General features: G+C 37.7%; 55 protein-coding genes and 1 tRNA gene (2 of these 56 running past the window's edge). 35 read left to right on the top strand and 21 right to left on the bottom strand.

Going from position 1 to position 57,671, the window contains the following annotated elements:
* On the bottom strand, positions 1–157 hold the start of the coding sequence (locus I6E70_RS06705; RefSeq protein ID WP_197188336.1) for an EAL and HDOD domain-containing protein. Its footprint begins 1,070 nt before the window's first position; only the first 157 of its 1,227 coding nucleotides appear in the window; the start codon lies at positions 155–157; the stop codon falls past the left edge of the window.
* Positions 158–489: 332 nt separating this feature from the next.
* Between I6E70_RS06705 and putP the strand changes: the two genes are divergently transcribed.
* Entirely contained in the window at positions 490–1,968 is a 1,479-nt protein-coding gene (gene putP, locus I6E70_RS06700) for a sodium/proline symporter PutP (RefSeq protein ID WP_101217622.1), read from the top strand.
* Positions 1,969–2,243: 275 nt separating this feature from the next.
* Here the strand turns inward: putP and I6E70_RS06695 are convergent, their stop codons facing one another.
* The gene (locus I6E70_RS06695; RefSeq protein WP_007584105.1) at positions 2,244–2,561 is read right to left on the bottom strand and encodes a YebG family protein; all 318 of its coding nucleotides are present in this window, start codon (positions 2,559–2,561) and stop codon (positions 2,244–2,246) included.
* A gap of 313 nt (positions 2,562–2,874) precedes the next feature.
* On the opposite strand from I6E70_RS06695, the gene I6E70_RS06690 reads away from it, so the two are divergent.
* On the top strand, positions 2,875–3,171 hold the full coding sequence (locus I6E70_RS06690) for a ComEA family DNA-binding protein (protein ID WP_121953956.1): 297 nt from the start codon (positions 2,875–2,877) through the stop codon (positions 3,169–3,171).
* Positions 3,172–3,195: 24 nt separating this feature from the next.
* Here the strand turns inward: I6E70_RS06690 and I6E70_RS06685 are convergent, their stop codons facing one another.
* On the bottom strand, positions 3,196–3,498 hold the full coding sequence (locus tag I6E70_RS06685) for a DUF6170 family protein (protein ID WP_197188335.1): 303 nt from the start codon (positions 3,496–3,498) through the stop codon (positions 3,196–3,198).
* 1 nt (position 3,499) lies between these two features.
* Entirely contained in the window at positions 3,500–4,018 is a 519-nt protein-coding gene (gene dsbB, locus I6E70_RS06680; protein WP_007584117.1) for a disulfide bond formation protein DsbB, read from the bottom strand.
* Between the two features lie 543 nt (positions 4,019–4,561).
* Here dsbB and fadR point away from each other — a divergent pair.
* Both fadR and I6E70_RS06670 read left to right on the top strand, forming a co-directional pair.
* Positions 4,562–5,275: a fatty acid metabolism transcriptional regulator FadR gene (gene fadR, locus I6E70_RS06675; RefSeq protein ID WP_004335692.1), complete on the top strand. Its 714-nt coding sequence runs from the start codon at positions 4,562–4,564 to the stop codon at positions 5,273–5,275.
* Positions 5,276–5,639: 364 nt separating this feature from the next.
* The gene (locus tag I6E70_RS06670) at positions 5,640–6,245 is read left to right on the top strand and encodes a peroxiredoxin (protein WP_007378637.1); all 606 of its coding nucleotides are present in this window, start codon (positions 5,640–5,642) and stop codon (positions 6,243–6,245) included.
* Positions 6,246–6,304: 59 nt separating this feature from the next.
* On the opposite strand, the gene I6E70_RS06665 is transcribed toward I6E70_RS06670, so the two are convergent.
* Positions 6,305–8,896 (bottom strand): TonB-dependent receptor, encoded by a 2,592-nt coding sequence (locus I6E70_RS06665; RefSeq protein ID WP_197188334.1) that lies wholly within the window; start codon positions 8,894–8,896, stop codon positions 6,305–6,307.
* Positions 8,897–9,640: 744 nt separating this feature from the next.
* Positions 9,641–10,120: an SsrA-binding protein SmpB gene (gene smpB / locus I6E70_RS06660; RefSeq protein WP_007584119.1), complete on the bottom strand. Its 480-nt coding sequence runs from the start codon at positions 10,118–10,120 to the stop codon at positions 9,641–9,643.
* Positions 10,121–10,267: 147 nt separating this feature from the next.
* On the opposite strand from smpB, the gene I6E70_RS06655 reads away from it, so the two are divergent.
* Positions 10,268–10,708: a type II toxin-antitoxin system RatA family toxin gene (locus I6E70_RS06655; protein WP_007584120.1), complete on the top strand. Its 441-nt coding sequence runs from the start codon at positions 10,268–10,270 to the stop codon at positions 10,706–10,708.
* Positions 10,705–11,028, top strand: a complete 324-nt coding sequence (locus tag I6E70_RS06650) for an RnfH family protein (protein ID WP_007584122.1) — start codon at positions 10,705–10,707, stop codon at positions 11,026–11,028. The genes I6E70_RS06655 and I6E70_RS06650 overlap by 4 nt, the downstream gene beginning before the upstream one ends.
* A gap of 133 nt (positions 11,029–11,161) precedes the next feature.
* On the opposite strand, the gene I6E70_RS06645 is transcribed toward I6E70_RS06650, so the two are convergent.
* Positions 11,162–11,521: an outer membrane protein assembly factor BamE gene (locus I6E70_RS06645; RefSeq protein ID WP_004335706.1), complete on the bottom strand. Its 360-nt coding sequence runs from the start codon at positions 11,519–11,521 to the stop codon at positions 11,162–11,164.
* A gap of 107 nt (positions 11,522–11,628) precedes the next feature.
* On the opposite strand from I6E70_RS06645, the gene I6E70_RS06640 reads away from it, so the two are divergent.
* A complete protein-coding gene (locus I6E70_RS06640) occupies positions 11,629–11,958 on the top strand; it encodes a GIY-YIG nuclease family protein (RefSeq protein WP_197188333.1) in 330 nt (109 codons plus the stop codon).
* An 88-nt stretch (positions 11,959–12,046) separates the two neighbouring features.
* On the opposite strand, the gene I6E70_RS06635 is transcribed toward I6E70_RS06640, so the two are convergent.
* Entirely contained in the window at positions 12,047–13,966 is a 1,920-nt protein-coding gene (locus I6E70_RS06635) for a methyl-accepting chemotaxis protein (RefSeq protein ID WP_024589916.1), read from the bottom strand.
* A gap of 192 nt (positions 13,967–14,158) precedes the next feature.
* On the bottom strand, positions 14,159–15,631 hold the full coding sequence (gene ilvC, locus I6E70_RS06630; RefSeq protein WP_121955330.1) for a ketol-acid reductoisomerase: 1,473 nt from the start codon (positions 15,629–15,631) through the stop codon (positions 14,159–14,161).
* 138 nt (positions 15,632–15,769) lie between these two features.
* Here ilvC and ilvY point away from each other — a divergent pair, with 138 nt between their 5' ends.
* From ilvY to I6E70_RS06600, 6 genes are all read left to right on the top strand, one after another.
* Entirely contained in the window at positions 15,770–16,675 is a 906-nt protein-coding gene (gene ilvY, locus I6E70_RS06625) for an HTH-type transcriptional activator IlvY (protein ID WP_007584128.1), read from the top strand.
* Between the two features lie 116 nt (positions 16,676–16,791).
* Entirely contained in the window at positions 16,792–17,838 is a 1,047-nt protein-coding gene (locus tag I6E70_RS06620; protein WP_197173359.1) for a GGDEF domain-containing protein, read from the top strand.
* Between the two features lie 447 nt (positions 17,839–18,285).
* Positions 18,286–19,098, top strand: coding sequence for a MipA/OmpV family protein (locus I6E70_RS06615; RefSeq protein WP_024608151.1), 813 nt, complete (start codon positions 18,286–18,288; stop codon positions 19,096–19,098).
* A 1-nt stretch (position 19,099) separates the two neighbouring features.
* Positions 19,100–19,480, top strand: a complete 381-nt coding sequence (locus I6E70_RS06610; RefSeq protein WP_180961420.1) for a DUF3019 domain-containing protein — start codon at positions 19,100–19,102, stop codon at positions 19,478–19,480.
* Positions 19,481–19,494: 14 nt separating this feature from the next.
* Positions 19,495–20,187 (top strand): response regulator, encoded by a 693-nt coding sequence (locus I6E70_RS06605; protein WP_007584133.1) that lies wholly within the window; start codon positions 19,495–19,497, stop codon positions 20,185–20,187.
* Positions 20,188–20,212: 25 nt separating this feature from the next.
* Positions 20,213–21,460 (top strand): ATP-binding protein, encoded by a 1,248-nt coding sequence (locus tag I6E70_RS06600; protein WP_121955328.1) that lies wholly within the window; start codon positions 20,213–20,215, stop codon positions 21,458–21,460.
* An 88-nt stretch (positions 21,461–21,548) separates the two neighbouring features.
* Here the strand turns inward: I6E70_RS06600 and I6E70_RS06595 are convergent, their stop codons facing one another.
* Both I6E70_RS06595 and I6E70_RS06590 read right to left on the bottom strand, forming a co-directional pair.
* Complete coding sequence (locus tag I6E70_RS06595; protein ID WP_101216204.1) at positions 21,549–21,773, bottom strand: DUF3820 family protein; 225 nt, start codon at positions 21,771–21,773, stop codon at positions 21,549–21,551.
* Positions 21,774–22,123: 350 nt separating this feature from the next.
* Positions 22,124–23,698, bottom strand: coding sequence for a cation:proton antiporter family protein (locus I6E70_RS06590; RefSeq protein ID WP_007586608.1), 1,575 nt, complete (start codon positions 23,696–23,698; stop codon positions 22,124–22,126).
* A 265-nt stretch (positions 23,699–23,963) separates the two neighbouring features.
* On the opposite strand from I6E70_RS06590, the gene I6E70_RS06585 reads away from it, so the two are divergent.
* Both I6E70_RS06585 and I6E70_RS06580 read left to right on the top strand, forming a co-directional pair.
* Positions 23,964–24,707 (top strand): sporulation protein, encoded by a 744-nt coding sequence (locus tag I6E70_RS06585; protein WP_007586609.1) that lies wholly within the window; start codon positions 23,964–23,966, stop codon positions 24,705–24,707.
* Between the two features lie 74 nt (positions 24,708–24,781).
* On the top strand, positions 24,782–25,231 hold the full coding sequence (locus I6E70_RS06580; protein WP_024589924.1) for a GNAT family N-acetyltransferase: 450 nt from the start codon (positions 24,782–24,784) through the stop codon (positions 25,229–25,231).
* Between the two features lie 79 nt (positions 25,232–25,310).
* Here I6E70_RS06580 and I6E70_RS06575 read toward each other — a convergent pair whose 3' ends face one another.
* The 6 genes from I6E70_RS06575 to I6E70_RS06550 all read right to left on the bottom strand — a co-directional run bounded on the left by I6E70_RS06575 (position 25,311) and on the right by I6E70_RS06550 (position 31,301).
* Positions 25,311–26,666, bottom strand: a complete 1,356-nt coding sequence (locus I6E70_RS06575) for a sodium-dependent transporter (protein WP_197100934.1) — start codon at positions 26,664–26,666, stop codon at positions 25,311–25,313.
* A gap of 204 nt (positions 26,667–26,870) precedes the next feature.
* Entirely contained in the window at positions 26,871–28,163 is a 1,293-nt protein-coding gene (locus I6E70_RS06570) for a sensor histidine kinase (RefSeq protein ID WP_007586613.1), read from the bottom strand.
* Between the two features lie 19 nt (positions 28,164–28,182).
* Positions 28,183–28,887, bottom strand: a complete 705-nt coding sequence (locus I6E70_RS06565) for a response regulator transcription factor (protein ID WP_010553868.1) — start codon at positions 28,885–28,887, stop codon at positions 28,183–28,185.
* Between the two features lie 25 nt (positions 28,888–28,912).
* Positions 28,913–29,296: a DUF3019 domain-containing protein gene (locus I6E70_RS06560; protein WP_007586617.1), complete on the bottom strand. Its 384-nt coding sequence runs from the start codon at positions 29,294–29,296 to the stop codon at positions 28,913–28,915.
* Complete coding sequence (locus I6E70_RS06555; RefSeq protein WP_231620070.1) at positions 29,286–30,068, bottom strand: MipA/OmpV family protein; 783 nt, start codon at positions 30,066–30,068, stop codon at positions 29,286–29,288. The genes I6E70_RS06560 and I6E70_RS06555 overlap by 11 nt, the downstream gene beginning before the upstream one ends.
* Before the next feature lie 429 nt (positions 30,069–30,497).
* Positions 30,498–31,301 (bottom strand): hypothetical protein, encoded by an 804-nt coding sequence (locus I6E70_RS06550; protein WP_197188331.1) that lies wholly within the window; start codon positions 31,299–31,301, stop codon positions 30,498–30,500.
* Positions 31,302–31,414: 113 nt separating this feature from the next.
* Here I6E70_RS06550 and I6E70_RS06545 point away from each other — a divergent pair, with 113 nt between their 5' ends.
* Together I6E70_RS06545 and I6E70_RS06540 are read left to right on the top strand one after the other, a co-directional pair.
* A complete protein-coding gene (locus tag I6E70_RS06545) occupies positions 31,415–32,569 on the top strand; it encodes a serine hydrolase domain-containing protein (RefSeq protein ID WP_197188330.1) in 1,155 nt (384 codons plus the stop codon).
* Positions 32,566–33,069, top strand: a complete 504-nt coding sequence (locus tag I6E70_RS06540) for a SixA phosphatase family protein (RefSeq protein ID WP_197188329.1) — start codon at positions 32,566–32,568, stop codon at positions 33,067–33,069. Before I6E70_RS06545 ends, I6E70_RS06540 begins: the two co-directional genes overlap by 4 nt.
* 80 nt (positions 33,070–33,149) lie before the next feature.
* On the opposite strand, the gene yhbY is transcribed toward I6E70_RS06540, so the two are convergent.
* Positions 33,150–33,446 (bottom strand): ribosome assembly RNA-binding protein YhbY, encoded by a 297-nt coding sequence (gene yhbY, locus I6E70_RS06535; RefSeq protein WP_002963153.1) that lies wholly within the window; start codon positions 33,444–33,446, stop codon positions 33,150–33,152.
* Between the two features lie 88 nt (positions 33,447–33,534).
* On the opposite strand from yhbY, the gene rlmE reads away from it, so the two are divergent.
* The 8 genes from rlmE (at position 33,535) to I6E70_RS06495 (ending at position 41,614) form a co-directional block, all read left to right on the top strand.
* Entirely contained in the window at positions 33,535–34,164 is a 630-nt protein-coding gene (gene rlmE, locus I6E70_RS06530) for a 23S rRNA (uridine(2552)-2'-O)-methyltransferase RlmE (protein ID WP_007586629.1), read from the top strand.
* 66 nt (positions 34,165–34,230) lie between these two features.
* The gene (gene ftsH, locus I6E70_RS06525) at positions 34,231–36,174 is read left to right on the top strand and encodes an ATP-dependent zinc metalloprotease FtsH (protein WP_231620069.1); all 1,944 of its coding nucleotides are present in this window, start codon (positions 34,231–34,233) and stop codon (positions 36,172–36,174) included.
* Positions 36,175–36,252: 78 nt separating this feature from the next.
* Positions 36,253–37,101: a dihydropteroate synthase gene (gene folP / locus I6E70_RS06520; RefSeq protein ID WP_197188327.1), complete on the top strand. Its 849-nt coding sequence runs from the start codon at positions 36,253–36,255 to the stop codon at positions 37,099–37,101.
* Entirely contained in the window at positions 37,098–38,447 is a 1,350-nt protein-coding gene (gene glmM / locus I6E70_RS06515) for a phosphoglucosamine mutase (protein WP_007586638.1), read from the top strand. The genes folP and glmM overlap by 4 nt, the downstream gene beginning before the upstream one ends.
* Before the next feature lie 71 nt (positions 38,448–38,518).
* Positions 38,519–39,268 (top strand): triose-phosphate isomerase, encoded by a 750-nt coding sequence (gene tpiA, locus I6E70_RS06510; RefSeq protein ID WP_007586641.1) that lies wholly within the window; start codon positions 38,519–38,521, stop codon positions 39,266–39,268.
* 1 nt (position 39,269) lies between these two features.
* Positions 39,270–39,623: a preprotein translocase subunit SecG gene (gene secG / locus I6E70_RS06505; protein WP_002962769.1), complete on the top strand. Its 354-nt coding sequence runs from the start codon at positions 39,270–39,272 to the stop codon at positions 39,621–39,623.
* An 82-nt stretch (positions 39,624–39,705) separates the two neighbouring features.
* Positions 39,706–39,790, top strand: a tRNA-Leu gene (locus I6E70_RS06500).
* A 198-nt stretch (positions 39,791–39,988) separates the two neighbouring features.
* Positions 39,989–41,614 (top strand): methyl-accepting chemotaxis protein, encoded by a 1,626-nt coding sequence (locus I6E70_RS06495; RefSeq protein ID WP_024590962.1) that lies wholly within the window; start codon positions 39,989–39,991, stop codon positions 41,612–41,614.
* A gap of 429 nt (positions 41,615–42,043) precedes the next feature.
* Here I6E70_RS06495 and I6E70_RS06490 read toward each other — a convergent pair whose 3' ends face one another.
* Entirely contained in the window at positions 42,044–42,451 is a 408-nt protein-coding gene (locus I6E70_RS06490; RefSeq protein WP_197188326.1) for a phosphate ABC transporter substrate-binding protein, read from the bottom strand.
* A 12-nt stretch (positions 42,452–42,463) separates the two neighbouring features.
* A complete protein-coding gene (locus I6E70_RS06485; protein WP_165725398.1) occupies positions 42,464–43,594 on the bottom strand; it encodes a porin in 1,131 nt (376 codons plus the stop codon).
* Between the two features lie 455 nt (positions 43,595–44,049).
* Between I6E70_RS06485 and I6E70_RS06480 the strand changes: the two genes are divergently transcribed.
* From I6E70_RS06480 to I6E70_RS06455, 6 genes are all read left to right on the top strand, one after another.
* Entirely contained in the window at positions 44,050–44,520 is a 471-nt protein-coding gene (locus I6E70_RS06480; RefSeq protein ID WP_197188325.1) for a hypothetical protein, read from the top strand.
* A gap of 53 nt (positions 44,521–44,573) precedes the next feature.
* Complete coding sequence (locus I6E70_RS06475; protein WP_197188324.1) at positions 44,574–45,050, top strand: hypothetical protein; 477 nt, start codon at positions 44,574–44,576, stop codon at positions 45,048–45,050.
* A gap of 55 nt (positions 45,051–45,105) precedes the next feature.
* Positions 45,106–45,804, top strand: a complete 699-nt coding sequence (locus tag I6E70_RS06470) for a fimbrial biogenesis chaperone (RefSeq protein ID WP_197188323.1) — start codon at positions 45,106–45,108, stop codon at positions 45,802–45,804.
* Positions 45,805–45,878: 74 nt separating this feature from the next.
* A complete protein-coding gene (locus tag I6E70_RS06465; protein WP_231620068.1) occupies positions 45,879–46,520 on the top strand; it encodes a hypothetical protein in 642 nt (213 codons plus the stop codon).
* Between the two features lie 2 nt (positions 46,521–46,522).
* Positions 46,523–48,931, top strand: coding sequence for a fimbria/pilus outer membrane usher protein (locus I6E70_RS06460; protein WP_197188321.1), 2,409 nt, complete (start codon positions 46,523–46,525; stop codon positions 48,929–48,931).
* Positions 48,921–49,772 (top strand): hypothetical protein, encoded by an 852-nt coding sequence (locus I6E70_RS06455; RefSeq protein WP_197188320.1) that lies wholly within the window; start codon positions 48,921–48,923, stop codon positions 49,770–49,772. The genes I6E70_RS06460 and I6E70_RS06455 overlap by 11 nt, the downstream gene beginning before the upstream one ends.
* Here I6E70_RS06455 and I6E70_RS06450 read toward each other — a convergent pair.
* Entirely contained in the window at positions 49,762–50,352 is a 591-nt protein-coding gene (locus I6E70_RS06450; protein WP_197188319.1) for a LuxR C-terminal-related transcriptional regulator, read from the bottom strand. The genes I6E70_RS06455 and I6E70_RS06450 overlap by 11 nt on opposite strands.
* Positions 50,353–50,761: 409 nt before the next feature.
* Here I6E70_RS06450 and I6E70_RS06445 point away from each other — a divergent pair, with 409 nt between their 5' ends.
* From I6E70_RS06445 to I6E70_RS06430, 4 genes are all read left to right on the top strand, one after another.
* Positions 50,762–52,984 carry a TonB-dependent receptor gene (locus I6E70_RS06445; protein ID WP_197183137.1) on the top strand — a complete coding sequence of 741 codons (2,223 nt, stop codon included), beginning with the start codon at positions 50,762–50,764 and terminating at the stop codon, positions 52,982–52,984.
* Between the two features lie 265 nt (positions 52,985–53,249).
* Positions 53,250–54,371 (top strand): 4-phosphoerythronate dehydrogenase, encoded by a 1,122-nt coding sequence (locus tag I6E70_RS06440; RefSeq protein WP_197188318.1) that lies wholly within the window; start codon positions 53,250–53,252, stop codon positions 54,369–54,371.
* A 48-nt stretch (positions 54,372–54,419) separates the two neighbouring features.
* Complete coding sequence (locus I6E70_RS06435; RefSeq protein ID WP_007586655.1) at positions 54,420–55,436, top strand: aspartate-semialdehyde dehydrogenase; 1,017 nt, start codon at positions 54,420–54,422, stop codon at positions 55,434–55,436.
* Between the two features lie 354 nt (positions 55,437–55,790).
* Positions 55,791–57,671 carry the 5' end (the start) of a FimV/HubP family polar landmark protein gene (locus I6E70_RS06430; RefSeq protein WP_197188317.1) on the top strand. 2,325 nt of this gene lie beyond the right edge of the window, so 1,881 of the gene's 4,206 nt are visible here — the first part of the coding sequence; it begins with the start codon at positions 55,791–55,793; its stop codon lies beyond the right edge, outside the window.

Genomic DNA, 57,671 nt, shown 5'->3' with positions numbered 1-57,671 from the left:
CAAAATTAAACTGGCTACCCTCTATAAGTCGTGTTGTTGCTTCGTCACCATCTATATCGGGAAATACGTTATCAACGCCATCACGAAATAAAAGCTCATAACCGATAAGTTTTTTATCTCTATCTAAAATCGGTTGACGTGCAGCGTAAAAATACATAAACAGTTCCGTAAGAGTGATGTAATTGGGTATTGTATTAATATATGGCAAAAGATTCAAAATAGCATTACGTATATTTGCATGATTAATAAATTATCATTATAAATTAAGGTGTTTCTTCTATTTAATTTATTATATTTTACCAATTCGCTTTAAAATTATTCAACATGAGTATTTTTGTATCAGCTGGAAGCAACAAGTTGGAGATTTTATTGTTAGGCATGATATAGTCAGCGAGAATGGTTTTTATCCTAATAGTGTCTTTATTATAATATTTTAAGAGTCAATATTCGGATCAAGAGCCTGTTATTAATAATTATGCGGAGGCTAATTTGGAAACAGGAATGATTATTTCACTAGCATTATATTTTGTTGTAATGTTGGGTATCGGACTATATGCATATAAGCAATCTACTGGCGATGTATCAGGTTACATGTTAGGTGGACGAAATCTATCACCAAGTGTTGCTGCACTATCTGCAGGTGCATCTGACATGAGTGGCTGGATTTTAATGGGCCTACCTGGTGCGATGTTTGTTACTGGTTTTAGTAGTACATGGATAGCAATTGGTTTGGTGATTGGTGCTTGGTTAAATTACCTGTTAGTTGCACCTAGATTACGTGTGTACACTGAAAAAGCAAATGACTCTATAACAATCCCAGATTACTTCTCAAATCGCTTCAATGATAAGTCAAACTTATTACGTGTTGTATCAGCTGTTGTGATTATAGTCTTCTTTACTCTTTACACGTCATCTGGTGTTGTAGCCGGCGGAAAATTGTTTGAAAGCTCATTTGGTCTAAGTTATGAAGTGGGTTTATACATTACAACGGGTGTCGTTGTTTTATACACTTTGTTTGGTGGTTTTTTAGCGGTTAGCTTAACTGATTTCGTGCAAGGTTGTATTATGTTCATCGCACTGATTCTAGTGCCTACTGTTGCATACTCTTTACTTGAACAACCTCTGGAATCTACTTTACATAGTGTAAATCCAGATATGCTTAACTGGATTGGAGCAGGCTCTGCATTAGGTATTATTTCTGCAATGGCATGGGGTTTAGGTTATTTTGGTCAACCACATATCATCGTTCGTTTTATGTCGGTACGTAGTGTTAAGGATATGCCTAAAGCTCGCCGTATTGGTATGACATGGATGATTGTTGCTGCCCTTGGTGCTGTTGGTACTGGTATATTTGGTGCTGCTTATACTTATGAGAATAATATTGTAGTTGAAGATCCTGAAACGATTTTCCTAATTCTTTCTGAGTTATTGTTCCATCCACTTATTGCTGGCTTTTTACTAGCTGCAATTTTGGCTGCTATCATGAGTACTATCTCATCGCAATTGCTAGTAAGCTCAAGTTCATTGACTGAAGATTTATATAAAACATTTTTACGTAAAGATGCTAGCGACTTTGAATTAGTTACTGTTGGTCGAATTAGCGTTGCATTTGTTGCCCTGTTTGCAATTTATTTAGCGTACGATAGAGATAGCTCTATTTTAGACCTAGTAAGTAATGCATGGGCAGGCTTTGGTGCTGCTTTTGGACCACTTGTATTGTTTAGCCTTTATTGGAAACGTATGAATTTTGCTGGCGCCTTATCTGGTATGTTAGTAGGTGCGTTTACAGTGCTTGTTTGGATTTATGGTCCGTTTACTATTAATGGTGAAAGTTTAAGTAGCTTCATGTATGAAATAGTACCTGGCTTTATTTTAGCGAGTATCGCAATTGTTGTTGTTAGCTTAGTAACAAAAGAGCCAGAGCAAAATATCACTGCTTTATTTGATGAAGTAGAAAAAGAGCTTTAAATAGCAATTACTATTCATTTTAAAATGAGTAGTAAGTAATACCAATCCGCGATAATACTTAATCATTTTGCGGTGCTAAACGTGTTGCTACCGGCGTTAAAAAATTATCATTTAGAACAACTAAATATCAAATTTTTTGCCTAGCTATCAACACGTTTTTCCACCCTCAAAATAGATCACTTAATTAAGCGAATTGGTATAATAAAAAAGGGAGCAACTAAGTTGCTCCCTTTTTTATTTAGTTTGTCCCGTCCGAGGAGAGGACAATCTACGAGTTAACTTGCTTTTTTATCGTTGTTATCTTCAATTGACGCAACGTTATCTGACTTTTTACTTTTTGCTGGCGCTTTGGTAACAACTGGATCTTTGCCGCCCTTTAATATGGTCATAAAGTCATCTTTGCTTTTCGCTATTTCTAAAGCAAGTGATTCAATTTGTTGCTCACTAAGCGGTACGTCTACCTTTTCTAGCATTAGCTCAAGTGATTCTGCTATATCGAGCATCTTGTCATAAGCATCAGCTTCTTTTTTGGTAGTAAACGTCATACGCTCGACTCCGTTTCGTTCTACAACATATTTAACAACAACAGCCATGATTTCTCCTGCAAAATTGCTTGGCACCGTGGTTTGTAAAAACCATTAGATTACTGTTTTTATGTACAGTAATGGTTTGGGCGTAAATTTGCAAGCGCGAAGTATTAATTTTAGGTGTCTTAAATTTGACAAAAAACGGTAACTTTACTTTAGTTAAGCAATCACTTTGTTGTACCAGCTGCATTTTCAGGATTTCGGATCATAGTGATAATGCGTTTAGGTACACTTTAAGTGATGAGCATTTCAGTTCCTTACTTTTTGGTTTTCCTGAGCAACATTCAAAATTAAGAAAAGAAGAATAGGGACAAGTTTGATGAAAACGTTAAAAAATTTATTCATAATAAGCTTATTATGCTTACTACCTGCAACTACCGTATATGCACAACTATCGGAAGTAACTAAGCAAATGCCTCAAGTTGAGACAATTAGTATAAATAATGCTGATGCAGATATGCTTGCTAAGCTACCGGGTATAGGTAAGAAAAAAGCGCAGGCAATTGTGGATTATCGTGAAGAAAACGGCGAATTTAAAAGTGTCAGTGATTTATCGCAAGTTAAAGGAATTGGTAAAAAACTATTAACCAAATTAGAAGGGAAAATATCCCTTTAATAGCAGTAGATAACAATCAGGGCGCTATGCGCCCTGATGAAATTGTTTTAATGCATCGCTTAAGTGTTTTTTAGCAAAGTTGATTTCAATAGGTGTTGTTAAAAGTGGGTAGCAAAGTCCGCCGAGTATCAAAAACGGGATTAATATCCAACCTTTAAATACCGTGAATATTAAAAATAGTGGACTTAGTAATATTAATTTAATAATACGCAGTAACACTTTATCAGTTGGCGATAACATACTTAACGAAAGTGCTATCACGTCTTGGCGCTTGCGTACTTTTAGATGTTTAAGCTCATCTAATTGGCTTGAAAAAAATGTAAACATATCAAATCGACTTTTTAATTAATAAACGGCCAATAACTATAATAAATAGTGTTAGTGAGAAAATCCCAAATATAATTTCCATCCAAGCAGGCATGCTCAAACCAACAAACTGCCAATCTATATTTCCACAATCCCCGGTCGCCTGAAAAAAGCTAGGTATCCATTCATGTAACGGCATAAACGACGGGAAGTTTGGTTCAAACTCACAGCTAAATGCAAAAGGGTCTGTGGTGGTTTGCATATCAATATGCTCGCGAGCAATTAAATATCCCCAAACACTCGATACACCCCAAATTACATACGCTAATATACGAACTGCTTTGCTCTGTGGTTTAGTCGAACCTACAATTCCTGCGCCTAATAGACCCAGTACGGCTGTACGTTGATATATGCACATTATGCAAGGCGCCAATCCCATTTGGTATTGAAAGAAAAGGGCGGTCACTTCAAGTAAAAAAACGATAGCTGTAAATAAAAGCCACGGGGTACGTTGGGTGGGTAATTGCGCAAGCCAGTTCATAAAAATTCCGCGTTTAAATAAGACGTTAGATTATGACCTAGGATAATGTATGCGGCAACAAAAAGGAAAAAAAAGCTACCGAAGTCGCTTTTTATAAGATGAAATTATTGACCACTCAATGCAGCCTCAGCAGAGGCTACATGACGCTCTACTTAGTTCCCATTGATACATAAGCTTAGTTATATCGTTTACTTATATCACATTGGTGCATTGCCTAAAAAGTTCTTTAAAGTTGCAGTTAGAGCGCTCTGTTGCATAGGTGTTCCTTTTTAATGTACTTATGTGTTTTAAGTTGATTCAGCTAGGTATGTGTAAATAAAAAATACCAGTAATTACAATGTACCTACAATGAATATTGCTCTGTATATTTATACATTGTAGCGATATTAGAGAAACCTAAATTTTATTATTTATTAATCTTTAATTTCTACTCATTTGCTTATTAATATACCTGACTTTACTTGTTAGTTATGCTTCGTCTGGTACAATCAGTCAGTTATTCGTGTAAAACGATGAGTGTTGATTAATTCGAGTGGGAACTGGATGAGAATTTTTAAAGCGAAAAGCCCAGCAGGATTTGCTGAAGAATATATAGTTGAATCTATTTGGAACGGCGATTTCCCTCCAGGTTCAATTCTACCTGCCGAGCGAGAACTTTCAGAGTTAATTGGTGTAACAAGAACGACCTTGAGAGAAGTATTACAGCGTTTAGCACGTGATGGTTGGTTAACAATTCAGCATGGTAAACCAACAAAAGTAAATAACTTTTGGGAAACGTCTGGCTTAAATATTCTTGAAACACTAGCGCGCTTAGATGAAGACAAGATGCCAGAGCTGACAGATCAGCTTTTATCTGCACGTACTAATATTAGTGCTATTTATACACGTGCTGCAATTAAGTTAAATCCTGAACGTGTAATTGAAATTTTATCACAAAGTCATGAGCTAGAAGATACTGCGCAGGCATTTGCTGACTACGATTACAAAGTTCATCACGAATTAGCCGTTGCGGGTAATAACCGTATTTATGTATTAATACTCAACGGTTTTAGAGGTTTTTATTCAAAGATTGGTTGTCATTACTTCTCTGATGCCGGAACTCGTGAACTTGCTCGTCAGTTTTATAAAGATTTAACAATCTTGGCAGAAAATAAAGAGCACGATGGTGCTATTTCGATGATGCGTAAATACGGTCATCAAACAGGTGAGATTTGGCAAAAAATCCGAGGCGATATGCCCTCAGATATAATGGATTAAATTTAAACGAGAAACCTGCATTTGCAGGTTTTTTTGTACCTGTAAAAATTAATACCACATTATATGAATTTTTAAACAATTTAATGTATTAAGCCTTCTTCAGTAACGTCAAAAGTTCTATCTAATTACAACGCAATTTACACTTCAAAATAAACCTATTATTCAAGCAGATTAGTGCAAGTTGTAAGTGTTCGTTATTTTCGATTGCTCACATCGTTAAATGCGATTGTTCTTTTGTAGTGAATAACTTTAGAATGCCAATTAATTATATGTGTTCGCTATTGGTTTTTAATTTTTAGCGCCCATATAAGTACCAGCATTGCGAAAGCAATTGAAAACAAACTCAAAATATTTGGAGAATAAAATGGGTGTATTAGTAGGCCGCCAGGCACCAGACTTTACCGCTGCAGCTGTTCTTGGTAACGGTGAAATTGTAGATAGCTATAACCTTCATGAAACAATTAAAGGTAAAAAAGCAGTTATCTTCTTTTACCCACTAGATTTCACGTTTGTATGTCCTTCTGAACTTATTGCATTTGATAAGCGTTTTGAAGAGTTTCAAAAGCGTGGCGTAGAAGTAATTGGTGTTTCTATCGATTCACAATTCTCACATAACGCATGGCGTAACACTGCTGTTGCAGACGGCGGTATTGGTAAAGTTCAATACGCACTAGTTGCAGATGTTAAACACGAAATTTGTAAAGCGTATGACGTTGAGCATCCAGAAGCAGGTGTTGCATTTCGTGGTTCATTCTTAATCGACGAAGAAGGCAATGTACGTCACCAAGTAGTGAACGATTTACCACTAGGTCGTAACATCGACGAAATGCTTCGCATGGTTGACGCGCTAGCGTTCCACACTGAACACGGTGAAGTATGTCCTGCTGGTTGGACTGAAGGCAAAAAAGGTATGGACGCAAGCCCTGAAGGCGTTGCTAAGTTCTTATCTGAAAACGAAGGCGAGCTATAATTTAGCCCTTAGTTTTAAATAAAAAAACCGCCAATTGGCGGTTTTTTTGTGTCTTTTATTTAGAAAGAAAAGCTTACTTTAGTGTACAAGTAGCGGCCACGAGGATTATGCACAGCTGATGCATAACCGTATAAATCGCCATCGCCATCACCAATTGCAAATGGTGGCTCTTCATCAAATAAGTTATTAACACCTAAAGATATTTTAGCTGATTCAGTAATACGGTACGACGTTTGTAAATCAACAAGCGTTTGCGAGTCAATCATACGTGAAGTATTGCTATCAAAGTCTAAATTGCCATCAAAGTCGATATCAGGCGTATCTTCAAATTCGCCTACATAACTGATATTTACATTGGTATTAAACTCACCAATTTCCCAGTTGGTTGAGAAAATAAAGCGATGCTCTGGGTAGCCATATTCACCCGTGTAATCACGACCATCTTTTTCAAACTTATCTTGATATGCCCACTCTAAATTAAATTTAAGTAAACCTAAGTCATCAAGAGAGTGGTTATAGTTTGCTGAAACATCAACACCAGACACTTCTTGCGATGATAAATTTTTAAATGTGCTGTGTATTTTTTGTATTGTGCCTAAGCTTGCTCCGCCTGTAGGAGCTAAACGAACACATACGGTACTATTTTGGTTACCACATTCTGCAGCATAAATAGGACCAAATTCTTCTTCATCGATTTTATTATCTTGAGTAATGCTCCATACATCAACACTTAAACCAAACTCAGCTGTTGGTGCCCAGATAACGCCCACGTTCCATGATTCTGACTCTTCTGCTTGTAAATCAGGGTTACCAGAGAACTCAATGTTGTAATCAAGTGCTTGGCAATCTAATCCTGTTTGTTCACAGCGCTGTGTATCAACAAAAAATTGGCTTTTTTGTGATGGACCTAAGCCTATTTGCGCTAACGAAGGCGCTCTAAAGCCTTGCGCCCAAGAACCACGAACCGTTACTTCATCAGTCGGTGCCCAGCGCAGAGCTATTTTTGGATTTGTTGTTGTACCAAAGTCGCTATAATCATCGTAACGACCGGCTAATTGTAGTTCGAGGTTTTCAGCAAGTGGGATTGAGAACTCAACATATGCAGCGTATTGTTCACGATCAGCAGAAGCTGATACTGATTCAGTACCAAATATTAAGCCACGTTGAAATTGATCATCAGGGATATCATTTACATCTTCTTCACGGTACTCAATACCGGCGGCCATCATTACAGCTTCGCCACCAAAACTAAACGCTTCACCTGTAATGTTAGCGTCAAAAGAGGTCATATGAGACTCACCGCGACGCACTAAGCTAGTTGTGATTCTGTCAATTACAGCTGGGTCGTTATATGTGCCACCGAATGGATTATAGTTACCGGCATCAATTTCTTGTTGTAAGAAATCGGTGCGTACCCAGCCTTGTGTACGATCGCCTGTTTGTAGTGATTTGCTGCGACCTTTTTGTACCGCTGTCTCCCAGCTCCAATCGTTTATTTCGCCTTTTAACCCTGCAACAAAGCGTAAGGTGTCTGACTCAATGTCCCATTGGCGAGCGCCTGCATCTACTGTACGGTAACGACCAATTTGAATGTCTTCACCAAATGGATTGTTTGGGTGATTAGCGGGTACCGTAAGGCCTGCATCTTCATCAAGTGGTGTTGGTGCACCTGCAGCGACAGAGCTGTTATGCTGAACAGCCATTTCTAAAAAGCCAGTAATGCCGTTATCAAAGCGGTATTCAAATTGTGAAATAGCGCCTACACGCTCAGATGCTGGGGCAACATATCCATATGGGCCGTAATCAAATAAACAGCTACCACTTGAAGTTGCATTTTCAGCAGGACATTCAGGGTCGATTGTTTTAACGCCATCCACATAAAAGTAGCCTGGGAAACCACGAGATGAACGGAAATCTTCACCACCATAAGGTGCTTGGTTTGCAGTGCCAAGGCTGCCCATTTCATCAGAAGAAAGAGATGTGTTTTTAAAGTAATCGATAATAACAGATGCACTACTTTTTTCGCTTGTTGTACCCCAAACTAGGCTTGCTGTTGTTTCTTCATAATTTGGACCATCTGTACCGCCATAGCCTAGGTTAATCTCAACACCATCAATATCTTTCTTTAAGATAACGTTAACTACACCCGCTACTGCATCTGAGCCATAGATAGCTGAAGCGCCATCTTTCAGTATGTCGATACGCTCAATAGCAGAAACAGGAATACTGTTAATATCTACAAATGAGTTGGTGATACCTTCAGCAAAGGCACTAATTGATACACGGCGACCATTAATTAATACCAGTGTTGCATCGGCTCCTAAGCCACGTAAGCTTACTGCAGCTGAACCGTTAGCGGTTGAATCTTGGTTGTTACCACGAGTAGAGAAAGTACCGCTACCTGCTACAGGCATTCTTTCTAGAAGTTGCTGTAAATTATCGTAACCCATGTTTTCGATTTCAGCTCTACCGATTGATTGTACCGGAGAAGGTCCTTCAATATCAGTTCGCTTAATACGAGAACCAGTAACCTGAATTCGCTCTACTTTTTTGGCTTCTTCTGCTGCGTAGGCTGTTGTTGTAAAACCTGCTGATAATGCGAGTGTTGCGCCCACAATAATGCTTGGTGTAAATGCAGTTGATTGCTTCATCCTTAAGTCCTTGTTGATATATTATAAAATTATTTGCTTAACAAGCGCGGGTATTAATATCATGTAACTTAAGTGTTAGCAATTAGCTTAATTTGTGATTTAAGTATTAGTTTCAATGCTTTTTTGTGGGTTTTATGACCTTATTTATACTTTGTTTTCTAGGTGAAACTAAGCGTGAATAGGATATAGGGTTAATAATTGTTATATAGCTAGATGAAGCCATGTGTGGAATAGCTAATGATTAAAATAATTTGTAATAATTTATTTCTATAAATTAAAACTTATGTTTGTTTTTCTGCTTTAATTTATTCAATTATGTAATACCAATTTGCGATAATATTTAATCAATTTGAGGGGGTTAAAGCTGATGCTAAAGGCATTGAAATTTTTTGATTTACGACTGCTAGATACAGGAGGTGGGGTAATGCAGGAGTAATTGCTGATAATGGCTAAGTAATACCAACCTGCATAAATCTTTGATCAATTTAACGAATTAAATTGCACTATAACGTCGTTAAAATTTTTTATTTAGAACAACTAGATATAAAATTTTTGCCTAGTTCTAGCGTAATTTTCTTAACGTTAAATAGACCCCATATATAAACAGATTGGTATAACAAGTTTTGTCTTGTTATCGACACGATTTTCTTATTTCAAAGTAGATTACTTAATTAAGAGAATTGGTATTATTTGAGCTTTTATATAAGTGAAATTAAAAACGCCTAATAAATTAGGCGTTTTTATTTATGCTTTATGCTTCATTAAGCGTTCTTTTTCACGCGACCAGTCTTTATCTTTACCGTCTTCGCGTTTGTCGTGTAATTTCTTACCTTTTGCCAAATGAAACTCAAGTTTTACCCAGCAGTTTTTCCAGTACATCGCTGTAGCTATTAAAGAATAGCCATCGCGCTCTGTAGCACCGAATAAACGGTCAAGTTCGCGTCTGCTTAATAGCAATTTACGGTAACGTAGCGGGTCGCAAATTACATGGGTCGATGCACTTATAAGTGGCTGAATTTGACTGCCAAGTAAAAATGCTTCGCCATTTTTAAGATGAATATAAGTTTCTGTGATATTTACTTTACCAGCTCGGATACTTTTAACTTCCCAGCCTTGTAGTTCAACACCCGCTTCAAACTTATCGTGTAAAAAATACTCATGTCGCGCTTTTTTGTTTAGCGCGATGGTATTACTTGTCGATTTTGATGAATTTTTCTTAGCCATAGTGCCCTATAATATACGTAATGTGAGATGTTTTACATCGATTTTTTTAATAATGCTTTTAAAAATTTAGCTTTAATTTAAGCAGCATGAAAATTTGGGGAAACGCGCAAAGCTTGCTAAAATTCGCCCACACAGTTGGGAGTGAGTATGCCACAAATAGAAAAAAGTGCGCTGGTTATGTACAGCACTAAAGAGATGTTTGATCTAGTTAATGATGTAGAAGCTTATTCACAGTTTTTACCAAATTGCTCAGACTCAAAAATTGTTTCACAGCACGATAATAACATGACCGCGAGTTTAGAAATATCTAAGGCGGGTATAAAAAAGTGGTTTACCACCGAAAACACCTTTGTTGATGAGCAAACCGTGTTACTGCGCCTTGTTGATGGTCCGTTTAAGACCTTAAAAGGGCGCTGGCATTTTCAAGAGCTTGACGCCAAAGCATGTAAGGTTCATTTGCACCTAGAGTTTGAATTTTCAAGTAAGTTAATAGAGCTTGCCTTTGGAAAGATTTTTAACGATGTAGCAAAAAATATGGTGAGTGCATTTACTCAACGTGCAAAACAGGTTTATGGAGCGCGAGTATGATTAATGTTGAAGTGGTCTTTGCATTACCGACCACGGCCACGTGTTTATCAATTGAAGTGCCACAAGGGACTACAGTCGAGCAAGCTGTTATTCAGTCAGGTATTATAGAAAAGTGCCCAGAAATAGATGCCACATCGCTAACGTTAGGTGTGTGGAATCGAACTGTAAAAGCTAACTATGAATTAAAAGACGGTGACCGTATAGAAATATACCGTCCACTAATTGCAGATCCTAAAGATGCCCGCAGAAAACGTGCAGAAAAAGCAAAAGAAGAGGGGCGTGCAAATAAAATAACGGGTGGTCGCCCACTCGAGAAGTAATACCAATCGGCATAAACTTCGAACAATTTAACAGATTAAATCACACGCTAACGTCGTTTAAAATGGTAAAAGCTTTTTAAGTAAACCAATAGAAAAGGTGAGCCATGCTCACCTTTTTTACTACCTGAGACGTTTATTGCTCTAGCGGTGTAGTAAAGTTTTCAGGTTGGTCATAATCACCTGAGATTGAAACTAACTTTTCATTTTCAAAGTTAATTACTAACTCTTTATTTTGTTCGTTTTTACGGCCTTTATTAAAGCTGTAAATATAGCGCCAAGTATTGTTATCAAAGGCGTCCTCGGCAATAGGTCTACCTAATACATAAACAACTTGCTCTCGGGTCATATTTACACGAAGTTTTTCAACATCCGATTGCTCTAAAAAGTTACCTTGTGGAATGTTAATTCGGTATACCCAGCTAGAGCAACCTGCTGCTGAGCTAAGTGTTAAAGCGACGATAAGCCAAAGAGAAAAAGTTTTTAACGACTGCATTGTTAGTTGTGATCCTTATTTTTTATAATCTGCATGATACCGATTAGTCACTGAAGGTAAAACCCTTTTAAGCAATTGTTTTATGTTAAGGGCGTTAAGGTAATGTTTTGACCACTGATAATGAAAAAAGTTTACAGCATATTGAAACGAATATTTTAAAAACTGAGTCTACTTGGTTTTTATATATAGTTGAAACACGATTTGGTCATTGGTACACAGGGATCACGACTAATGTTGAAAAACGCTTTGCAACTCATCAAGCTGGTAAAGGGGCTAAAAACCTTAGAGGAAAAGGGCCTCTTTTACTTATCCATCAACAACAAGTAGGTAATAAAAGTGAAGCAAGTAAGCTTGAGTATCAATTAAAAAAGCTCCCTAGAGCTAAAAAGGAAGCGTACGTTTCAGCGTTTAATAGCGGCGATAGTGAAAACACTTAGCTTGTTCAAATTAAGTATATTAGTTGTGAGCAAAAACTATCTTCGAATATAGTTTTTGCTCATAGCTGGCGTGTAATATTAGAGTCGCTTAGCGATGCTTTTCAAAGGTAGCTACAAGCGCATCAAGTGTTTGTGCACTGTTGGCTAAGTCGCGAATCGCTTGCTCTGTATTGATTTGTTCGCTCATTGCTTTATCGCTAATTTCGCTAATTTGCTCAATATTACGACTTACATCGGCAACCACATTACTTTGCTGCTCAGTTGCAGTCGCTATAAGCGTAGCCATATCGTTTATTTGATTTGCTGTTTCGGTTATCGTATCAAGTAATTCAACAGAGCTTTGCATTGCACCAACGCTTTGCTGAGCTTTATCTTTCGATTGGCTAATATCATTAACTACATCATCAGATATTTTTGTAAGCTCTTCAATCATAGATTGAATTTCGGTGGTTGATTGCGATGTACGGTTTGCCAGTGCACGTACTTCATCAGCAACAACAGCAAAGCCGCGTCCGTGTTCACCTGCGCGTGCAGATTCAATTGCAGCATTTAAAGCGAGTAGATTAGTTTGATCCGATATGCCTCTAATTGAGTCAACAATACTTGCAATATCAACCGTTTTTTTAGAAAGCAAAGTAACTTGCTCTGTTATGCCATCAATATCGCTGGCAAGGGCTGATATAGTTGCTTGGCTTTGGAGTACTTGTTTGTGACTTTGAATGGTGTTTTCGCGGCTGTTATCGGTTAACTTAGCTGTATTTGCTGCGCTTTGCGCTATTTCTTGTACTGTAGCGCCCATTTCGTTGATTGCTGCTGCGACAGATATTGTTTGCTCTTTTTGGTTGTCTATTGCTTGGGAGTTCCGTTTTGCTTGTTCAAATACATGATCAGAGCTTTTCCTAATATCGTGACTTTCGCTGGCAACTTGAGTAATCGCTGTTTCTATTTTATTTATAAACTGGTTAAAGCCGTTACTTAGATTGTTAAGCTCTGGTTGGCTCGATTCTGGTAAGCGGTACGCTAAATTTGCATCGCCTGAGCCTAGGCGTGAAAATAACTCAGCCATTTTAGAAAGTGGAGATGAAAGTGAGCGAGCAAGCAAATAACTGATTAAACTCGCAACCAATGCTGTAATTACCGTAAAAGTAAATATTTGCCATTGCAGGGTGTTTACGCTTGCGAAAACTTCACTTTTTGGCACTTGGGCTACAACATATAAATCGGTGTTTTTAATAGGCATAGCAGCTACAAGTGTCGGTTCGCCATTTAAATTAATTTCTTCTAGTGCAAAGCCATTACTATTAAATAGTTGGCTGTGAATATTTGCAGTATATAAATCATCAATGTTTGCTTTAGCTACTTTACTTGCATCTTTATGAAGCTGAATCAATCCACTTTTATCTGCAATGAATACAAAGCCTGTTTGCTCAATTTTAAATTGCTGTAATAGCTTTTGCATATCAGTGATGCTTTTTGCAAGACCTGCTAAACCAGTCCCATTAGCCTGCTGATGATTTACAAACATTTTCACATCATTGGCTGACTCTTGATAAATACTGATAGAGTAAGGTTGTTTTGATTGCTTAAAAGCAAAGAACCAGCCATCGGCTGCATCGTTTTTTAACACACGCAAAAACCCATTCTGGTTCCAGTACTGTGCAGTGTCTCTATTTGCCCAAGATGCTGTGGCTAAATCGTATTGCTGGGCAACGCGATTTAATTCTTTTAATAGTAATGTATCGTCTTGGTTGTTTGATTGAGCCCATTGTAAAATAAATTCGTTTGATGATAGTTGCTGAGCAGCACCGAGTAACTCGTTGATTTCACCGCCTATGTGATTGCTGATTGTTTGCAGTTTACTAGGGAGCTCTGACTCAATCATACGTCGCTCAATAATATCCTCTGAGCTGTGTAGGGAAGTCAAACCAATCAGTGCGGCTACGCATATAGCAATAACACTGCCTAAAGCTGTGATTTTTTGAGTTATCGAAAGATTTTGTATCGTCATGATATTAATTAATTTTACAACTAAATAGAAAAACATATTAGCACATTATTTATTTGGAACTAAATATTGGCTAAGCAGAATAGGCAAAGATACACCAGATTGATTAAAGTTTTATTAACAGGCATAAAAAAGCCCACATGCAAAAAGCATACGGGCTTGGTTTCTAACAAGCGAAACATTTATTGTTTAGGGTTAAACAATCTTTTTCATTGCTGACATGTAGCCACGTAATTTAGCACCAACTTTCTCAACTGGGTGTTCGCGCAATGCAGCGTTAATTTGAATTAATGTTTGGTTATCAACTTGGTTACTGTGCTCGCCAAGACCTTTACCAATAATGTCTGTATCAACGTTTTTCATAAAATCAGCAAGTAATGGTAAACATGCATGGTTATATAAATAACAGCCGTATTCTGCAGTATCAGAGATAGTACGGTTCATTTCAAAAAGCTTTTTACGCGCAATAGTATTGGCGATTAATGGCGTTTCGTGTAATGACTCGTAGTAAGCTGACTCTTCGATAATGCCTGCTGCTGTCATGGTTTCAAATGCAAGTTCAACACCTGCCTTAACCATTGCTACCATTAAAATACCGTTATCAAAAAATTCTTGTTCAGAGATTTCTACATCGCCAGCAGGGGTCTTTTCAAAGTTAGTTTCTGCTGTTTCTGCGCGCCATTTAAGTAAGTTTACGTCATCGTTATTCCAGTCTTCCATCATAGTGCGTGAGAAAGTGCCGTCGATGATGTCATCTTGATGCTTATTATAAAGCGGGCGCATAATTAGTTTTAGCTCTTCACTTAGTTCAAACGCTTTTACTTTTGCTGGGTTTGAAAGGCGGTCAAGCATGTTAGTAACGCCGCCGTACTTAAGTGCTTCGGTAATTACTTCCCAGCCGTATTGAATTAGTTTTGATGCATAACCCGCATCAACGCCTTTTTCTATCATTTTATCAAAACATAAAATAGAGCCAGTTTGTAACATGCCACATAAAATGGTTTGCTCGCCCATTAGGTCAGACTTAACCTCAGCAATAAATGATGATTTAAGTACACCTGCGCGATGTCCGCCAGTACCCGCTGCATACGCTTTAGCTTGTGCTAAACCAAGACCTTGAGGGTCATTTTCTGGGTGAACTGCGATCAGAGTTGGTACACCAAAACCGCGTTTGTATTCTTCACGTACTTCAGAACCAGGACACTTAGGCGCAACCATGATTACAGTAATGTCTTCACGTACTTGCATGCCTTCTTCAACAATATTAAAGCCATGAGAGTAAGCAAGGGTAGAGTCTTTTTTCATAAGTGGCATAATTGCACTTACTACAGCGGTATGTTGTTTATCTGGCGTTAAGTTAAGTACTACGTCAGCGGTAGGAATTAATTCTTCATAAGTACCAACAGTAAAACCGTTTTCAGATGCATTTAAAAATGATTGGCGACGCTCAGAAATAGCTGAAGCACGTAATGTGTAAGAAACATCTAAACCAGAGTCACGTAAGTTTAAGCCTTGGTTTAAACCTTGTGCGCCACAGCCTACAATAACTAGTTTTTTACCTTTAAGTGCGTCAACGCCATCGGCAAATTCGCCTGCGTCCATAAATTCACATTGCGCTAATTGCGCTAATTGCTCGCGTAAAGGTAAGGTATTGAAATAATTCGCCATTGTTAGTGTCCTATAAAGTCATGTTTGTTAGATGCGCAAGGTTTGTTGCGCTTACAAACACCATATGTAAAATCGTTGCTTGCGTAAAATGATATATTTGAATTAAAGTGTTTCATAATATGAAATACTGGGTTTGGCATGGATCATAAACATTTAAACTACTTTTTAGCACTGGCTAAAACACTTCATTTTGGACGCGCAAGCGAGCTTTGTCATATAAGCGCACCCACTTTGAGCCGCAATATAAAACACTTAGAAGAAGAGGTAGGTGTTGCATTATTTGTACGCGATAACCGCAGTGTTAAATTAACGCGTGAGGGTGAGTCGTTTATTGATTACGCCACAGCAACGCTTGCTAATTGGCAGCGTTTTAAAACGAATGTGAAAGACCCACAACAACATATTTACGGCAAAGTAAGTATCTATTGCTCGGTTACTGCATCTTATAGTTTTTTACATCAAATATTAGAGCAACTTCGTGCGCAGCATCAGTATATAGAAATAACATTAAATACAGGCGACCCTGCACTTGCTATAAACCGTGTGTTAGATGGGCATGAATTAATGGCTATTGCAGCTAAGCCAAATAAGTTACCGGCGCAAATTGCTTTTGTAGATATAGGGCATTCTCCACTTTTATTAATTGGACCAAAAATTCAATGCCCGATCACACAAAAACTAACGCAGAATGGTGATGACATTAATTGGTCTGATTTAGAATTTATTGTGCCAGAACAAGGTTTTTCTCGCCAAAGGTTAGAACACTGGTGGCGCAAAAATAATATTCACGGGAAAATTTACGCACAAGTTGCTGGGCACGAAGCAATGGTATCCATGGTGAGCTTAGGATTAGGTGTCGCAATGGTCCCTAAAATAGTGCTAGATAACAGCCCGCTGCAAGATAAAGTACAAATACTAACACCAAAAATGCAAGCGCCTGATGGGTTTGATATTGGTTTGGCAGTATTAAGGAAAGAGTTAAATGACCCTGCAATCAGTGCTTTGTGGAATATTGCGCAAACTTTAGATGCAAAAGCGATTTAATGCGCGCAGAGAATAAGCAAGTTAGTTAAATAGTATGAATATAGGTTGCGTATAAGTTTACTATTACTTAACATTGAGCGCTAATAACAAAAACAATGACGCTTGAGAGTTTATTTATGAACCACGCCGTATCACTTGCTCATTCTGCTCAATGCCTAAAAAAGGCGATTCCTTTGATGGTAAAATACCGAATGCCGGTTACACCCATCAACTATGCAATTTGGTACTGTTATATTCAAGGAAACAAACCTTCATTAAATGCTGAGTTAGACCATGTTATTGCTCTGCAACAAACATGTTCACAAGACAAAGCAAAAGAAATTTTTGATAAACATTTAACGCAAGACGATCTCGTTTTTTTTCAAGAAGTGACTGAAAAATTTCATACAACTATGGAGCAAGTTCAGCAAGATATAAGCACAACGCTTGATCACTCTAAAAGCTTTACGACGAGTTTAGTCGACTCACAAAATGAATTAAATATGCTTGTTGATGTAAACTCTTATAATGAGATACTAGGTTGTGTTGAGCGTTTAACTGACGATTCTATTGCAATGCAAGATTATGCTCGGGAGTTTCAGACTAAATTAGCCGTTGCCTACAATGAAATAAAAGATTTAAAAGAAGCACTCAATATTTCAAAGGAAGCAGCCGATACCGACACGCTTACGGGTTTTTATAATCGAGGTAAGTTTGATTCTGATATTGTAAACTTTTGCCTCGAATACTCAGAGCAAGCGCAAGAAGACTCTCTTGCCGTACTCATTATGTTTGATATTGATCATTTTAAGCGCTTTAACGATGATTTTGGCCATCAAAAGGGTGATGAAGTGCTTAGGCTAGTTGCTAAAAAAGTGAGAGAAAATACAACTGAAGCTGCAAATGTGTATAGATATGGTGGCGAGGAGTTTTGCATAACAGCCTACTTTGACACTATTAACGATATAATAGCATTTGCAGATTGTATTCGTTTAGCAATAGCAAAATTGGCGATTCGTAAAAAGCATGATGTAACTGCAAAACGTGCTATTTCAGCAAGTTTTGGCTTAGCAATTTTACGGCCATTTACAAATAGTTCTGTTTTAGTTGAGCGTGCAGATAGAGCCTTATACATTGCCAAAACACATGGACGAAATCGTATAGAAATAGCCCCTGATATTTAATAAGTGCCAGAGGTTTCTGATTTATTTGGGTTAAAGCCGCTCAATTTAGGGCGATTTAATCCAACTTCAGTTTTGGTAAACAAGCAGGTAAAACCCAATAGAGCTGTAGCGAGTTAGCTCTTAGTAATTTTTTATTTGAATAATTGCATTTGCTACGTAGTGCCTCATTTTCAAAGTATCTTAAAGTACTATTAGTCAAAAATTACACAAGCAACTCAAAATATAGTCCTTAGACACAACTACCTTGAAAGATAAATAGTCCGAAAAGCATAAAGTTAACATTTTTGTATACAAATTGTGAATAATTGTAACCAGCTAGAGCTAGTTTAAAAAGACCTTGCTAGTATGGGGAACTCACTTATTTTGATACTTTGATTTACGCTGATGCGGTATGCCTTCTCATTATTAACAGCTCTATGTTTTAGCACTTTGTTTGCTTGCCTTTCGGTGCAAGCAACACAGGCAAGCAAGCATGCTGACGATTATACAGAGCAAGATATAACAACCGATCGTCTGCATTTGAGTTTAAGCGTGGGGGCTGGAGTTATAACCAACCCTTTGCATGGTGGAGATAATATTCCGCTCGTGCTTATTCCTCAAGTTGCGTTTTATGCAGAGCAATGGTTTTTTGATAATGGCCGTCTTGGTTATTCATTTTTGCAAACCCCTAAACATCACTTTAATCTAGTTGGTGAACTCAACTCTGAGTCTCGCTTTTTTATAGACTGGCACCCTAAAAATGTATTTACACTACAAAGTAGTGCCCTCAACAATCAGTTCGTAATGCAAGATGAAGCCTCGTCATCTCGCTATGTTGATATTGATAATTTACATAAACGGCAAATTGCACTTGATGCGGGTATTGCATATCACTATGTAAATGAAGACCATGTTTTTTCGGTTCAGGCTCTGCATGATATAACCGATGTTTATCGAGGTGTACGCGCAGCATTACAGTGGCAGTATCATACTGTGATAGGAAAGCTCAAAATAAAGCCAACACTTGGAATAAACTATAAATCTGCGGAACTAAATAGCTATTTTTATGGACTTAATGAGGGTGAAACTCAATTTGGCAAAATAGACGTTGGTAGTAGTTGGCAACCTTATGCTAAAATCGACGCCCGTTGGCCTCTGAGTAAGGCTGACTCTCTTCGTTTTCATGTAGCATATTACGACTATTCGGCTATGGATGGCAGTCCGCTCTTCGAACGTACTTATTCAATGACTGCATTTATAGGATTCGATCGTACTTTTTAATATGAAGTATTCAATATTAGTTGTCTTTATTACCGCTTTTTTTAGTGGTTTTAGTGTGGCACAACCCCCCTTTTTTAGTGTTTCTCCAAAAGTCTGCGTTGTCTCTGAACAGCAGGGTTTTTGCGATCTTGATTTACAATTTAAATGGCAATTAAACGCCTACAGTGATGTCTGTTTGTATCAGCAAGAGCAACGGCTTCAATGCTGGGAGCAACAACTTTCTGGGCAATTTAATTATAAAGCGCGTGTTCAGGTGGAGACCATATACTCCTTAATCAATCCTCATACGGGTGTGTTAATAGCAAAAACACAGGTTGAAGTACAAAGCGCCCATGCTAAAAAAAATAGGCGTAGGCTTCGCTCTCCGTGGAGCTTTTTTTAATTTAGGAGCAACTAATGCCAAAAATTTTACTTGTTGAAGATGATCTCGGTTTACAACAACTAACAAAAGATTACCTTGAACATAATGGCCTTGAAGTCGAAGTATTAGACCGTGGTGACGAAGTGTTTAATTACTTAGAAAACAATACACCCGATTTAATGATTTTAGACGTTATGCTGCCAGGTAAAGATGGCTTTAGCGTTTGCCGCCAAGTAAGAGATAAATTTACTCTACCAATTTTAATGTTGACTGCTAAAGGTGAAGATTTCGACCAAGTACTTGGCTTAGAGCTTGGCGCTGATGATTATGTAATAAAACCAGCAGAGCCACGTGTATTACTAGCGCGAATTAATGCATTACTGCGTCGTGGACAACCCATGGTAAAATCAAGCGAAGAGCTCCAGTTTGGTGATTTAGTCATTGATAAAACAAGTCGTATTGTAAAACTAAGTGATTCGGAGATTGTATTAACTTCGCACGAGTTTGAGTTACTATGGCTATTAGCGTCAAATGCGGGTGAAGTACTAAGTCGAGAACATGTGCACCAACATATGATTGGTCGCCAATACGATGGACTTGATAGAACGGTGGATGTACGCGTATCACGAATTCGTAAAAAATTAGGCGACAACAGCGATAAGCCATATCGTATAAAAACTGTATGGGGACAAGGCTACTTATTTGTTTCTGATGCATGGGATCTTTAGAACTATTTAAGGTTAGTCGGCTTTAATGGGAAAACTGTTTACCAGCTTATATTTATATATCATCGTTTCTTTGTTTGTAGTGAGCGGTGTTATAGAGCAATTGTGGCCTTACGAAGAGTCGCAACAACAGGTCTTCTTAGATGATGAGTTTGGGCAATCACTCTGGTTGCTCTCACAAACTTCAAATGGTCTTAAAAAGTTAAAGCACAACTTTGAAAGTAAAGTGATTGAACGACGTGATTTAATACTCCCTCAAAAACAACAATCGCAGCTCAACCAAAACCACTACTTATACTTATACGATAAGCAACAACGCATTGTTTGGTATGTAGATCTCGGTAATGATTCATTACTTCAAGTAGGACCGGTAGGTGTATTAACGCAGGAATCATCTTCTGTTTGGCCGTATTTATTACTACTTATTATTGTAGGTATACCTGTTGGGCTGTGGAGCTTTTTACTATGGCGCGACTTTGCAAAGCTACGTAAAGCGTGTGAAGCGGTAGAGGGTTTGCAAGACTTTCAACTAAACGACTCTTCTAAGTCTTTCTTTTTACCTATTACTGATACATTAAAGGTAATGCAGCAACGTATTGAGTTTTTACTTAGTGCGCAGCAAGAACTTACCTCATCGGTGTCGCATGAGTTTAGAACACCACTAGCACGTTTAAAGTTTGCAATAGTAATGCTGCAAGAACAAATGCTTGACGTAAAAGGTGAGAAATACCTAACAAATATGCAAACAGACATTAGCGAGCTTGAGTCACTAGTTTCTGAAATGCTTGAATACGCGCGATTAGACTCTCAACAACCTAGTTTACAGCCAATAAACTGTGACTTAGCTGGGCTGGTAAAAACAACTGTTGAAAAGCTAAACTTTGAAGCCCGAACAACGCTCTCTGTAAACCTCCCTGAGCATTTAAATTATTACTGTGATAGTCACTTTATGGCGCGAGTATTTCAAAATTTAATTGGCAATGCGCTCAAATATACCCATAAAAAAGTCAAAATTTCATTGCTACAAGAAACAAAACACATCGTATTGATTGTTGAAGATGATGGGGAGGGGATAGCTCCCGCTGAGCGAGAAAATGTATTTAAACCTTTTACTCGACTAGATAAAAGTAGAGGCAAGGATACCGGTGGTTTTGGTTTAGGGCTCGCTATAGTTGCTAAAATTGTGTCGTGGCACCAAGGAGAGTGTAAAGCAGAAAGCTCAAGTTTAGGTGGTGCTAAATTTATTGTATATTTACCCCTCAAATTTAAGACATAAAAAAAGCGCCTAAAGGCGCTTTTTTTGCGGTTAAAAACCAAAATCAACAAGTAGCAATATAATAGACCGCAGGTGCTTAAAAAAGTTCTCAACTATTTTTATTTTTTTCAAGTAATGGCATTAACATTTGCTCAAGGCCATTTAGTTTTACCTCATACATCATCGCAAGTTGACTACCTAGTTTTGAGTCAGGAAACCCTTGCTGATTAAACCAGACTAAATAAGGCTCTGGGAGTAACAACAATGGCCGTCCTGCATATTTTCCAAACGGCATTGTAGTATTTATCGCTATTTTTAGTTGTTTTGGATCCATAAAAACTACTTATGTATTTAAAGTATGCGTAAGTGTAAGGGATTTTAGAGATATAAAATAGGCTGTGACGGGCAAGAAACAGCCTATTTTGCGAGGGAGTAGGCCCTCTGATTTAATAATTTTATGTTGATTGATATAAACCTAGTTGAACTTTAATTAGCTGGGATCTAATTAAGTTATTATTAGAACATGGGTTCTTATTTAACCAACACAGTTAGTCTACCTGTTTTTCATTGTTGTGGTGAATTGGCTTGTAAAGGAATGTAAATAGAATTGCTTTTTATTTAAAAACTAATAACAAAGCCTTAATGGATTAAGGCCTTGTTATTTATAGACGTTATAAAAAGTAATTATTCGTTAAATAGCTCTTGTTTAACGTGCTCTGCAAAACCACTACCGGCTTCTAGGTAAAAGTTATAAGTAGAATGAACACCCATTTCTTCTAGTTCTTTTTGTTGATCAGGGTAGTTTGCAATAGCTGTTACTTGGCCTTTATAACCGGAGGCTTGTAGTTGCTCTAAGGCAAAAATATTTTGCATGTGTTTTGGCATCGCAAGCATAACCATTTCTACTTGCGAGTGATTTACTCGTTGCCAAAAGTCAGGGTCGGTTGCATCAGCAATTAAGACGTTGCGGCCTCTGTTTACGTGCTTATCTACCACCTCAGGTTTTATATCTATACCTGCAACAACATTTGGGTGAGTCGCGTTAATAGTCTCATAAGCACCAGTACCAATCCGTCCCATACCAAAAATGACTATTCTAGTATCGTTAAGGTTAACAGGTAGCTCTTCAGCTAAACGAGTTTTGCTTTCGAACTTTAATAACCAATGCTCAATTTTGACGTACAACTCGTTTGAACGTTTATTTAATGGGGAGGCAATTATAAAGGTAATAGAAACAGCAATTGCCATTACAGCTAGCCATTCAGAGGTGATCATGCCTGTAGTTGCAGCCACTGCACATACAATTAAACCAAACTCACTGTAGTTAGATAAGCTAAAAGCAGTAAGTAATGATGTACGCGCGCGTAGTTTAAATATATTAGTGAACACATAATAAAGCGCTATTTTAACGGGTAATACTAAAATAAGTATAATAGCAACAATCAAGGAGTTAGTGGTTAGCTCTGCGCTCAAACCAATACTTAAGAAGAAGCCAACTAGCAATATGTCCTTTAAATTAAGCAGGGATTTTGATAGCTCGCCTGCCTTTTTGTGAGGGGCAAACATCATTCCTATTATTAATGCACCTAAATCGCCTTTTAGGCCTGCAAATTCAAATGCATGATAACCAGCAACTAGAGCAAAGAAAAAACCAAACAATGGTAATAGTTCACCATGTTTAGATCGGTTCAACACGCCATACATTACAGGTCGTAATAAAGGCAAAGCAATTATTAGTGCAATTGCCCATAAATTTGGGACTTTACCGGTACTAATAGCTAAAAAGATAACAGCAAAGATATCTTGCATTACTAATATACCAATGGCTATTTTGCCGTGTAGGCTTGCCATTTCTCCGCGCTCTTCAAGTACTTTTACTGCAAATACAGTGCTCGAAAAACTCAGTGCAAATCCAACCAATAAAGCACTTTGCCAACTTAAATCAACAAATAGTGGAATAGCGAATACGCCAAGTAACAGCATAAAACCACTAAATAACGCACTGCTAAAAATGATATGCAATGTTGCAGGTGCCCAAACTTGAGGTTTAATTAAACTGTTAACTTTAAGTTTCAAGCCAATACTAAAAAGAAGAAGGGTTACGCCAAGTGCTGCAATTGTATCGAGCAACTCTGTACTTTTATATCCCGATAAATTTAAAGCAAAGCCTGCTAATAAAAATCCAATAAGAGGAGGTAGTTTTAATTGATAAACGGCAAAACCACAAACAAACGCGGCAGCAAAATAGATTAGTTCCATAATTCTTAATATCACTTCATTTGGTGTTGCAGTGTAACGAAAAATTTATGCCATTGAAAATATAATAGACCTAAAAATGAACGCGTCTAATCAATTACTTGCCTTGCTGCGTATGAAAAATGCGCATTAAACACTTATTTAATCGTAAATAGTATGTAAATAACATTTTTTCACTGACATTAGCTTTTAAATATGGTTAAGATGCGATAACGAAGAAGTTTAAGCCAGAGCAAATAATAGAGCAGCTCAGCTTAAGGAGAGAGATATGTTTAAAAAGATTTTAGCGTCGGTAGGTATTGGTGCTGCAAAAGTAGACACTATTTTAGAAACTGAACACCTACAACCAGGTCAACTTTTTAACGCACAAATAGTTATCACAGCAGGGGATGTTAGCCAAGATATCGCAGGCTTAGATTTATTATTAATGACTCGTGTTAAAGTTGCGGGTGATGATGGCGATTATTTTACTAATCATGTAATTGAGCAATGGCGAATTACAGATATTGGTACAATTGAGCCAGGCGAAGTTAAAAACATCCCTTTTGAAGCACGTCTTCATTCTGAAACACCTATTACAGAAATTAATGCAGGTTATAATCAATCACATGTATGGCTAGAAACAGGCCTAGATATAGACTTAGCACTTGACCCAACAGATAAAGATCATTTACACATTTACCCTAATGAAGCGGTTAAAACGTGTATGCAAGCGATGGAAAAGTTAGGTTTTAGTTTAATGAAAGCTGACGTAGAAAAAGGCCACTTACGGGCTTCAACTTTTCAGTCATTATCTGGGTGTTACCAAGAACTTGAGTATAAACCTAATAGCCGCAGCTTATTTGGCATTCAGGAGATTGAATTATCGTTTGTACCAGAGGCACATAAAACACATGTGCTTATAGAGCTAGACAGAGCCTTTAAAGGCGATGGTTATGTAGATTTGACCATAGAGCACGATCATGTGAATCTATCGCAGTTGTGTGATCAGCTAGAGCGCTTATTTACTTAGTATAAGCTAACTAAGCTAACGAGTGATTTTAATAAACCCAGCCTAAGCTGGGTTTTTTGCTTATAGGATTTAATATGCAGTTTAAATGTGAGCAGTTTGACGCTTTTGATACACAGACTCTTTTTATTATTATGCGTGGGCGGGTTGATGTGTTTGTTGTAGAGCAAAAATGTCCTTACCCTGAACTTGATGATGTAGATATTGCTTTAAATACACAGCATTTATATACATTGGATAATGGGCAACTACAAACTTATGCGCGTTGTTATGACAAAAGTGAGCAATACAGCGCAATAGGTCGCGTGCTAGTAAGTGAAAGAGCGCGTGGCAATGGGTATGCAACTTTACTTATTACTGAAGCTATAGACTGCTGCAAAGCACAATGGCCTGAGCGAGATATTTATATAGGTGCACAAACTTACTTGCTTGATTTTTACCGCTCTTTTGGCTTTGAGGATTATAAAAGTGAATATTTAGAAGACGGTATACCTCATCAAGATATGATTTTAAAACTCACTAAATAAATCCAATTTAAGCAGCTATAAAAAAGCCCACTAATGTGGGCTATTTTAATTTAAGACTATTTTAAGGTTAAGGTATTATTTAGCTCAAGAGTGAGTGTAAAAATACCATACCAATAGCAAGTGGACACACAAACTTGGTATACCAAGGCCATATTTTCCAAAACAATGTGTTATGGACCTCAGGATTACCTTCTTTAATTGCTTTAAGTAATGATCCTCTGTACCAAATCCAGCCTACAAATATACAACACATCAGGCCAAGCAAAGGTTGAGCTACTTTTGTAGTTAAAGTAATCACTAAGCCAAATAAGCTGCTAAGGTTACACACAATTATAATGCTAACGATAGCAATTAAAGCTCCAATCAACCAGGTTGCCTGAACGCGTTTCATCCCAAAGCGCTCTACAGTGTATGATACTGGCGCCTCTAACATTGAAATAGATGACGTTAAAGCGGCAATACTCATTAACGCAAAAAATGAAAAGCCCACAAATAAGCCAACTTCGCCCATTCCATCAAATAAAGCAGGGAGTACCTGAAATACTAACGTATCTTCAGAGAGTAATTTACCTGTTGAGGCCGAGAATATTTCAACGCCTTGAGCTTGCGCTACATACATAGCCGGAATAATCAGTAAACCCGCTACAAAGGCTATAAATACATCAATAAGGGTTACATAGGCACCTAAAGAAACAAGATTTTCTTTTTTGCTAATGTACGAGCCGTAAATAATCATTACGCTAGTACCTAGCGATAAAGAGAAAAAAGCTTGTCCTAGTGCGCTAACTAATAGTTTTGCGTCAAAAATAGACGAAAAATCAGGAACTAAGTAAGCCTTTAAACCTTCCATTGCGCCATCTTGGGTCATTACATAAGCAATAAGTGCAAATAAAATCCCCAAAAGAGCGGGCATTAAACGTTTTGACCATTTTTCAATACCGTTCTCAACGCCTCTACTGATAATAGCGACAGTTAGTACGATAAAGACGAGAGTGAATATAATGTTTCGGGTAAGTGATTGCTCACTTAGCCATGTCGATGCTGTGTCGGCACCGACAAGAGTAGCTATGGGTTCAGCTGTAGCGCTGAGCATCCAACCGGCAACAATCGCGTAAAAACTTAATATAAAGCCAGCACATAAAATACCGCCAAAACCAACGATAAAGGCAAAGTGTTTTTGCCATGGCTTATTAGATATTTTTTGAAGTGATGAAACCGCGTTTGCTTGGCCATGACGACCAATCATAAGTTCAGCCATTAAAGCGGGGTAGGCTAAAAAGAACGCAAGCACTAAGTATGCGACTAAAAATGCAGCACCGCCATTACTTGCTGTTTGTGTAGGGAATCCCCAAATATTGCCCAAACCAACGGCAGAACCCGCGGCGGCCATAATAAAACCAAAGCGAGAGCTGAACTCGCCTCTAACTGCGCTCATATTATTGTACTTCTCTATTGTGTGACGGCGGTGACAATCTACTGGAAATGTTAAAAAATAAAAAGTGCTTATTTGCTGATCTAGCACAATTTAATAAGTAAAGTGTGTGTTATAACCATCGATTTTAATTGTTGTTATCGAGTCGTTTAAAATAACGAGTTGATTTTGTTTAATAATTGTTAATTACAGTCTGTAACTATTGCTTTACGAATTATGATGCTGTGCAATAGTGAGAGTAAAACACGCACCACCTAGCTGGGTACTTTTACTTACTTTAACACTGCCATGATGCCAGTCGGCTACTTTTTCAACAATAGCTAGACCAAGGCCGTAACTTTTATCAGCTCTGTTACGGTGATCTTCTTCCCTAAAAAATGGGCTAAATACATTACTAAAATTTTCTCGAGCGATACCCGGGCCGTCATCTTCTACCGTTATTATAAGCTGTTGCTCGTGTAACTTTGCGCTTAAGTAAATATGTTGGCTTGCAAAATCACATGCGTTAGTTAATAAATTAGTAATTGCGCGAGCAAGCCAGTGAAGATCTGCATTTATTATTTTATCGGTACTATTGAGTTGTACGTTGAGCATTTGCATTTCAAGCTTAGGTGCAAGTTGCACTAAAATATCTTCAAGGTAGGACTTAATGTTTGTTGATGAATAGGTCAGCTTATTAGCATTTTGCTCTAAAGTAGCAAATGCTAAATAGCTACTAAGCATCGATTCCATATGGTCTAAATCATTTTCCATACGGGTTAAATACTGTTTTACTTTTTGCTCATCATGGCTATCTAATGCCGCATCTAAACCAAATCGCAGGCACGCGATAGGGGTGCGTATATCATGAGATAAACTTGAGGCCATTAGCTTGTTCTCGGCGACAAGCTTCTCTATTTGGCTGGCCATGCGGTTAAAGGTAAGCTCTACGTCTTTTATGTAAGTAAAATGCGATACTTTTATTCGGGCTTGAACATTACCAGAGGCAAACTTTTTAGCGGCTTCATTTAACACGGTTAATCGTTTAGCTAAGGGCGCAATAATAAACCCCATAAATACACATAGGCCTGCGTAAAAGAGTAAGGTTAATATAATGTCGTTATGTTGCTCGCTATCAAAAATTTTATCTAAACGCATTGATAAGTGAAAAGGATTTAAAACAGCGCTGCTATAAAGCATATAAAAGCCTTGCTGATCTTCTAAAATCAGCCCACCCGGCGTGTGCATTTGTAATAATAAAGAAGGCGGTAAAGCAAGTGATTCATTAGGTTTGTAATCAATTAAAACATCAAACTCTAGCGCCAGTTGTTTTACATAATCGCTGCGCTCAGATGTGGGTATGTTAGCTAACTGCTTGCTAAAACCCATGATCATTTTACTTTGCTGACTAAATTCATCCTGTGGGGTATGCGCTTGTTGACTAAAAGCATCAATAAGCCAGCCCAATACCACAATAGATAAAAGTGCACTGCCTAGAAGCGATATATAAAACTTTTTCATTTATTTATTCATCACTTTATTACCACGCAGTAGAAACAAGTAAATATCCACGGCCCCAAATAGTTTTAATTTTTTCAGGGTTTTGTGGATCATCATTAAACTTTTTACGAAGTGCAGAAATAAGTACATCAACACTTCTATCAAGCCCATCGTATTCTCTGCCTTTGGTTGCTTTAAATACAGCGTCACGCGAGACCACTTGACCTGCATTGCTCGCAAGGTAATGAAGCAGTAAATACTCAGCACTTGATATGTTTACGTCTTGCTCGTTGAGTTTTACATTTCTAGATTCGGTATCAATACTAAGCGCACCAACATTAATAACACTCTCGTTAACGTGTGGAGTATTTGGCTCATTATTTTGGCGAAGGGCTGCTTTTATACGCGCTAGCAATGCACGAGGGCGTACAGGTTTCATTATGTAGTCGCTTGCACCTACTTCTAGACCAATGACCTCATCCATTTCTTCATCGCGTGCGGTGAGCATTATAATGGGCGAATTATAAAAACTACGAAGTTCTCTACACACGCTTATACCATCTTGCCCTGGAAGCATAATATCAAGGAGCACGATATTTGGATTTAACGTTTTGACTTGGCTAATTACTTCGTCACCTCTGTGACAAACATGCGTTGTGTAGCCTTGCTCTGTTAAATATTCAGCAACCCATTGAGCAAGTGATACATCGTCTTCAACGAGTAAAATAGTGCCATAGTTATCCATGAAAATATCCTTAATGCGATTGGTATTAAAATAGTCGCCAGCGGCGCTTTTTTTGCCTGTTTTGATATACCCATTGAAGCTTTACTTCGGCAATACTAATTATTTTAGAGGTATTGCTGTCAAATAGTTCAAATGAAATACTTTGCTGTGAATCAAATGCATAATTAAAAGTACCGCTCTGTTGCTTGAGCCAACATTGCATTATGTACTTTGAGGTAGCGTCACGTAGGCAGTAATTACCAATGATAGGTTGCTCCCACGTTAGCGTAACGTCAGCATAGCAATTTCGCCCTTCGCGCAATGCAACGCAGGTATCGGGAACTGCTATGAGTGCTTCAGGAGGTTCCTGAGCTTTAACAGTAAAAGTACTGGGGAAGATCAGTAATACACAGATCCATCTAAAATACATAACGTAGGCCTACCTTGGCTTTGTGTTGATATCCTTGGGAAATAATTGGACTGTCGTCAATCTCTTTTGAAAACCATGTGGTAAGCCAGCCGGATAAAAACACCCAATCTTGGCTTATTGGGTACTCAGCATGGAACTCAAAAATAATACTAGTACTGGCATTGCTGCTATAAATCGGGCGAAGGCTGGTGGCTTCATTGCTATCAATGCCAAAATAATAATTGGTAAAGTCAGCAGAGTAGGCGCTTAAACCAACACCAGATCTAAACTCCCAGTTTCGCCACGGCAAAATGTGACTAAAAAAGCTATTTATAACCCAGCCATTGTGCGCGCCAGATACATCATGAAGGTATTCAAAAGAGAATTGAGAATTTTCAAATCGACGAGAAAGTCGAAGGCCGACGTCAAAGTCGTAATTACGTTTTTTTATACCTTGGAGTTCTTTTATAACACCATGGTTATAAAATCCGAGGCCTTTTTCGTCAAATCCAGCTTGAGTATTTGTGCCTAATATATCTAGGCCCCAATCAAATTTATCTATAAGACTGTAGCCTATTACAAGGCCGCCACTGAGTTGATTGTGATCGAAATCAAGGTAAAATTTATCGTAGGAAACAGCAAGACTTAAGTCGAGCTCAACGCCTTTATCGTAAGACTCAATGCCGACAAGGTAAGAATCTTCAATATAAAAGCCCGCACCAGCACTCCAATCCCACGCAAAGCCTTGGGTTGGCTCTAACGTATTATCTGCATAATAGCGGTTACTTGCCATACTCGACGTGCTAAAAATGCAGCAAAAAAGCAGTGTTATGCTCAGTAAAGTATGGTTAAGCAAAGCGTTTCTCATCCCTTAGGGCCTAATTATTATTTGTTATTAAGCGTAGTATATTGTTAATTCGTTCCTTTAATCTGTAAAAAAATGTAGTAAGTGTTAGGTCTGTTGAACTTTTAAGGTTAAATTTGCAGCAGTCTGTTTGGTATTTAGGTAAGGCAGAGCCTATGCAGTGTGGCTATTCCCCATAAATGGGCGATAACGTAGCATTAATGCCAAACAGGCGCTGCCCAAAGGGTTCTTCCTAGGGGCTATTTACTCTTTGTTGCTCGGTTTTGACTTAGCCCACTAGGTTACAAATCTCGCGCCGCGATTAAATAGCCCCTAGTTTGAACAAATTTTAATCCGTAAAGATCAACAGACCCTAATTTACTGAACTTTAATTTTATCGATTAATATACTACTCAAGTAAAACTGCATCATAGGTGTTAATGCACTTACTTCTGTTCTATTACATGGACCTCTAAGTTTAGTAAGGCTAGATAGTTTTGACAACGTTTTGTACTGAGGGATTTGAATATCTTTGCCAAGTCTTTCAATACGGGCCTCGTCAGTGTTTTGCTGATGAATAAAAGCGACAACCTCAAGCTCATTTGTTATTTTTTGCTCTTCGGTGAAATTGTAAATTAGTGGTTCACGATGAAAACTTGCACTGTCGATTGAAGATTTAGCAAACCAAACAACATCACCCGATGACTTGTGCGTGAGACGCATACTAACTTGTGCAAATATTGCAGCGCACTGTTGTGTTGGGTATTGCTGGGCAACATTTGAATATAAAGTAAATGGCTTCTCTGGTTGCTTTATTGCGTACTTAGTATCGTCTGTGAAAGTTAAATCGAGTTGCTGAATAGTCAGTGTGTAGTCACTGTTATTTTTAGTTGTTACTTTTAGTTGTTTATCGTTCAGTGCTTGGCTAATTTGCGATAGAAGTTTATCGGTTACGCTTGCCTTATCGGTAATGATTTTTACTGTTTGGTTTCTAACTACTTTATGTGCAGGAAGTTGAACCGATTTAACTTTTGGAGATGAGTGCTCTGTAGTGTACTCAAGTTGATAGGTCTGACTTTTTAATGTTGGCTTTAATGGCATAGCCAGTGGTTCGGCCGGTTGCTTTGTAATAGCACAACCAGTTGATAATAAAATAAAAAGTGACACAACTAAAAAACGCATAAGTACTAAACACTCGCTTAAAACCAAATAATCGTCGTATTGTACGTTAGTACAAACAAAACTTCATGATATTATCTGCGCAGATGTAGTTAAAAAGATAAATTTTATAAAAAATGAAGTATCTCAACTCTTTATCGTATTGCCTATCTGCTTTGTGTTTGCTGTTTAGTTCTGTGGGTTTTGCAGCAAAAGCGGATCCTGATTGGGATGCATTTGTAAAAAAGTACGGCCGTTACGCGCAAAAAAAATTAAAAAGTAAAGGTATACCCGGTGCAGCGCTTTCGATTGTAAATATAAACAATTCAGACTACATCCACACCATGGGCGTAACTAAATCACGAAGTGGACAAAAAGTTAATAAGCATACTCGGTTTAGACTCGCGTCTGTTTCGAAGACATTTGCAGGCTCGTTATCAGCTAAATTGGCTGCTAACGGCCTACTGGAATTAGATAAGCCTGTTAGCGAATACATAACTGATTTTAAAGGGACTGTTTATCAAGATGATTTAAAGGTGTTTCATCTTTTAAGCCATTCAAGTGGATTAGTTCCTAATGCATACGACAATTTAATTGAATCTCGTATGGATTACCCAGGTATTGTTGAAAAGCTGCTTAGCGTCAAACCAATTTGCAAACCCGGCGAATGTTATGGCTATCAAAACGTTATGTTTAGTCTTATAGGCGATGTGATATTACAAAGCACCGATAAAAGTTACGGACAGTGGTTACGAGAAGCTATTTTTGAGCCATTAAAAATGGGTGATGCGAGCTTAGGTTTTGAACAAATGGTGCATGACAATAATTATGCTCTACCTCATGTGCGGGGTAAAAAGCGCTGGTATAGCGCTAAGCTTAAAAAAAATTATTATAAAGTGGGACCTGCAGCTGGTGTGAACGCTAGCGCAAGTGATATGGCTATTTGGTTAAGAGCGCAGCTGGGCCAATATCCTGATGTTTTGTCATTGGATACTCTAGCAAAACAAACACGCCCTTATACACATACAAAAAAAGAAATGCATCGGAGGGTGTGGAAAAAACACCTTAATGAAGCTTATTATGGGTTAGGTTGGCGCGTTTATAACTATGCTGATGAAACACTTTACTATCATAGTGGCTGGGTGCAAGGTTATAGAAGTGATGTGGTTGTATTTCCTCACTTAAATATTGGTTTTAGCTTAATAGTTAATGCTGAAACCGGCGTAATCAATGAGCTAACGACTGAATTTATCGACAGGCTATTAGAATACAAACGAGGTAAAAAAATATGAATAATAAAATAATATTAGCAATCACTTTTTTAGTCATGTCATTCAATTGTAGTTTAGTGTTTGCAGCACCTGATGAGATATATTTGTTTCGTCATAGTGAAAAGTTAACGGGTAAAAACCCAGCGCTCTCAGAGGTGGGAAAGGCACGTGCAAATAATTTAGTTACTTTTTTCAAAGAGTATCAAAATATACATATTTTCAGCAGCAACTATAAACGCACGTTACAAACAGCGGCCCCTTTGCAGGCATATTTTAATACCAACGTAAATGTGTATAACGCAGGTGAGCTAAGTGATCTAAAAAATGAGTTACTTAAACTAAAAGGTGTAGTTGTTGTTATTGGACACAGTAATACAACACCGCAACTAGCCGAGCTACTTTCGAATGAAAAAGTGCCAGCAATGAGTGAAACACAATTTACTCAGTACTTTATATTGAATAAGAAGCGCAGTAGTAATGGTAGCGAATATGATGTAACCCATCATAAAATGAGTTTTTGATTTAAAACGTTAAATAATAAAAAACCAGCATTAAGCTGGTTTTTTTAATTTAAACGCACTAAATCCTTTAACAGGAATAATTAGTTACGCGGTAAATGTATTTTTTTCTCAACGCTTTGACGATAAAGCACAATAGTGTGACCTATCGTTTGTAGCTTAGTCGCACCAGTTTCACGTACGATTGCTTCAAAAATTAGTGCTTTTGTTTCACGATCGTCAGTTGGAACTTTAACTTTGATTAATTCGTGAATTTCTAATGCACTTTGAATTTCTACTACTACGCCTTCGGTTAAACCGTTAGAACCTAGTAAAACTACAGGCTTAAGGCTATGTGCCTGACCTTTTAAAAACTGCTTTTGTTTGTTTGATAATGTCATGTTTATACAAATTTTGCTGAATATGGCTTGAATTAAGGGTATTCTAACGCCATCTAGAGAATATTACTAATTAGTTGCGTGTTAATTTATGACAAATAAAAAACAGTCAGCCAGTTCACAGCGATGGCTGAAAGAACATTTTGATGATAAATATGTTCAAGAAGCGCAAAAAAAAGGCTGGCGTTCCCGAGCGGTTTTTAAATTAGATGAAGTACAAAATAGAGACAAAATACTTCGTCCAGGTATGACAGTTGTTGATTTAGGGGCGGCTCCAGGAAGTTGGTCTCAATATTTGGCTGAAAAAGTAGGTGACAAAGGCCAAGTGATCGCGTGTGATATATTACCGATGGATTCACTTGCGGGTGTTGACTTCTTACAAGGTGACTTTCGTGAGGAGGCTGTATTAAATGCGTTGTTAAAACGTATTGATGGTAAAAATGTTGATGTGGTACTCTCTGACATGGCACCAAATATGAGTGGCAATAACTCAGTAGATCAAGCGGGTAGTATGTATTTGGTAGAACTTGCGCTGGATATGTGTAGTCAAGTACTAAAGAAAAATGGCGCATTTATTGTTAAAGTTTTCCAAGGAGAAGGCTTTGATCAATACTTGCAAGATGTACGTAATAGTTTTAAAGCAGTGAAAATACGCAAACCTGATGCCTCACGTGCCCGTTCTCGGGAAGTATATATAGTAGCGACTGGATACAAACTGTAGTACAGTTGCTTGGCGTTTAGTTGAATTTAAATTAATTGGATACAAGAGGTTAACCCCTTGAGCGATATGGCGAAAAATTTAATACTATGGCTGGTGATTGCAGTTGTGCTGATGTCAGTCTTTCAGAGCTTTAATGGCGGCGAGCAAGTTGATCGTCAAACAAGTTACACTCAATTTGTAAAAGATGTCCGCAGTGGCTCTTTACAAGAAGTTATTATCGACCGCGGTACAGGAAATATTACTGGTACTAAGAGCAGTGGTGAGCGTTTTCAAACAACGATGCCAATGTACGATGAAGACTTAATAAATGATTTACTTAAAAATGATGTAAATGTGAAGGGTGTACAACCTGAAGAACAATCATTCTTAGCAAGTATATTTATTTCTTGGTTCCCGATGATACTGCTTATAGGTGTATGGATATTCTTCATGCGTCAAATGCAAGGCGGCGGCGGTAAAGGCGCTATGTCATTTGGTAAGAGTAAAGCTCGCCTAATGAGTGAAGATCAAATTAAAACAACGTTTGCTGATGTTGCAGGTTGTGATGAAGCGAAAGAAGATGTTACTGAGCTGGTAGACTTTTTACGAGATCCTTCTAAGTTTCAAAAACTTGGCGGTAGTATTCCTAAAGGTGTACTAATGGTTGGTCCTCCAGGTACCGGTAAAACGTTACTTGCGAAGGCTGTTGCTGGTGAAGCTAAAGTGCCATTTTTTACAATTTCTGGTTCAGATTTTGTTGAAATGTTTGTGGGTGTTGGTGCGTCACGTGTACGTGACATGTTTGAGCAAGCTAAAAAAGCGGCGCCTTGTATTATCTTTATAGATGAGATTGACGCTGTTGGTCGTAAACGTGGTGCTGGTATGGGCGGCGGTAACGATGAACGTGAGCAAACACTTAACCAAATGCTAGTAGAAATGGATGGTTTTGGTGGTAACGAAGGTATTATCGTTATCGCAGCAACTAACCGACCAGATGTATTAGACCCTGCATTACTTCGTCCAGGTCGTTTTGACCGTCAAGTTGAAGTAGGTTTACCTGATATTCGTGGTCGTGAGCAAATACTTAAAGTACACATGCGTAAAGTGCCATTAGGCGATAACGTAGAAGCTGCTCTTATAGCACGTGGTACTCCAGGTTTCTCTGGCGCGGATTTAGCAAACTTAGTAAACGAAGCTGCACTTTATGCAGCGCGTGGTAATAAACGTGTTGTAAGTATGGCTGAATTTGACGCTGCTAAAGATAAAATCATGATGGGCGCAGAGCGCAAGACCATGGTGATGAGCGAGCAAGAAAAAGCAATGACAGCGTACCATGAAGCTGGCCATGCAATTGTTGGTCGTATGGTGCCAGAACATGATCCAGTTTATAAAGTATCTATTATTCCACGTGGCCGTGCGCTGGGTGTAACAATGTACTTGCCTGAACAAGATCGTGTTAGCCATTCAAAAGAGCTTTTAGAATCAATGATTTCTAGCCTTTATGGTGGCCGTATTGCTGAAGCGCTTATTTACGGCGCAGATAAAGTAACAACGGGTGCAAGTAATGACATTGAACGAGCTACAGATATAGCGCGTAAAATGGTTACACATTGGGGTTTAAGTGAAAAACTAGGTCCGTTACTATACGCTGAAGATCAGAACGAAATGTATATGGGTGGTGGCGGTAGTCGTTCATCTAGCATGTCGGACGACACGGCAAAAGTAATTGATGCAGAGGTTCGATTACTTTCAGATCGTAACTATCAAAGAGCAGAAGAAATATTAAAAGAAAATATTGATATTCTTCACTCAATGAAAGATGCGTTAATGAAATACGAAACTATTGATGCTAAGCAAATTGATGATTTAATGGCACGCCAACCAGTACGTGAACCGCGTGATGCACATGACCGTCATGAAGCTAAACCGGTAAAAGCGGAAGAAGTTCAAGAACCAGTTGCTGATGAAAGTCAAAAGACTGATGATTCATCAAAAAAAGATGAAACAAACCTTGATGACAAAGCTGAATAATCGTTAAAATAGTAATGAAAGCCCCGAACTTCGGGGCTTTTTTGTATCAGCTATTTAGAAAAAGAATAAAGGTTGGCAATGACTAACATATTAAAGCTTCCGAGAGGGCGTACGCTTAATCTTGAAAAGCCCGTTATTATGGGAATACTAAATGTAACGCCGGATTCATTTTCTGATGGTGGGCAGTTTTTAGATCCCAAAATAGCGCTAAAACGCGCAATGCAATTATTAGATGACGGTGCGACAATTTTAGATATAGGGGGAGAATCTACTCGCCCAGGCGCGCCAGATGTTAGCTTGGAAGATGAACTTGCTCGAGTAATCCCCGCTATTAAAGCGATACGTCAGCACAGCGATTGCATTATTTCAATTGATACCAGTAAAGCACAGGTAATGGAACAAGCAATACTTGCAGGGGCAGATATAGTCAATGATGTTAGAGCTTTACAAGAAATAGACGCCTTAGAAACGGTTGCGCAGTATGAAGATGTAGCAATTTGTTTAATGCATATGCAAGGGCAGCCCCGGAGCATGCAATCGTCACCTCATTACGATAATTTGTTTGCAGATATAAGTATGTTTTTTAGTGAACGTATTAAAGCATGTGAAACAGCTGGGATTAAGTTTGAACGACTTATTCTAGACCCAGGTTTTGGATTTGGAAAAACGCTTAGTCATAACTATCAAATATTGGCTAAGTTTGACGATTTTAATAAATTAGGTTTGCCATTATTGGCCGGATTATCTCGTAAATCGATGATAGGTAATTTATTAGACAGAAATACAAATGAACGGTTAGCGGGCAGCTTAGCGGGTGCGTTAATCGCAGCGCAAAATGGCGCAAAAATTATTCGTGTACATGACGTAAAAGAAACCGCAGATGTACTTGGTGTATATCAAGCCTGCGAACAAGGAATTTCACAATGAAAGAAAGAAAATATTTTGGCACCGATGGCGTGCGTGGACTTGTAGGCGCTGCTCCAATAAACCCTGAATTTGCAATGAAGCTAGGCTGGGCTGCTGGGCGTGTATTATCGCAAAGTGGTACTAAAAAAGTAATTATTGGTAAAGATACGCGTATTTCGGGCTATATGCTTGAAACCGCACTTGAGGCTGGTTTAATTGCTGCTGGTATTGATGTTGTATTATTGGGTCCTATGCCTACACCGGCCGTTGCTTATTTAGCGCAAACATTTCGTGCTGAGGCAGGTATTGTAATTAGTGCTTCACATAATCCGTATTACGATAACGGTATTAAGTTTTTCAATGGTCAAGGCTTAAAGCTTGATGATGCAGTAGAGCTTGAAATTGAAGCGATGCTTGATGAGCAAATGACATGTGTTGCTTCAGATAAATTAGGCAAAGCATCGCGTTTAGTCAGTGCGGATGGCCGCTATATAGAGTTTTGTAAGAGCCAGTTCCCGCAAGGCCTGTCTTTAGAAGGTCTTAAAATTGTTGTCGATTGCGCTAATGGCGCAACTTATCATATTGCACCTTCTGTTATGCGTGAACTTGGCGCAGAAGTAATAACACATGCGTGTGAGCCTAACGGCGTTAATATCAACCATGAATGTGGCGCTACTCACGTAGATACCCTTAAACGTAAAGTGCTTGAACTTAAAGCCGACGTAGGTATTGCATACGATGGAGATGGTGACCGCGTGATGATGGTTGATCATAATGGCCGTGTTTTTGATGGTGATGATCTGGTTTATATTATTGCTTGCCAAGCAGCCCAAGATGATAATTTGGGTGGTGGTGTAGTTGGTACTGTTATGTCTAACATGGGCCTTGAAAACGCTTTAAAAGCAAAAGGTATCGAGTTTGCTCGCAGTAAAGTGGGTGATCGCTATGTTATGGAATTACTACAGCAAAAAGGCTGGAAAATTGGCGGTGAAAGCTCAGGCCATGTACTGAATCTAGACTTAATTAGCACGGGTGATGGTATTATTTCAAGCTTACAAGTACTTGCTGCTATGGTTGCACAAAATCGTACATTGCAAGACTTAGGCGCTGGTTTTACCAAGTATCCAATGAAGATGATTAACGTGCGTTATACAGCTGGAACTGACCCGACAAAAGCACCAGAAGTGCTTTCAGCTGTAGCAGAAGTAGAGCTTGCTTTAGGCGATAAAGGCCGTGTTTTACTGCGTAAGTCAGGCACTGAACCTGTGGTTCGTGTTATGGTTGAAGCCGAGCAAGAAAAGATTGTAATAGACAGCGCTCAAAAAATTGCAGCTGTTGTAGAATCTATGAGCAAACAAACTGATTAATAACAATAATCTCTTGTAACTTTGGGCGAGAAAAGTTAATATCTCGCCCGCTTTCTAATGTGGAGTGGATAATGGCAATACGCAAGGCGATGGTCGCAGGCAACTGGAAAATGAATGGCTCTTTAGAGTTAGTTAAACAAATGTCTGACGCTATTAACGATGTAAAATCACAAGAGATGGACATTGTTTTATTTCCTCCATTCCCACTTGTACCAGCAATGGTAGCTAGCGGTGTTTCTACAGGAGCTCAAACTGTTTCTGAAAATACACCTGGCGCATTTACTGGTGAAGTTGATGCGCAGCTTATAAAAGATTTAGGTGCAACTTACGTACTCGTTGGTCATTCTGAACGCCGCAGTATTTATAACGAAAGTAATGCAACAGTCGCTGAAAAGTTTGCTAGAGCACAGCAAGTTGGGTTAACACCAATATTATGTGTAGGCGAGAGCGAAAGTGAGCAAGAAAACGGCCAAACCGAACAAGTAGTTGCTGCACAAATTGATGCAGTAATAGAGAAATTAGGTGTAGCAGCACTGAAAGATTCTGTGATAGCATACGAGCCCGTTTGGGCCATAGGCACAGGTAAGACTGCATCGCCAGAGCAGGCACAAACTGTTCATAAATTTATCCGTGACAAAATTGCATCACTTGATAGCAATTTAGCACAAGGGCTTACCATCTTATATGGTGGTAGCGTTAATGAAAAAAATAGCGAATTATTATTTGCACAAACAGATATAGATGGCGGCTTAATTGGCGGCGCAAGTCTAAAAGCAGAGTCTTTTACTGCAATCTGTAACAGTGCAAAAGGGACTGTATAAGATGTACGAAATTTTATTAGTAGTTTATTTAGTTGTGGCTTTGGCTCTAGTTGGAATGGTTTTAATTCAACAAGGTAAAGGCGCAGATATGGGTTCTTCATTTGGCGCTGGTGCATCAGGCACAGTTTTTGGTTCGTCAGGTGCAGGTAACTTTATGACAAAAACAACCACAAGCTTAGCAACGGTATTTTTTGTATTAAGCATTGTGTTAGGAAACCTAACTGCTGGTCAAATTAAAAAGACTGACGAATGGGAAAACCTAGAAGCAGCTCCAGCAGTAGAAACAGTAGTTCCTGTTGAAGAAGATGTTCCAGTAACATCTACTAAAGAGCAAAGTTCTGACGTACCAAACTAATTTAGCGTAAAGCTATCGTTAAACGATTTATAGTCCTCAAATAAATCACATGTTTAACAATTAAGCGAAAGCTTAAAAAAATGCGGATGTGGTGGAATTGGTAGACACGCCACCTTGAGGGGGTGGTGCTTTAGGGCATGGGGGTTCAAGTCCCCCCATCCGCACCAAATTTAGAAACCAGTAGCAGTGATGTTACTGGTTTTTTTGTATCTGTAATTTATTGTGATTGTTTTATGAGCGATGTGTGTTTATTGTTAAATAATTCTTCTATTTGTTAGAAAAAACTAGAAATATTACAAATTTAGCTCACACTTATAGATATCAAGCCGATAATAGATATAGACAATAAAATAAGGTAGCACAGTATGGCTTCAGGCTTCTCTTTTCAAAACCTAAGCATAACAAAAAAAATACATGCAATAACATGCATTGCCGTAGTGGCTTTCATAGTGATCGTATTGATAAACTATTTAGCTATGAATGATAATAAGGTTTCTCTCGATGAAATGAGTAACTCATCGTATAAAGTTGTAAAAATAACGTCGCAAAACGTAGGGCTTTTAGAAAAACTTGATGAACTTTATACCCAAGCGGTTACGTTTGGTGAGCAAGATCTTATAGTTAAAGCAGACGAGGTATATCAAACTTTAGAGTCTAATATTACCTTAATAACGCAACTTAATAACTCCTACATTAATAACGATATTATTAATGAGTTGTCAGATTATGAAAAAATATCCTCAAGTATTGCTACAGGTATGGTTAACGGTACTGCTGATTTTAGTAAGATTCAGCAACAAGCGCAGCTTAAAACAAGTTTATATGGATCTGTTTTAGAAAGTTTTAAAGGCGCTCAACAAAAAGCGGATAATCGTTTTTTTGAACTGGTTGCCAATACTAAAGCGCGCTCTGATGAAGCATTAACTCTAATGTTAGCTGTATCCATTATTTCATTAATTTTATTATTGTTTATGGCTATTTGGATTGCTAAGAATATAGGTTCATCTGCGAGTGATGCAGCTAACAACCTTAGTTTATTAGCAAGCGGCAATGGTTCTTTAAGCACACAGCTATCTGTTAACTCAGAAGACGAAATTGGCCAAGTCTCTATTAATTTTAACGCATTTATTTCCTTACTAAGAGAAACAGTTCTTGAAGTTATTGCTGTATGTGAGCCTTTAATGGAAAACTCAACACGACTAGTTCAAGGTATGGAACAAGCTGAGCGTGCTACAACAAAGCAAACCACTGATGCTGAAATTGTTAAGCAATCTATGGAAGAAATGAAGCAGAGTGTTGGTGATATATCAGAATCTGCAGCTAACGCTTCTCACGCTGCTGAAACGGCCGAGAAAGAAGTTGAACAAAGTCGTACACAAGTACAGATGTCAGTTACCGCTTCTCGTACGCTCAGTGATGAAATTAATCGAGCTGCAGGGACTATTAATAAGCTTGCGGACGATACAAAAAATGTATCGCAGATTTTGAATGTAATTACGTCTATTGCAGATCAGACAAACTTACTTGCTCTTAATGCTGCTATTGAAGCTGCACGAGCAGGTGAACATGGAAGAGGCTTTGCTGTAGTGGCAGATGAGGTTCGTGAACTGGCTTCTCGTACTGCACATTCTACTAATGAAATACGTGAACTATTGGGATCATTAACGACTGCCGCAAATGAATCTGTAGCTGCTATGACTTCAGCACGTGATATGGCAACAGATAATGCTACAGCCGCAGAAAAAACAGGTATTTCAATAGAGAAAATCGCAGAGCAAATGTTAGAAATTAATGGTATGAATTCGCAAATAGCAGCAGCGACTGAGGAACAAACATCCGTTGCAGCTATGGTAGTAGATAATGTGTCAAATATGCATGTATCGTTCGAAGATACTATGGACTCACTACTTGCTGTACGCGACGTAGCCAAAAACCTACATTACCTATCTGATAACCTATTAGATGCAACCGCTAAGTTTAGAATCGAGTAGAGCTTAGTACTGAGCCAGTATAAAAATCTACCCTAGGGTTGATGCCAGTTAGTTAACCGCTGACTGGCTTTTTTGTTTGATATACCTAGTATATGTCCACTCTCGCTTTATTAGTAATATGTGATGCTCTACTTTAGCTTACTATTGCTCTATTCATTTAGGGATACTCCCTGAGATCTCAATAAACATAGTCTGAATTGAGTTAATAATATTAATTGCACACGTCGTAACACTCAGTTGACAGAAGTCTTCTGAATTGGGTGCGTAGCTATTGGCTAGAGAAAGTGTTGTAGTGGGTTGCAAAAAAAAGGCCTCTGAATAAATTCAGAAGCCTTCATAAACGAACCAGAAGGCCGGTTTATCGATTGGTTAAATATTTCTCAACCTATCTGTACTAACCTCTGGGTGGTTTTTATATCAATTTCACTGCTAAAAGGTCGCAATTACTTTTACTGTATCGGTCACTTTAGCACTATCAACATAGCCAATTGCATTTCCATTAGCTGCAACAAAATCAATAACAGCTTGGTCAGTTGTTAGTTTTTCAGGCGGGGTACCTTTACCTGTAAATACAAGCTTTGACCAATATGCATTTAACTGACTGCTAGACTTACCCACTACTTTGTCGTTAAATTCATCAGCTACAGATGTACCGTCTTGATTTACTGGATTAACTTTATCGCCATTACTAAATGACTTACTTTTTCCCAGATAAATCTTTTTTATTGTGTCAGCATCTATAGAGCTAGCATTGCTTGGATTAATAATCACAGCAACTTCTGCAAATACATTAATTGAGCACAATGAAAGTGCACTTACTAAAATTAATTTTTTCATCATAAGCTCCAATTAAAAGACAAGATCTACACCGACAGCTACAACATCCGTCTCTGTATCAGTTATGTCATCTTCAAAACGACTAAAGTCGATCTTGAAAGCAGCGGAAGGATGAAAATCATAACGCGCACCAATTGTGTATACGTTACTTTGTGCACGAAGACCTTCAAGAGCACCATTTACAGCTGAATTTAAGGTTGGTATTGACTCAATGGTATTAAAACGTGATGAGTCATGTTTGTCATCATTGTCTTCATAAGTAAAATGAACAATTACACTGTCAATACGGTAACCAACTGATGCGTAATACTGTGACTGTTTTGGTAGTATACTGTCTTCAACCTCAAATTGTGTATATTCGGCATCAAACAAAAAGTTTTCATAATCAATAGAAAAACCAACGCCAACGAAGCTCGTTTTATCTTCTTCAGTGATTAGGTCATTCGCAGTATTAGTTAAGCCACTATCAGACAATACACTTACGAGACCAATTAGGCCGCTATCCTCTGATGAAATGCTAGTGTCGGCCACAATGTATGCAGCTCGCGCACTGAACCAGTCGTATGATAGACTCCAGTTTATACCGCCTAAATTATTTAATTCAGCAGGTAATTCTGTTCCAAATACGTCAATATCACCATCGAATGCACCATAAAAGCCTTGAAGCGTAGAATCCCAATCACCCAATTGAGAGCTGTAAACTACACTAACTCCTTCATAAGTTGAAAATGGGATACCGTATACTGATTTTGGCGGACGTACCCAGCGATAAGCATAACCTACATCCAAGAAATCAGAATACTTGTAAAAAGGAACACGCATTTTACCAGCGCTAAATTGCAGTTCATCGCTGTATTCATAAGTAACGTATGCCCATTCGAATGTAGCGTCAAAGTCATCCTCTCCACGCGCAATAATTTGAGCCGTAGCTGTTAGCTTTTCATGTAGGTCTGCAGATAATTGTAAAGCGAATTTACTCTCATTTTTAAAAGAGATATCGTCATCATAGCCGTACAAAGTACTGTCACTATCCAGACTTTTACCACCGACAATTGATGCAAAACCATTAATTCTTACCTCAGCACTAGCATAGCTAGATGCTAAAACTGCACATACAGCCACTGCTACAGATAGCTTTTTCATATGTTGTTCCTATTTGTTATTTAAATGTTGATTTCTTTATTAGTATAAGTGCATAACGAGTATTTATCTAATAAACAGAATGGTTTAAGGTTTTTATTTAATTTTTAGTCAATATTATTTTGTTTTTTAAATTAATCAGGTGCGAATGTTTGTGTTTAAAAATGTTTAGTACAGGGGTTAGATATAAAATATACGATTGGTGATTCTTGTTTATAACGTCTTAATGTAACTTACAAGCCGTAAGTATTGCATTTACTGCCATATAGATTTGTTAACATTTAATTCTATGTGTTTTACGTAAGTTATTTAGTTTAAATGTTTATATTCTATATTGCTGCTTAGTCGAAATTTTTAATAAGTAAAGCTAGGTATAAGCAAAGAGAAACTTTCTAAACGGCGTTTTTATTATAGGATTACTCCTGTCTTAGCGAGGTTGTTCAAAGGAAATGGCGCTGATGAAGAAGCTAACTTGGTTTTTATTATGTTGCTTTGCAATGAATGCATACAGTAACGATGAAGTAAGTTTAACTCTGGTAGGTCATATTTCACCAGTGTGCGGCTTTACTACTCAAAATAACAACCTTCAGTTTTCTTCAGATGGCCTCGCGAGTACAAAGCTAGTGATTAATTGTAATTCACCTATGCGAGTATCAATGCAATCTGAAAACGGTGGCCTGCGCCATCAGCAAAGTACTCAAATAAATGCTTATAACCTTAATTGGTCAATAGAGGGGGTTTCAAGCGACGTTTCTGCAACAGCACTTGAGCTCAAATCTATGTACAATTTTGATGTTGATAAGATTTTATTTAACAGCGTAGCTAAATTACAGTTAAAACTAGATGAGCCTTTAATTTATGCCGGAAGTTACCAGGATGTGCTTCGCATAGAAATGACACCATCGGTTGTATCTGGTGGAGTTTGGTAAAACACTAACTATTAAATATAAACAAATATGTCACATGGATAAGGAATATTAAAATGAAAAAGTTAATCGTGTTATCAGCAATCGTAGCTCTAACATCTGGCGCAGCATTTGCTGAAAATCTAAATGTAGGTGGTGCAGTGTCATCGGTTTGTGGGGTGAGCAACATTAACACTACACAATTCTTTCAAACATTATCAAATGGTGCAACTAAAAATGTAGGCTTTGATTTGCAGTGTAATGATGTTGATGGTGCAACAATATCATTAACGACATCAGAAGGGCACTTGCAAAATGCTGACCATGAAGATCGTGGTGTCGGCTACACTGCCAAGTTAACTGCAGGGACATTTGATTTTACGCTTTCAGCTGAGAATGGCCAAAATGATAAATCTGAGTCGCAAAGCCGTACTGGTTCTCCAACGCTTGCAGCAGGTGGCGTAGCTGGAAATATTTTACTAACTGTAACACAAGCACCCGTTTATGCAGGTACTTACGCAGATACGCTTATGTTAGCAATTACAGCTAACTAATTAGTATATAAAAGGCAGTAGCTACTGCCTTTTAATTTATTAAGAGGGACTTTATATGCGTTATATATTTCTAATTATAGTGTTATTAATTTCACATTCTACAGAAGCTTTTCAAGTTAAACCAATGGTCGCAGAGCTTGAATCATCAGGTAGCCAGTCACAACAAACCATTCGCATATCAAACCCTTCGGACAGCCCTTTAACTATCGAAATATCTGCTTTTGATTTATTAATTGCACCTAACGGTGATGAAACATTAAAAGCGAACGAAGATGACTTTTTAATTATTCCTATGACTACAATTATTCCGTCAGGAAAAAGTCAATCGGTAATTATTCGATATATTGGGGAAACAATATTAGAAAACTCAAAAGCGTACCGTGTAGCCATTGATCAGGTATCTGTTGATTTAGAGAAAGCGGGGCAATCAGGCGTTGGTATGTCAGTTAGCTTTAGAACTTTGTTTAATGTGGTGCCTAAAGGTGCTGAGGCAAAATTATTAATTAAAAATAAACGCCAAGTAGATACAGAAACATGGAATGTGCTTCTGGAAAATACAGGCAATAAATATATTCGCTTATCGCAGGCACAGTGGGTTATTAAAGGCGATGGTCAAGAGCTATTATTAGAAGGGGCTGAATTGAGTAAAGCATTGACTGGAAAAATTTTATTACCAAAATCTAGCCGTGAGGTCTCAATAAAAATTCCAACAAGATTTAATGCAGCAAGCAGTGATCTAGAGGTCAATTTTTAATGCTGCGGATATGCAGTTACTTTCTTATATATGCAATTGTAATTGCACCGATCTTTGCTGTAGAAGTAACGCCTATGGTGGTTACTTTCTCTCCTGATAGTCGTTCAAGTAACGCTTCTAGCTTGGTTCACAATCAGTTACCAAGAGACATTGCTTTTGATATCCAAATTTATGAAATTGACTTTTCTCAAGGCACGCCTAAATTAATTTCTTTAGATGACTCTCCATTGTGGGTTTTTCCTCCATCGCTATTTTTGCAACCAGGGCAAAGCCAACAGTTGCAATTTAGATGGTTAGATAAAAAACTTCCTAGTACAGATAAAAGCTATCAAGTTAGTTTGATTGAGCAGCCCATTGCAAACCAGTCTATAAATAAACAGTCACAACTTACGATGCTGTTAAATATAAATTTAATTGTTCATCTGGATCAACCTCGATTAGTTCCCAAACTGACTATAAAAGAACCTCATGTTGAGGATGGCTTTATCGTCACTGAAGTATTAAATGAAGGAAAAGGGGCTGGACGATTAAGTGATTATGAAATAAAAATCACTAAAAATAAAACCCTAAGCGATCGAATTTTAAAAGATCAATTAAAAGCAAACGGATACGATGTTTTTTTTGCTCCTAATAGCACCAGTGTCATAAAAGTCCCTATTCCGCAATCTTTACAGAGAGGAAGTTTAAATCATCTACGTTTAGTGCTGGCTCGCTAGTTATGCGAGTTTTATTATGGATATTTTTATTGAGCTTTACTCAATTATGTTATTCAAAAATTAACCCGTCTAAAAGAACCATCGAACTCAGCGTTGAAGCAGAACTGAATAAAAATGCTATTGGTAAATTAACTCTTGCAGTTGATCCAAATGATAATTTATCACTTAAATGGAGTGAAATTAAAGTTTCATTCGAGCGACTTTTATTTTCAGAGGATTTTGATTCTTTAGAGTCTAAAGTTAATAAAAATATTATTGATATAAAAGCATTAGAGTCATTTGGATATAAAATTTCATTCGATATGAGTGATTTTAGCTTAGTAATATCAGTACCTCTTACACTGACTCGCCCTCAGCAGCTAAGTTTAAAATCTGATTCAAGGAATTTAACAGCATCGGAACCCGCTAAACTAAGTGGGTTTGTTAATGCTTATTCAAGTTATTTTTATCAGCAAGATAAAAGCGAGGACATAACAGATGAGCTCTTAGCTATTCGCTCTGAAATGGTAGTGAGCTGGGAAGGGTGGGTTTTAGAAAACGAAGTGGAGTATTTATCTGAAGTATCTTCTACTTCATCAAATATTAGGCGCTTAGGTACTCGTATAATACATGACCTACCGCTTAGTGGGTTACGTATATCAGTCGGTGATAATTATAGTTCAGGTAGTTATTTTCAATCAACAGCACGGATACTAGGTTTGTCGCTTTCACACGATTTTTCGCTAGTTTCTGACAGACCTATCAGACCCAGTGCTTCTCGTAGCTTTACCTTAGAGAGTCCATCCTCTGTAGAGGTGTTAGTTGGCGAGCGAATAGTACAAAAACTTAATTTAGCCGCAGGTATATATTCTCTTGATGATATTCCCCTTAATGAAGGAAGCAATAATATTACTTTGAGGATCACAGATATAGCAGGAGTTGTGCGTTTTGTTGATTTTGACGTAACGACAGGTTTAGATCTTTTTGCTCAAGGGCAACTTGAATATGAGTTTCATTTAGGCGTTCCTTCACGCTTAGGTAGTGAGCTAGATTATGATTACGACGAGCCACTAGCCAGCTTTTATCTTGATTATGGCATTACACCTAGCTGGACAGCGGGTGCAGCAGTACAGGGTGATGAGTATTCTCAGCAGGTTGGTTTTAAAAATATTTATGCAGCTAAAATTGGACAAATTGCGTTTGAAAATGCGATAAGTTTCAATGAAAAAACAGGCCATGCTTATCGCATTGTTTATAGTAACTATAGAAATCATAGTGATAATAACACTGACATTACGGTGGGTTATGAATACTCATCAAGATATTTTACAGGCCTTGGTTATCGGCCTGATTCTCAATCTAGTTCTCGCTTAAGAGAGCATTATATTCAGGCTAATTATAGTTTTTTTTGGGGCGATAATACGCAAACATCTTTTTTTACAAGCTTATCAAGGTCATATGATGAAGCTCAATTTGATAAATCAATTGGGGTTAGTCTTTCTGGTGAGATCGATAATAGCCAATGGAGATATAGTTTAGGTGGGCAGTGGGAGGGTCTCGCTGAAGAAAGTCAATGGGATGTAAGGTTGTCTGTCACTTATAAATTTTCTAATACTCGACGGGCTAAATTATCTCATCAATCTAGGCGTGACAAAACACGTTTAGAATTCTCTCAAGATAGTAATCAGCGCTATGTTGGAGCCTTGAACATAAGAGCTGGGCTTGAAAAAAATGATCAAAATGAAGCTATTTTTGATTTAAATACTCAATATAACGCGAATCGTTTTGTTATGAACTTTGATCATGGGAGTTTTTACGAGCAATTTAATGAGGACTCAGCTTACCATCAGAGCCGATTAAGCTTGGCGTCAAGTATAGCATTTGCAGATAAGAGTTGGGCTGTTGGGAAACCCATATACGATAGCTTCGCTTTAGTAAAACCTCACTCTAGCCTTAAAGGAAAAAAAGTTATATTGGGGCAATATGAAGATGAATATAGGGCAGATAATGAAGACTTCGAGACTATTTTATTGAACGATATAAGTTCATACGCCTCAACCAACGTTGCAGTCGATATTGATAACTTAGCGCCAGGGTATGATATAGGTTCTGGTATTATTACTCTTTATTCACCTTATCGAACTGGTCATGCAATTACAATAGGGACTGCCGCTAACATATCAGTCATTGCAACGCTGTACGACCAACAAAAAAAGCCACTATCGTTACAGGTTGGAACGGCTATTTGTTTAGATAATAGTAGTAAGAAAGAGCATACATTTTTTACGAATAAAAAAGGACGATTTGCATTAACAGGTTTAACCGCCTGCAATTATGAAATTACACTTAAGAATGCAGAAAAGTCACATTTTACGATTGAAGTATCTGAAGGTGAACAATTACAGCGCAAAGGAGCTATTTATGTACAATAAAAAAGTAAGTTTATTATTGGGTGGTTTAGCACTATTTATTTTTACGCCTTTAATTCATGCGCAATGTGCTGCTAGGTTCGATAAGGTTGAACATATTTATGATGATTTTGAAAGCTACCATGCCTTACAGCAAGTAGACTCTAAGAAAGAGTTACGTATAAGCGTTATTAATGATGAGAGTTGTCAATTACAGCTCGTGATTACAAGTGAGAACCAAGCTCAGTTAAAAGGGCAATTTCAAAGTGTTCCGTATCAAATGCAAAGTATACAGAGTCAGTTAGTTAGTACATCAACTTTAAAGTTGAGCTTTACTAATTCTTCGACGATATTGTCATTACTAATAGCATCAGGAACGCCGATTAAAGCTGGTGTCTATACAGATAGACTCCAAATGAAATTATACGATCAGGGGAGCAAGTTGTTAGATGAACGAGAATACAGCATTGAAGAAAATATTGCGCCTAGAACAAGTCTTTCTGTACTTGGGTATAATACATTTTCAAATACTATTAATTTGGGAGAGCTAATTCCGGGTAAGGAATACACTATGTTACCAAGTATACAAGTTGTTACTAATTCAGATATTCAATTATCTGTAAGTTCAGATAATAATGGTAAATTGATACACTGTCTTTATAGAGATAAATATGCAATTAATTATAGTCTAGAGCTGGCAGGAAGTTGGCTTGAACTAAATAACGTATCACAACATAAATTCTCATATTCAGGACAAACTGTTTATTTATTACCTTTAAAAATTCAACTAAATGATTTTGAAAGGCAAGCTTCCGGTGAATATTCAGACACAATAAGGTTTCAAATAAGCCCGCTTAACTATTGATCTTATTTAAGTTTTTTTGACACCAAAGTAATGCTTGTTGCTTATTTTTTACAGCAATTTTTTGATAAACCTTATGTAAGTGGACGCGAACAGTAGCTTCACTTATAAATAAAGTGTCGGCAATTGCACTTGAATGTAAGCCAGAAAATAATAAGTTTAATACTTTCATTTCTTTGCAGGTTAAGTTGTTTGATTGCAGCGTAGTCTGTTGTTCACTCGCTAGCATTTGCCTCATCCAATCATCGGTTACGGCACGAGGGAACCATAGCTTTCCTTGTTCAATTGCTTCTAATCCTTGTTGGAGTAGTACTTCGTCAGTACCTTCGTAAAATAATCCTTTTAAATTTGGCCACTCTTTTAATGCCAGTACATCGCAGTCTTTTGGGACATCAAAAATCACCAGTCCTTGGTGGCCATTTTTTAACATGAATTGATTAATAAGTTCATAATTGGTAATGATGTTTAAAGCTTGATAATTAACAAGTAAAACGTTGAAGTCAGCTGCAACAAAAAAAAGTGAAGTGTAATTTGGATTTGTGAAGCATTTGAGGCTTCTATTAGCTGTATTTTCAATATTCATAATATTCTATCCATAGATTACGTTTTAATACTATATTCTTATTTTTAGTTAATTTCAATGATAGGATAATGTGTTTTAGCTCTTTTTTTATACACTAAAGTACATGTGTAAAGTACATTTTATGTGCTTTTTAATATTGCATTTATGCGTTTTTTTAAAACAGCTTTTTAGTGAGGTTGATATTAATATTAATGTTCTTTATTTATGATAATCCACCTAAAGCTAACAATGCCTAAATTGTTTTTATTCTTTATACATTTATTCAAATAATTTATACATTTCTTCACAATTCTGTCATATAATACCCATCCAGAGGAAAGATGCATTACGCATCTTTTTTTATGCCTGAAATTTATACTTTTAAGTATAAATGCATAACTAAATCACACGGTATCCTTTGGAGAATATTTTGAAATTACGTAACCTCTCACAGTTAAGTCTAGCAATTTTTGCTGCACTCACTACCTCTGTAAACGCCGAAGAAACTAAAAAAACAGCTAAACAAGACGCATTTGAAAAGATAGAAGTCACAGCTCGTAAACGTACAGAGAGCCTGTTTGAATCTCCAACCGCTATCACTTCAATTGGCGCTAACCTAATTGATAAAGCCAATATGAGTAACCTAGAAGATATTGGTAAATATGTTCCAAATTTAAATATTACCCGCTATGGCGTGGGCAATTCTGCGCATGCGTCTGTATTTATCCGCGGTATAGGTTTGCAAGATCACATAATAACTACCGATCCGGGTGTGGGTGTGTATCTTGATGGTGTGTACTTAGGTCGTCAAATGGGTTCTAACTTATCATTACCTAATGTTGAGCGTGTTGAAGTGCTTCGTGGCCCACAAGGTACTTTATATGGCCGTAATACATTAGGTGGCGCTGTAAATGTAATTACAAAGCAACCTGGTGATGAAGGTATTGTTACTACTGCAGCTAAGCTGGGAAGCCGAGGACGTATTGCCGGTGATGTTTATTTTAATAACTCACTAACAGATGATGTAAGTATGTCTGCAAGTGCATCGTACAAAACACGTGATGGTGTGGGCGAAGCTGTTAATTTAGCAAACCCAGAAAAAGAAATTGGTGAGGAAGAAGAATTTAGTGGTCGTGTTGCACTTAAATGGCAAGCAAATACCGACTTAGCATTCACTTTTTCTTTAGATGGTGTTGATAACGAATCTGGCCAATCGCCTTATACAATTGAATTGACAGACCCACTAGACTCAAATGATGTTTTTAATGGCGACTTCCCATTATTGACTCAAGATTTAATTCCATCAGACCCTGATGATTTAGGCACAACTGTTGCGGGTATTGAATCTACCTCTTACTCAGGTTGGGGCACATCGTTTTCAGCCGATTGGGCAATTAACGATACTTATACCACTAAGTTTATCTCAAGCTACCGTACATCTGAGTATGAAGGTGGCCTAGATGATGATGCATCACCTTTAAACTTGTCTGAGTTTCCAGAGGAGGGCGGTGCTGATCAGTACTCATTTGAAGTTCAGCTAAATGCAACATTCGATAATATGGACTTTGTATCTGGTCTTTACTTTTTTAATGAAGATGGCTTTACACGTTCAGGCCCGTTTGTATTTAGCCCATTTAATACACCTAATGGCTTGTTGAATGATGGTGTAACAGAATCATTTGGCGGTTACGGCGAATTTGAAATTAACCAAGAAACTAATTCGTATGCAGCATATATAAATGCCAGCTACGATTTAACTGACGATTTAACGGTTGGTGGTGGCCTTCGTTATTCAAAAGATGAAAAAGATGCAAATGCTATATTCCCATCATTTCCAACTCGTAAATATGTAAGTGCAGATTTTGATGCGGTTACGTGGGATGTAAATGCATCTTATCAGCTTAGCAATAATATGAATGTTTATGGCCAGATTCAAAAAGGCTATCAAACAGGTGGTTTTCCACCGCGTCCATTTGGTGGACCAGATCAATTTGTATCGTTTGACGAAACAAAAGCGATTAACTACGAAATGGGCTTAAAAGGCCAAGTACACGAAAATGTATCTATGATGCTTGCGGTATTTGTGACTGATTACACCGATTTAGCATTACCATTTTCAGATCCAACAGCGGGTGGTGGCTTTGTAACAATTGTAGAAAATGCGGGTCAATCTAAAGCGCAAGGTATTGAGCTTGAAACAACTGTTGCTATTACCGATGACTTTACTATTCGTAGTGCAGTTGGTTATTTAGATTCTGAAATAACAGAAGTGGCTGAGGGTGTACAAGGCATAGGTAAAGGCGATTCACCAGCACTGACGCCACGCTGGACTGTCATGGTTGCACCTTCTTACTTTATGGATTTAGAGAGTGGCGCAACACTTGCGTTTAATGCTAATTATTCGTATCGCAGTGAAATGCAAGGTCAATCAGTTTACAACCAAAGTGAGACCATTGATTCTCGTGAACTAGTTGGTTTTAATATTTCGTACACTAATCCATATGGCGATATGGAAGTTACACTGTATGGTGAAAACGTCCTAAACGAAGTTTACGATGTTGGTCGCCTACAACAATCAGGTTTTGTTGGTGTAATGCGTAGTAATGACCGCAGTGAATTTGGTTTGAAATTCAAAAAAGATTTTGAGCTATAAACTAAAATCAAGTAAATAAAATTCAATGTAATTGAAGTTTATTTTTCATAACAAAGGCCGAATCATGCTGTGATTCGGCCTTTATATATTCAATAGTAAAATTATTATCCACATAATTTAAATCCCTAATTTAAATTGCTGATTTAAAACAATCAACATAACCACTTTTAAGTATTTGTATCAGCTAAAATGCGCCTTTTTAGTTTGTGTAAAGGCTTGGTTGTTCGTTACAATGGCGCCACTTAATTGCCAAACGGACTCAGTGATGAAAATTCTTGCCGATCAAAATATGCCTTTAGTTGAGCAGTACTTTGCAGACTTTGGTGAGGTTGAGCGTTTTGATGGTCGTAAATTAACGCCTGAACAATTAATAAATGTAGATGTACTCCTTACTCGTTCAGTGACTAATGTTAATCATGAACTATTGGCACAAGCTAACAAGCTGAGCTTTGTGGGCACTGCCACAATTGGCATTGACCATATTGATACGCAATTACTACATGATAGAAATATTGCTTTTACCAGTGCTCCTGGTTGTAATGCAGTTGCTGTAGCTGAATATGTAATTAGTAGTTTATTTGCATTAAGCCAAGAAAATGCGCGCCCATTGTGTGGTCAAACAATTGGTATTGTAGGAATGGGTAACATTGGCACGTGTTTGTCGCAAAAATTAAAAGCATTAAATGTCGACGTACTGTTATGCGATCCAATTAAGCACGAACAGGGCTTACTACAAGAGCATGTAGCGCTTGATGAGTTATTAGCGCAAGCAGATGTTGTTACTTTTCATGTTCCACTTATTAAAGGTGGCGAGCACAAAACGCTGCACATGATGAATAAAGAGCGATTACAAGCACTTAAGCCAGGAACCACGCTAATTAATGCAAGCCGAGGCGACGTAATTGATAATCAAGCATTGCTTGAGGTAATGGAAGCTGGGGCTGATTTAGATATAGTACTTGATGTATGGGAAAAAGAGCCCAATATTCTAACTGAATTACTAGAGCATGTGCGTTATGCCAGTGTGCATATCGCAGGGCATACACTTGAGGGGAAAGCACGAGGTACACAAATGTTGTATCAAAAATTGTGTGACCTAAAAGGTGTAGAGGTGAGTAAATCGTTGGATGATTTTCTACCAATACCTGCTATTACACATACAACTGTTACGCAAAGCCTAAGCGAGCAAGATATTGCCCGTTTGGTGCATTTAATTTATGACGTACGCCGCGATGACGGAATTTTACTTCGTCATTTAGAAGGTGAGGGCTTTGATAGTTTACGTAAAAACTATCCGGTAAGGCGAGAATTTAGCACCTTATTCCTACAAGGTGATAGCCCACAACTAGCAGCACTTAGTCAACTTGGCTTTAGCATAGCTAAATAATTATTTAACTAACGATGTTGTTTTAATGTCGTTTATAGAGGAAGAAATATGTCGCAAAAATATAACGTTGCCGTACTTGGCGCTACTGGTTTAGTAGGCCGTCAAATCATTGAAACGCTAGCAGATCGTAAATTTCCTGTAGATCAGCTTTTTTTACTTGCGAGCAGCCGCAGCGCAGGTGAAGACATAAAGTTTCGTGGTGAGACCATTGAAGTACTTGACGTTGAAGGCTTTGATTTTAGCCAAGCGCATATAGGTTTGTTTTCTGCTGGTGGTAGTGTATCTGAAAAATATGCTCCTATTGCTGCTGATGCCGGCTGTATTGTAATCGATAATACATCGCACTTTAGAAATGATTTTGAAATCCCACTAGTGGTGCCAGAAGTTAATGCTTCAAGCCTAGCTGATTTTAGGAATCGTAATATTATTGCTAACCCTAACTGTTCAACTATTCAGATGATGTTAGCACTTAAACCAATTTATGATGCTTACGGAATAGACCGTATTAACGTATCTACTTACCAAGCTGTATCGGGCGCAGGTAAAGAAGCGGTTGATGAACTTGCAAAGCAAACAGCTAACTTGATGAATGCACGCCCTATGGATAATAAAGTATTTCCAAAGCAAATTGCATTTAACGTTATTCCTCAAATTGATAGCTTTGAGGATAATGGCTATACACGCGAAGAAATGAAAATGGTAAATGAAACTCATAAAATTTTGGGTGATACCACTATTGCAGTAAATCCTACATGTGTACGTGTTCCCGTGTTTTTTGGTCACTCAGAATCAATTAATATTGAAACGCGCATGCCTTATGACTTTGAACACGTTAAGCAACTTTTAAAAGACGCGCCTGGTGTCGAGCTAATTGATGATGAAGGTGATTACCCAACAGCAGTTTCTGACGCTAGTGGTAACGATACTGTTTATATAGGCCGATTACGTGCTGATATTTCTCATCCTCATGGATTAAACATGTGGGTTGTAAGTGATAACACTCGCAAAGGTGCTGCAACTAACAGCATTCAAATTGCAGAAGAGCTTATTGCTAATTACATGTAATAGCTAATAGCGCTGAACACATTTTAGAAGCGGTAAACATTATTTGTTTGCCGCTTTTTGTTTATAGAGCTTGTCAGTTTTTTGCCGTTTATTTTTAAAAGTATAAAAACTGATTGATAACATTCAATAAATTAATATTTATAAAGATGTTTTAAGGCATTTATTTTCAAGGTGTTGCGATGGATATTAAGCCTTAACTGGTTTATAGTTTGTAATTGGAATAGAGCTTGCAATAAAAATAGATTGTAATAATAAATGCGAGTCAGTCATTTGGCTGATAACAGCAATAATCAACAATATTTATGCACTTAAGCTTTAAGTGTTTTGTTAATATTTAAATATTAAAGGATCAGCATGCGCGGTTTAGTTACACTTATTATATTAGCGTCTGCATTGATAGTAACGCCAGTTTACTCTCAAGACAGTACCCAATTAAAGGGGCCTAAAGGCGTTGACTATGGTGCGCAAGGGCGATCTATTGGGCCAATTAAACCAACAGACACACTTTGGCGTATAGCGGCTAAAGTGCGCCCAGATAACTCCGTCAGCATTTATCAAGTTATGCAGGCCTTGTATAACAAAAACCCCAACTCATTTTTAGAACAAAATCTTAATCATATTCAAAATGGTGCCTATTTAAAAATCCCTACTTTAGCCGAAATAAAAGGTGTAAATACACAGCTTGCAAAACAACGCTCAGAGCAAGATGATGCATTATGGGAAAAGAAAAAAAATGGCACACTTACGCAAAGCGAAATTACCTCAGCACAAACAAAAGTAACCCAAGCTCGTAAAGTCGACGTAGACGATGCCAAAAAAGAGATACAGAAAGAATTAAATGAAATAAAAACAGAGCAAAGTACTAAGCTGGTTGAGTTACAACAACAATTTAAAAATTCTGTAAGTAATGTAGAAGAAATTTTAGTTGAGAATAATAATCTTAAAAAACAATTATCAGGTATTTCAAACGAACTCGAAAACTTACGCTTACAGTTAGGACAAGACAGTGAAATTCAAAATCAATTAAAAGAACTAATTGTTAAGCAAAACGAGATTATTGCACAACAAAAAAAACAAGAGATAGTACCAAAAGAATCGTTTGATTTAAGCTCATTATTTTCAAATCCGATAGTGCTGGGTTTATCAATGTTTATTCCTGGGCTACTGATTATTTTTGCAATTGTTATGTTTTTACGCAAACGAGCAAGTAATCAAGAAGAGCCACAAAACGATGATGACTTTTTACCACAAACCCCAATTTACACTGGCGATGATGATTTAGGTCCAAGTTTAAATGACGATCCAATTGTACCCGACCCTTTAGATGACTTGAGTGTTCAACTTGATGATAATCTTGAAAATGGTATGTTGCCTGATGATGATTTAGATGACGGCCTAGATGATTTTTCAGGTGGTGAGAATTTACTCGATCAGGATGAGCTTGAAAGTCTACTAAGTGATGACATTGTTTTTGATGATGAAAATACCGATGACGATGATGAACTCGATATTTTTATGCAACAAGGGTTTGATCAACCTTCGGATGAAAACGCTGAAGATATTGATTTAGACTTATCTGATGACTCAATAAACAATGATGAAATTCTAACTAATGACGATTTAGATAGCTTGTTTGATGAAGACGATAGTCTACCTGAGTTTGATGCACCGCAAACAAGCGAAGCTTTAGAGGATGATAGCTTAGAGTCTCATGATGAAATGGCGGCTTTAAGTGAGGAGCTTGCAGATGATGATAATTTTGATATAGATGAATTATTAGATCAAACATCAACAGAATTAGATACCTCAAATAACACTTCAGCTGAACTTGATACAAGCGACGACTTTGATTTAGACGATATAGATAGCTTAATTGATGAAGCGAATGACCCAAAAAGTGATGTGGTAGATGACTCAATTGATGCAGAGTTACTCGACGAAGATGAACTTCTAGAAGAAAGCGACGATTTTGATTTAGATGACATAGATAGCTTAATTGATGAAGCAGCGGTTGACACTGCAGATGATTCATTAGTTGAGGAAAGCGACGATTTTGATTTAGATGACATAGATAGCTTAATTGATGAAGCAGCGGTTGACACTGCAGATGATTCATTAGTTGAGGAAAGTGATGACTTTGATTTAGACGACATAGATAACCTAATTGATGAGGCAGCAGTTGATACTGCAAATGATTCATTAGTTGAGGAAAGTGACGACTTTGATTTAGACGAC

The organism is Pseudoalteromonas sp. NGC95 (assembly GCF_015864705.1).
Lineage (GTDB): Bacteria > Pseudomonadota > Gammaproteobacteria > Enterobacterales > Alteromonadaceae > Pseudoalteromonas > Pseudoalteromonas arctica.
Note: the sequence above shows the minus strand (reverse complement) of the source record. Positions and strands in the feature narration are given on the sequence as shown.

What these genes read in the sequence shown, in the direction of transcription:
- secG (WP_002962769.1), top strand. Translation starts at nt 39,270, where the DNA reads ATGTACGAAATTTTATTAGTAGTTTATTTAGTTGTGGCTTTGGCTCTA.
- I6E70_RS06540 (WP_197188329.1), top strand. Translation starts at nt 32,566, where the DNA reads ATGAATAATAAAATAATATTAGCAATCACTTTTTTAGTCATGTCATTC.
- I6E70_RS06635 (WP_024589916.1), bottom strand. Translation starts at nt 13,966, where the DNA reads ATGACGATACAAAATCTTTCGATAACTCAAAAAATCACAGCTTTAGGC.
- I6E70_RS06670 (WP_007378637.1), top strand. Translation starts at nt 5,640, where the DNA reads ATGGGTGTATTAGTAGGCCGCCAGGCACCAGACTTTACCGCTGCAGCT.
- I6E70_RS06435 (WP_007586655.1), top strand. Translation starts at nt 54,420, where the DNA reads ATGTCGCAAAAATATAACGTTGCCGTACTTGGCGCTACTGGTTTAGTA.
- I6E70_RS06570 (WP_007586613.1), bottom strand. Translation starts at nt 28,163, where the DNA reads ATGAAAAAGTTTTATATATCGCTTCTAGGCAGTGCACTTTTATCTATT.
- I6E70_RS06545 (WP_197188330.1), top strand. Translation starts at nt 31,415, where the DNA reads ATGAAGTATCTCAACTCTTTATCGTATTGCCTATCTGCTTTGTGTTTG.
- I6E70_RS06550 (WP_197188331.1), bottom strand. Translation starts at nt 31,301, where the DNA reads ATGCGTTTTTTAGTTGTGTCACTTTTTATTTTATTATCAACTGGTTGT.
- I6E70_RS06470 (WP_197188323.1), top strand. Translation starts at nt 45,106, where the DNA reads ATGCGTTATATATTTCTAATTATAGTGTTATTAATTTCACATTCTACA.
- I6E70_RS06495 (WP_024590962.1), top strand. Translation starts at nt 39,989, where the DNA reads ATGGCTTCAGGCTTCTCTTTTCAAAACCTAAGCATAACAAAAAAAATA.
- smpB (WP_007584119.1), bottom strand. Translation starts at nt 10,120, where the DNA reads ATGGCTAAGAAAAATTCATCAAAATCGACAAGTAATACCATCGCGCTA.
- I6E70_RS06655 (WP_007584120.1), top strand. Translation starts at nt 10,268, where the DNA reads ATGCCACAAATAGAAAAAAGTGCGCTGGTTATGTACAGCACTAAAGAG.
- I6E70_RS06560 (WP_007586617.1), bottom strand. Translation starts at nt 29,296, where the DNA reads ATGTATTTTAGATGGATCTGTGTATTACTGATCTTCCCCAGTACTTTT.
- I6E70_RS06610 (WP_180961420.1), top strand. Translation starts at nt 19,100, where the DNA reads ATGAAGTATTCAATATTAGTTGTCTTTATTACCGCTTTTTTTAGTGGT.
- I6E70_RS06440 (WP_197188318.1), top strand. Translation starts at nt 53,250, where the DNA reads ATGAAAATTCTTGCCGATCAAAATATGCCTTTAGTTGAGCAGTACTTT.
- folP (WP_197188327.1), top strand. Translation starts at nt 36,253, where the DNA reads ATGACTAACATATTAAAGCTTCCGAGAGGGCGTACGCTTAATCTTGAA.
- I6E70_RS06665 (WP_197188334.1), bottom strand. Translation starts at nt 8,896, where the DNA reads ATGAAGCAATCAACTGCATTTACACCAAGCATTATTGTGGGCGCAACA.
- rlmE (WP_007586629.1), top strand. Translation starts at nt 33,535, where the DNA reads ATGACAAATAAAAAACAGTCAGCCAGTTCACAGCGATGGCTGAAAGAA.
- ilvY (WP_007584128.1), top strand. Translation starts at nt 15,770, where the DNA reads ATGGATCATAAACATTTAAACTACTTTTTAGCACTGGCTAAAACACTT.
- glmM (WP_007586638.1), top strand. Translation starts at nt 37,098, where the DNA reads ATGAAAGAAAGAAAATATTTTGGCACCGATGGCGTGCGTGGACTTGTA.
- I6E70_RS06595 (WP_101216204.1), bottom strand. Translation starts at nt 21,773, where the DNA reads ATGGATCCAAAACAACTAAAAATAGCGATAAATACTACAATGCCGTTT.
- I6E70_RS06455 (WP_197188320.1), top strand. Translation starts at nt 48,921, where the DNA reads ATGTACAATAAAAAAGTAAGTTTATTATTGGGTGGTTTAGCACTATTT.
- I6E70_RS06650 (WP_007584122.1), top strand. Translation starts at nt 10,705, where the DNA reads ATGATTAATGTTGAAGTGGTCTTTGCATTACCGACCACGGCCACGTGT.
- I6E70_RS06555 (WP_231620070.1), bottom strand. Translation starts at nt 30,068, where the DNA reads ATGGCAAGTAACCGCTATTATGCAGATAATACGTTAGAGCCAACCCAA.
- I6E70_RS06605 (WP_007584133.1), top strand. Translation starts at nt 19,495, where the DNA reads ATGCCAAAAATTTTACTTGTTGAAGATGATCTCGGTTTACAACAACTA.
- I6E70_RS06685 (WP_197188335.1), bottom strand. Translation starts at nt 3,498, where the DNA reads ATGTTTACATTTTTTTCAAGCCAATTAGATGAGCTTAAACATCTAAAA.
- I6E70_RS06490 (WP_197188326.1), bottom strand. Translation starts at nt 42,451, where the DNA reads ATGAAAAAATTAATTTTAGTAAGTGCACTTTCATTGTGCTCAATTAAT.
- I6E70_RS06645 (WP_004335706.1), bottom strand. Translation starts at nt 11,521, where the DNA reads ATGCAGTCGTTAAAAACTTTTTCTCTTTGGCTTATCGTCGCTTTAACA.
- yhbY (WP_002963153.1), bottom strand. Translation starts at nt 33,446, where the DNA reads ATGACATTATCAAACAAACAAAAGCAGTTTTTAAAAGGTCAGGCACAT.
- I6E70_RS06565 (WP_010553868.1), bottom strand. Translation starts at nt 28,887, where the DNA reads ATGGATAACTATGGCACTATTTTACTCGTTGAAGACGATGTATCACTT.
- I6E70_RS06620 (WP_197173359.1), top strand. Translation starts at nt 16,792, where the DNA reads ATGAACCACGCCGTATCACTTGCTCATTCTGCTCAATGCCTAAAAAAG.
- I6E70_RS06460 (WP_197188321.1), top strand. Translation starts at nt 46,523, where the DNA reads ATGCGAGTTTTATTATGGATATTTTTATTGAGCTTTACTCAATTATGT.
- ilvC (WP_121955330.1), bottom strand. Translation starts at nt 15,631, where the DNA reads ATGGCGAATTATTTCAATACCTTACCTTTACGCGAGCAATTAGCGCAA.
- I6E70_RS06485 (WP_165725398.1), bottom strand. Translation starts at nt 43,594, where the DNA reads ATGAAAAAGCTATCTGTAGCAGTGGCTGTATGTGCAGTTTTAGCATCT.
- I6E70_RS06580 (WP_024589924.1), top strand. Translation starts at nt 24,782, where the DNA reads ATGCAGTTTAAATGTGAGCAGTTTGACGCTTTTGATACACAGACTCTT.
- I6E70_RS06690 (WP_121953956.1), top strand. Translation starts at nt 2,875, where the DNA reads ATGAAAACGTTAAAAAATTTATTCATAATAAGCTTATTATGCTTACTA.
- I6E70_RS06465 (WP_231620068.1), top strand. Translation starts at nt 45,879, where the DNA reads ATGGTGGTTACTTTCTCTCCTGATAGTCGTTCAAGTAACGCTTCTAGC.
- I6E70_RS06585 (WP_007586609.1), top strand. Translation starts at nt 23,964, where the DNA reads ATGTTTAAAAAGATTTTAGCGTCGGTAGGTATTGGTGCTGCAAAAGTA.
- I6E70_RS06575 (WP_197100934.1), bottom strand. Translation starts at nt 26,666, where the DNA reads ATGAGCGCAGTTAGAGGCGAGTTCAGCTCTCGCTTTGGTTTTATTATG.
- I6E70_RS06480 (WP_197188325.1), top strand. Translation starts at nt 44,050, where the DNA reads ATGAAGAAGCTAACTTGGTTTTTATTATGTTGCTTTGCAATGAATGCA.
- I6E70_RS06450 (WP_197188319.1), bottom strand. Translation starts at nt 50,352, where the DNA reads ATGAATATTGAAAATACAGCTAATAGAAGCCTCAAATGCTTCACAAAT.
- tpiA (WP_007586641.1), top strand. Translation starts at nt 38,519, where the DNA reads ATGGCAATACGCAAGGCGATGGTCGCAGGCAACTGGAAAATGAATGGC.
- I6E70_RS06600 (WP_121955328.1), top strand. Translation starts at nt 20,213, where the DNA reads ATGGGAAAACTGTTTACCAGCTTATATTTATATATCATCGTTTCTTTG.
- fadR (WP_004335692.1), top strand. Translation starts at nt 4,562, where the DNA reads ATGAGAATTTTTAAAGCGAAAAGCCCAGCAGGATTTGCTGAAGAATAT.
- I6E70_RS06475 (WP_197188324.1), top strand. Translation starts at nt 44,574, where the DNA reads ATGAAAAAGTTAATCGTGTTATCAGCAATCGTAGCTCTAACATCTGGC.
- I6E70_RS06590 (WP_007586608.1), bottom strand. Translation starts at nt 23,698, where the DNA reads ATGGAACTAATCTATTTTGCTGCCGCGTTTGTTTGTGGTTTTGCCGTT.
- I6E70_RS06695 (WP_007584105.1), bottom strand. Translation starts at nt 2,561, where the DNA reads ATGGCTGTTGTTGTTAAATATGTTGTAGAACGAAACGGAGTCGAGCGT.
- dsbB (WP_007584117.1), bottom strand. Translation starts at nt 4,018, where the DNA reads ATGAACTGGCTTGCGCAATTACCCACCCAACGTACCCCGTGGCTTTTA.
- ftsH (WP_231620069.1), top strand. Translation starts at nt 34,231, where the DNA reads ATGGCGAAAAATTTAATACTATGGCTGGTGATTGCAGTTGTGCTGATG.